The organism is Pantoea sp. SGAir0183 (assembly GCF_043545505.1).
Window position 1 is genome coordinate 1 of the sequence record NZ_CP028058.1, and the last position, 57,057, is coordinate 57,057.

The window sequence follows — 57,057 nt, forward strand, 5'->3', positions numbered from 1 at the left end:
ATGGAATTAATCAAAAGGCTCTTGAGTGCAATTTTAATATGCACGTACTTGTCTGTGTTTGTGTACGTGCCAGTGAGCGCCGCGCAAGACACTCCTGCCCCGAATTATGCCTGTGGCATAGACAAAAATGGTGATGGCAGTTTCGATACCGAAGGTGAATATGCTACGTGTTTAAACCGAACTAACATATTAACCGTAGGGCCAACGCACTCCTGTCCTGCTGGATATACAATGAACGGAAGCACTTGTATCCGCCAGGAAAACTCGCCGCCATCATTCAGTTGCCCTTCTGGCTACACTCAAAACGGTACGAAATGCACGGTCCATTACAGCAAACCGGCATCGACCAGTGCCGACCCATACACCTGTAGCGATCCGAGCCATATGTACTGGGGAACCGCATGGTCGTCAAGAAAATATATAGGACAGGCGTTCTGTGCTGACACTCCTGAACGCTGGACTGAGCTGATGAACAAAAAAAACCGATGTGATCTTATGAACGGCTATTGGCCCTCATGCGACCCGGCTATGGATCGGTTTATCCAGAATGGCTGGCTGGTTCCTTACGTGAATAAATACTGCGAACCCGGCTGGACGCCTTCAGGTGAACAATGTACCCAGGACGTGACTCAAGATGCGGTAATGGTCTGCCCTCCAAACTATAACTACGTTAACGGATCATGCGTTTTCGTCAGCATGACACCGGAAACTATTTCATGCCCTACCGGTTATTCGCTACAAAACAATATCTGTTCAAAAACCGAGCAGTCGATTGTTTGTCCTCTTGGCAATGCAACCTGTGTTGATCTGACTCAGAATAAACCCTTTGATGAGGGTAACGTTGATGGGACTCAGCTTGTTGATGACGGCAAAAAGAACGAGGAGGGAGTCTGTCTCGATCAGGTTCTTATCTTCAATGGTCGTGGTGCTGACTGTAAGCTTGCAGGTGTAAGCACAGCTTTCAAAAACTGCTGCAAAAGCGAAGGCAAGGTGTACTCAGACGATGCCGGACCTTATACAACCGTGCTTCAGGCAGCAAGTATGGTTAAGGACGTCTATGCAGCCGCACAGGAAGCCTATCTTTATTATTCTGTAGCTATGCAGGCAACGGCAGACGTGGCTGTTGCCTCCTCAATGGCCGCAGACGCATTCGTAAATGCCATGATGGCATCTATGAACCCTGCCACAATAGCCATTGCTATAGCCGTCCACTTTGTTATGCAGTATCTGATGAAAGCCTGTGATCAGATGTCTATGGAGACCGCAATGGAGGCTGATTCCGGCATGTGCCACGAAGTAGGCACATATTGTAAGAAGAAAGTTCCACTGATAGGGTGCGTCCAGAAAGCAAAAACATATTGTTGCTACAACAGCATACTGGCCCGAATTATCCAGGAGCAGGGCAGACCACAACTTAAAACATTTAACGGCTGGGGTTCACCTCAAGCTCCTGAATGTCGCGGTTTTACCCCTGAAGAATTTCAGAATCTTGATTTCAGCAAAATCAATCTCGATGAGTATGTTCAAACGATGGTGCATGCGGCCACCGCTGAGATACAGCAAAATGTGACGACCATAACGCAAAGTTTTTACGATAAAACCAACTAAGAAACATTCAAGCGCCCGTCCTGACGGGCGCTTGATTTATGCAAATCCTCCCACTGATATCATTAATTAAAAACTCGCCTATCAACTAAATCAATTTTACCTTATGATACTAATATGTATCACAGGATGGATTGATAATGACCAAGTTTAATGTTCGCATAGCTGCATTACTCCTAAGCGTAAGTAGCAGCGTAAGCGCCTCTCAAGACGTGATCGGGCAGGTTTATTCAATTGATGAGCCAGATGCACTGACTGAAGTTCAAAACCGCGTAGCCAGCGTCAATTGGGAAAAAGAGCTAAACAAAAACCGCGACGACTGGGCTGCGTTTAAAGGTGTTCGCCTTCCTACAGCCCAGCAGGATAGCACACGAACGTTTATCCCGTTTTACACTTCCACCGTGGACGTACCGGATAAAGAAGGGCGCATACTCTATCCGAAAGGGTACACTTTTAATCCTCTGACATACGTCAAGCTGCCTCAACGCATCGTAGTTATTTCTCCGGGACAGGAAGACTGGCTGAAGGATCACGTCACAGACACAGACATGATTCTCTTTACCCACGGCGACGTTATCACCAAAGGTAAGGCAATAGGCCGCACAGCGTTTATCCTGGACGATTCAGTCAGAAAGCGTCTCGATATTCGTGTAACCCCTTCGATTGTCCATCAGGAAGGCGCTCGCCTGGTTATTCAGGAGTTTGCTTGGAATCCTCAGAAATTACGGTCTACCGCATTGCTTCGTTCGCTGGGAAGCGATGTTAGGGGCGCGGGGGATACGCTCTTAACCTCGATGTTTAACTCCCTGATCACCCCCGCGCATGCAGAGTGTAATAGTCAGTTTATAAATCCTGTCACCGATATTGGCTGGAGTTGCATTTTTCCTATGCGTATAGCCGGTGTTCAGATCGTAAATGGTGAAGAAAACCCTTCTTCTACTAATAGCCCCATATGCATCTGTAAAGGCGGCACCATCGCAACGCTTGGCCTGCGAACCTCATTTTGGGAGCCGAAACGCATTATCGACACCGTCAGTGATCCTTACTGCATGATGCCGTTGGGAGTTGCGCTGAACACTCCGGTTCCCGGCACATTGTCAGGTGGCCTCAACGAAAACAACACTTCAAAGCGCGCCTTCCAGCAAGCCCATTACTACATTTTCCCAGCGTGGAAAATCTTGAATATGTTCTATGACATTCCCTGTCTGGATGATGAAGGGTATGACGTTGCGATGATGACGGAGATTTTGCCGCAGTGGAATAACGACGTTCTGAGCCTGATCATTAATCCTGAAGCGGTACTGTTTGCTAATCCAATCTCAACCATCACCTGTTCTGCTGATGCAGCACTGGCGACCTATGGCATGCCAAATAATCTCCTGTTCTGGTGTATGGGGTCATGGGGCAATGCATACCCGCTTTCCGGTGCCATTACGAGCACAGACTACGTAGAAGCCAATGCCGGTATCGCTGCGCGAACCATTTTCATGATGGGAAGGCTGGGCCTGCTATGGAATACCTCTGAAGACGGGTGTTACCGCGAACTCGCACCTATCTGGCGTAAGGACCGCTTCAAGCTTCAGATGATGCGCCCGACCCGTGCATCAGCGTGTGTCCCCATTGGGCGTGAAGGCTTGCTCTGGGACAGCATGAAACACAATCCGCGCAAAGATAACTTCATGTGGATGATGTTTGAAAAGAAAGATTGCTGCATTCGCTATCAGGGCTAAGAAGTTGCGCATGCGCAACAAAAGGAAAACATGAAACCTTTATTCATTTTGAAAAACTATCGTATTGACACATCTCCTTGTCTATGACGATTTCCTTTTTAAAAGATGAATTTTGATTGAGTCAACGACTCCTGAAAGAGAATTACAGATATGTGCAAATTACTTAAAGCGATAAATAACACGGGTGTAATTATTTACCCTGTCATGTTCTATTATGCTTTTCTAATGGTCATTTCCCTTGCTATGAGATCATCATTACTCCCTGCTGACTTTATTTTTATTAGATTCCACTTTCTTTTATCAGTGCTGCTTGTCTTCTGCCTGTGGGCTGGTCGGGATAAAAAGCATGCAGCGTTGGCCTCCATCGCTGGAGTTCTGGCACCTCTGGTTATTATGGCAGTATGGTTTCTGCTTAAAGCTTTCGTGCTTTATTCACAGATAGAGTGGACGCCAGAAAGCTTCAGAGAAGCAATTTCTTTTTCGGGACTATTCGGCGTTCTGTCTCCGATCCTTTTCATTAATTCAGCAAATCTCAAGTTCGGGAAAAAATGAGAATGAAAAAAACAGAATTAGCCAATGACAAAGGTGGAAAAGTCGTCATGACGGCTTTGAAGTTCGCCGTCATGATTTTACTGGCAATGGCATTGTTTCTTTCAACTATGTGCTTTATTTGCCTGACTGATCTTTTTCAACCGATAAATAAGTTTTTTGGCGTGGACGTAGACAGCATGAAAATATCATTCACGTATAGCCTCATCAATTCTTTATGGCTATCTCATACTATCGTCAACCTGAAGTGGAATAAAATGCCATGAACAACAGGATTATTATTTCGTTAGCTCTGGTTGCTTCCTTTGGCGTATACGCAGCAGGGAACAGTATTTCTATCACTCCTGAAATGATGAAATCTGCTCAAGATGCGGTGAAAAGCCAAGGCGAAAAACTGAAAGACTTCGATGTTCAGCATGCAGAAGATATGGCCAGGAAAATTTCTGATTATTCGAACAGCACTGATTTTCGACAAAAACAAAACGCACTCAAATCGCAAGTCTATAAAACAGCCGGTTTAGACGAAAATAGCGATTCAGAAAAAGGACCTGAGCTTGTATCAGATCAGGTTGTATTGTTTGTATCCAGTAGCATGCCTATTCAGACACTACGTAATTACGCTCGCGACCTCGCTAAAGTAAATGGCGTAATGGTACTGCGGGGGTCGGTGGGTGGTATCAGTAAAATAGGCGCGACTATGAAATTGACCCATGATGCGCTTCGTGCTGATCCCACTTGTGAAGGAGCGAATTGCAAAATGTGGGCTACTCAAATGCTGATTGATCCGGTTATTTTCCGCGTATATGGCATAAATCAAGTTCCTGCCCTTATCTATCAGCCAAATATGCATATTCAAAGCTATTGCGATGGCTTGGAAAACATTAACCGCGCTTCCTCCGTTATTTATGGTGACGCCTCGCTTAAGGGCATGCTGAATCGCATGAATCAGCTTAATCCTGACGAGAAAGTTCAGGCATTGATTAAAAAACTGGAAAAAGCCTGATGAAAACGGAAGACAGAAAATCACTCAGTGTCGCCGTGCTACTCATCTGTATGGGCATTGGTTCATTCACAATGAATCACATTCTTATCCCTGCTACCCACAGCATTAAATACAGGGTGCTCTGGCGGTCTGGCGGCATTCCTTCAGCGCAGAACGAATACGTGATGTTTGAGCATAACGATCCCTATCTGCCTGAAGGTGAAACGCACCTGGTTAAACGTCTGGGCTGCATCGAAGGGCAGTACCTGAGCAAGCTAAACCGTCAGTTTTATTGTGATGGCGATGAAATAGCAATTGCTGCGGTTCAGGACTCGACTGGAACGGCCCTGCCTGTTTTCTCATTCACCGGACTAATTCCTAAAGGGAAAGCCTTTGCCGTAGGTGATACCGACAAGAGCTATGACAGCCGGTACTGGGGATTCATGGATATCAGCAAAGCCGAGCGGCTGACGCCGATTTTCTGATGATTGCGCATGCGCAACTTTTCACGCTCTGACCAACAGGTGATGACAATGAAATTAAAACAACTCAGCTTCGTAATGGTGATGCTGCTATGTAGCTCAGCGCAAGCGAGTGTCGGGCAGAATGGAGAGCAGAGCACACCTAAACATGGCTTGTTCTGGTACGAAACACCTAAGAAGCCTGATGAAGTAAAAGAAGAAGAGAAACATCCACGCCCGGTGGTTCCGTCTTCAGACGCGCTTTTTAAAATGCATCCAAAAGATATACAGGCGTTACTTGATGAAACGCGTGATTATGCCGTGTTTAAGCTTACACCTGATGCTGTACTCGATTACTACAAAGTTCAGGATGCAGCCCGCCGCAAAGCGGCAGCTTATACCAACCTTACCGGCTACGTGATGCTTGAAAATCCGCAATACAACGCGGCGCAGGATTATCCAATCACCAATCCGGGTACAGCGGAGAAAAAGCGCGAACGTGAAGCATCGATTGGCGCAAACCTGTCCCGTAACGCGAATGCTTATGCACTTTTCTATTTCACGGAGCCTGACTGCGGCTTATGCACTCAGCAGTCACACATTTTAGAAAACTTTCAGCGCGAAACAGGATGGTATATCAAGCAGATTGATATTAAAGCTCACCCCGAAGCCCGAGCCAAATTCAAGATCGACCGTGCGCCTGTGACAGTGCTTATTAAGAAGAATGTGCCTGATAAATGGATGCCGGTGTCAGTAGGCGTTGACTCGCTCGATAACCTCCGAACCAGCGTTTACAACATGACACGCCTGCTTAACGGAGAAACAGATCCCCGCCAGTTCTTTACTAGTGAAAAACAGCAGGGTGGTTTCTTTGACCCCCTCAAACAAATCAATAATCCAGCACAGGATGTCACACCATGATTATATCTCGCCGTCAGTTTGTTGCCGGAGTCATTGGCCTGGGTGCAGCACTACCGGCTTTAGCCTCTTTACCGATGAAGCCTATTGCGTCCGTGCTGGATAGGCTGGCAAGTCAGAACAATCGCTATGCCCTGCTTTATTTCGTCCAGGAAGGGTGCCCGTATTGTGCGAAAGAACAACCGATTATCTCTGCGTTCAGTCAGCGCACGGGATGGTACGTAAAAGAAGTCGATATTCGTCGTCAGCCCGAAGTGCGCACCAAATTTAACGTTACAAACACTCCAACCATTGTACTCATCAAACACGATATGGACTCGCGCTCTTGGCAGCCCGTTTCTTATGGGTTTGCAGATGCTGGAGCGCTTGTTAACAGCATTTACGGGATTACCCGAGTCCTTAACGGTGAAGCTCCGGCACAAGAACTCAACAGCCTTGTAATGCAGGGGCAATCAACATCCTATAGCGGAGAGCAACAATGAACCTGGCAAAACTGTTATTTACCGCAACGCTGGCTGTCAGTTCATTACCATGCCTGGCTGCGAATTGGGCGGATAAATGGTTCGATAATGCTGTATATGACTCTCCGAGCAGTTTTGAATCACAGAAGCGAGGCTACTACACGATGGGCGGATTTACCGCTCGAACGACGAGCAGCACAGACTATCCCGTAACAATCTCACCACCTCGATTATCAGTCGGTTGCGGCGGCATTGACGGCTTTTTGGGAGGGTACTCTTTCCTTGACCCGGATTATCTCGTCGAAAAGGCGCAACGCGCCATGCAGGCGGCTCCATACGTTGCTTTCGATATGGCGTTGAAAACTATGTGCAAGGAATGTGCTGATACGCTTGGGAAGATAGAGCAAATAACTAACTTTCTTAACGGCATTCAGCTTAATGAGTGTGCTATGGCTAAGCCAATCGCAACGGCTATGGTCGATCAAGATCCAGAAGCGCTGAAGGGGCTTTGGACCGAAATGACCGGCACAAAAAACCTGAATGAAGCTGCTGATCGCATGTGGTCTGATACAACAAGCAAAATTAAAGCGAACAACGACAACCCAATTGCGAACCTGAATGAAATGATTGCCGGTTGTCCTGCTGATTTCCGCGACCTCATGCGTAATGGTTCAATCGTGCAACGCGCCGCTGATAAAGTTGGGATGGGGGATTACGCTGACACTATCCGAGGCTACCTTGGTGACGTCTGGATTGACGCTAAATCAAACAACAAGATCCCTATGGCCGTAACCGTAACTGCATGCCCTCAGAACCAGAAATACAGCCTGGACGATATGCTTAACGGTCGCGTTTACATTAAAACGCAAGATAAACAATGTGTACCTTCTGGCTCCCGCCCGGTTCGCACGGTTGTGTATCAGAAAATGCAAAGCATCGTGGACCACATCAAGGCATCGCAGCCGTTATCAACAGATGACCAGGCATTTATCAAGAATACCAATATGCCCGTCTATTCCATCCTTAAAGAGGCAGTCGTGCGCGGCGAAAGCGACGTAATGCTTGGCACTCTGTCAGAGCTTGTTGGCCTTAATTACACGTATTTCATTTTCACCGACCTTTACCGCAATACACAAAACACCTTCGATAAGGTGAATGAAATGGTTTCAATGCCTCTTTCCGATCCGAATGCCGGTTCGAAGCCATGCCGTATGGACTTATTCAAACCGGCTGTAGCCAAGTTTGATGACCTTATCAAGCAGGCGCGCGATGCCAGCGGTAAGGTTGAGCAGGCTTATAACAGCCGCCTGCAATCCTACATGCTGAATAAAGACTTCAGTCAGTCATTTGAAAAAGATGAGCGGCAGCGCGGTCGCGATTGGGCGGGAGCAAACCTGAAATGATTAAAAAGAATCTACTGCTGTTTACCGTTCTGGCGGGGCTAAGCCCCGCTGCATTCGCCTTTGACACTGACTATGTTGTCATGGGCGGATTTGAAACTGTCGTGAATGCTTTTGTCCGGCTAAAGCTTATCTTCAATGACAATCAGTATACGATGCTGATATCAGCTTTTATTTTCATGGGTATTGCCGCAGCTTTGCTTACCAAAAGCGCCAAAAGCGGGATCGAGTATCTTGAAACCGGCAAAGCACAGATGGGGATGGGATGGCTTGCAATGGCCGTCATGGGAACCCTGTTCTATGTCGGGCTGGTACAGCCTAAAGGTACAGTCCACATTTATGACCAATCCCGAAATCAGTATCAGGCCGTCAGCGGTATTCCTGACTTTCTTACCGTAACTGCGAGACTGACTAACTCTGTTTACCAGGCATTCGTAGATTTCTCTAATCGGGACACGGCTTCCACTACCCGTTTTACGGGTGAGGGTATGGCCGTAAAAATGCTTATGAACGTAGTTTCACGCAATGGAGCGCCGTTTGACTCATATCTTACCGACAACGTAAAAGCACTCTGGCGGCAATGTGAACCTATTGCAGAGTCCCGAGGTTTTGATCCGCGCACCGTTAAATCGGGAGCTAATGCTCTGGACGTAGTGACGGCACTCAGTCCGTTACGAAATCAGGCGGCTTACACGGTATGGTACAGCAGTTCAAATCCCGGTGGCGCAACGGTAACGTGTGATCAGTCGTATACCTCCCTCAAAGGCGCATTGGGTAGTCCCGCAGCCTATGATGCACGACTGAGGGATATCTGTGTGAAAAGCGGATACGCTGTCTCTGACAGCGCTCAGTACGTCGATTGTAAGAACCGACTTGAAAGCTCGATTCAGACCATTTTCGGATCTAGCTCTCTCTCGCTTAACAGCATTATGAGCAACGTTCTGGTATCGCAAGGTATCACCGATGCACTTATCGAAAACAATCCTGAAGTTGCAGCTTCAATGGTGGCTAATCGCTCAATGATGAACAGCGGGTTAGCGGATGCCATGACTAACCCGGAGTGGATGTCTACGATAATGGCCGCTGTGCTGGCTATTATCCTCGCTATCACTCCGATGCTGCTTTTACTGGTTTTCACCCCTCTGATGGCAAAGGCGCTGACCCTTCTATTCGGTCTTTGGGTCTTTATCACGACCTGGCAGATTGCTGACGTTATGCTTTTGCAGGCCAGCACAGACGAAATCCTGACTGTAATGAACGAAGTTAAGAATTATGGATTGGGGATCGACTCAATGCAGCTTGCGCCTACGGCTGCAATGAAAGCAATGTCTGTTATGGGGTCTGCGCGTACAAGCGCCGTACAAATTGCCACTCTTGTTGCGGGTATATTTGGAGTCAGTGCCTTTGGCCTGAGTGCTTTTGGTCAACGTGCCCTGTCTAACCTTGACCGTATCAGTAATGAAGTTGGTGACAAAACGCTGACGCCAGAGGGACGCGGCCACTTAATCAATGATATCAGCGGCGGCATGGCAACTCAGCAAGTCCTTAACACAGCAGGTATTGATGCCATGTCCAATACCAGCATGCTTGGACAGATGAAAGATATAAGCGCTTCCAGTGCCCAGATTCAGGGCTTGGGTAACGGCAGTGTTGAAACCGCAGCACAAAGAATAGGGCAAGTGCAGGGAGGCAGACAGGTTGGCGAGGTTAGCGGGTACGAAACAGCCCTGCCAAACATGTCGGGTGCTGAAAGCGCGGCTGTTGCATCAAAAACCAGTGCACAGCACGAAGCAGGTAACGCTCTTGGTCAAATTGAATCAGCAGGTGCAGCTAACCTCAGTGTGGGTGAGCAGGCAAGGGTGACGGGTGCTGCGTCAGGCGTTATGCAGACCGCTGATGCACAATCCAACATAGCTAACGCAGGCGGCACCCTCGCAAATCTACATAAACAGCAAAAACAGGTTCATGGTACGGAACGTCAGACTGAAATCGGTACATCCGCAGGTACGCAGCAGGCAGCGAATGCGGCTGGTCTATCGGTTACTGATATGACTGCCAAGAAAACCAGCGTCAATCAGTCATCTGACCTGGGGCATTCACAAGGCATTCTCGATGCAGCCGGTGGCAGTCTCGCAAATGTACAGTCCCGCGAAAGCTACGTTGCAAGTACAGGCAGTGCAGAAAGCAAAGGCCATGCTGATTCGTTGCATAATGCATTTGGCGGTAACGGCGGTATTGAGAGCGGTATCGCTGCAATGCAGACCGAGCAGACAAAACAGCATGCGGTTGATATGCAGCGCCAGGCAGAGTTAGTGAATACCCTGCAACAGCGGGACGAAAACGGGGTGGCTCATAAAACTGAAGGCGAGGCACGTCGAGATTTGTCCGATGCGAATGGCGCACAGACTGCCGGTGCCCTCAGAGCACACGACGGAGACGGTAAAGCCGTTGAAGACACGGCAGCGTATGACGCTACCAAGCATCGTTCGCAGAACATCGGTGAACAGAAAGCGCTTTCAGCAAACGGGGTTGAAGCAACACAGCACTTTGAGCGTGGTGGGGAAATTAGTACGGAACGCGGTATTGCGGGGCAGAATCAGTTCGATGAACTCAGTAAACCACTCGGAGGCGATCAGCAACTTGCAGCGGCAGAAGCTGGTTCTGGTGTGCATCTTGCCGTTAACGCTGCGCAGGCAGAATCGCTCAATAAAAGTGGTCTTATTGACGCGCGTCAGGCTGCAAGCGTACCGGATGGAGGCGCGGCAAAAGTGGACCTGGCTCTTGCACGGAATCCGAAAGGTGAACTTTCTTCCACCGGTTCGGTTCACAGCGGCCACAGTATATCCAGAGATAACTCAACTAAAGACGACAGCAGCTATTCAGTTAATAAAGGGATTGATACGGGCGGTGACAACAGTGGCCGCACGGTGCTCCAAGATCCACAGAGTGTGCTGGGGCTGATTAAGCAAAGTAACGCTAATCGTCCGGGATCTGCACCGGAAGTCCTGGCGAATGAGGCTGCGCGAAATATGGCTTCAATTCGCTCTGCATCGAATGAAGGCAATACTTCAACAAGCATTTCGGGCGGTGTTAACGCCGGTAAAGGTGTAGCAGGTGGTTTGCTGGGTGCCAGCGCGGGGGCAAATGCGTCCCATACTGACACAGACACCGAGAGAACAAATGCTATGTACGGTGCTTATCTGAACGAGGCTCAGGCAATGCAGGCGGCAGGGCTGCGTGAGGCTAATAAACTGGGTCTTCACGGTGATGCTAAACAGAACTATGTGGACGATTATACAGCCCGCGAATTTGCAAATTATTACGGTCAGAATTTACGAACTGCAAATTCTGATTCGATGGAGTCCGGTCTTTCTACTCGTCAGAATAAATTCAATGAAACGTGGAATGAAAAGAACGGTATGAATGACAGACCAACCGCACCCGTTATCCCTACAAATGAAAAGGGAGAAACGCAAATGATTTCACCACAGGAGTATCTATGGCGACAGCAACAGAACGGGGCGGTAAGAACGGCGTCAGAACAAGTCACTGAGCAGGTTAATCAGGAAAAGGCAAATTCATCAACCAGCGAACCACGGGCACCAGATTATACGCCGCCTAATGTACAGACAATAGTACGGGTCAGAAAGGCAGATGCAGGCGAGGGCGAGTCACCCGAGGCAAGCAGTCACGATGATACGGGCGCACATCCGCCAGTAAATACCGGTACAGCTTCAGCCGGTATTCCTATTGCTAATTCAGCCAAGGATAACCCAAAAGCCCCGAAATAATACCTCATGCCCAAGGACGGGCTGTTTAAAAACACAGTATTATTTGCTACCTGGATAGATTCATGCTAAAAATAAGATATGGCTAAAAAAAGGACAGAATAATGAAAAAATGGCTGACGAAATTAATGACTGATATTGCTTTTCTGTGGCGAAAAACCCGGAGAAGTGCACGAGTAGTTGCTAAAAGCTGGGCCTCTGGAAACGCGCTATCCCAACTGAATGGTATTGCAAGCCGCAATGGTAAACCGGCAAACTTTGCAGATCCTCTTACCGCCGAAACTTTGGTGAACGGACAACCGGCGCACTTCATTGGACAGAATGTTGCGCATATGAACGCGAGAAGTGAAGCGATGGACGGCGGTCACTATCATCGCGGGTAGCATATGCCGTTGCGCATGCGCAACAATTGACGAGCCAGACCGTTAAGGTTTGGCTTTTTTTTATCCCTCAATGATACATATTAGTATCATAGGTGTTATTATGAATATGCTAAAGAAAACGGCTTCTGCTCTGTTATTAACGGTCATGGCTGCATTACAACAAAGCTATGCAGTCACGGTAAACATTCCCCAGCAATTAACAGCAGGCATGGATAAGGGCAAGTTCATTCAGGAAAGCAGTGGCTTTGACGGCTCCCGTCATGCTGCATACATGCAAGCTGATATGACCTTTTCAAATGTTTGTCGCTCTACGGCAACGATTGAAAACCTGAAACGTATAGCCTCGACGTCTGAGTTTGAGACTCTGTATTCAAAGCTTAAATCGGGACGTATTGTAGGAATGAACGAGAGCAGAAATATTCTTGTAACTGACAAAAAAACTTTTTGCAGAGGGTGATATGACACAATTTGAAGTTAATCTAATTGGCGGGATCTTATTGGCTGCCCTGTTTTACTATCTCAGTATCTACAGGCCCAAGAAATTGATGAGAAAGCCTCAAGATATTCAGCCGCTACTTAAGCAAGCCAATAGCCTAAAGCTGGGAGAAATTTGTTATAAACATTTCTCAGACCAGTTTTATGTTTGCACACAGCAGCCATTTAGTTCTCTCGTTTACTCACCAGGACTCAGTAAAAACGCCAATTTCCAGCAAGAAATGCATCGCCTTGTCGCTGAAGCCGTGTTGATAGATAAGAAAACACGCTTACCGTTTGCCGCAATCATCTTGTCTGGCAAAGATGATGATCGCAAAGGAGCAATAATGGCAGGGGTAGGGGTAGGTTGTCTTATCTTTGCACATGTCGATGATGACTCGGAAATAGTTGAAGGCATAAGGCAGTATCTTAACGAACCTGAAGCTCAGTATTCTTCCGCAACAGCAGTCCCGGTATCAGGACAGTAATGAAAAAAGCCCCTCATCGAGGGGCTTTTCTTTAAAACTCAATTAAACTTTGCGCAAACTTAAATTATTTTTTTGAACGTGGTACTACTGCATTTCTGATAGTTAGAACTACAAGAACGGTCAATACAGCGACTGACTGCCAGAACATGATAGGATCATTCATCATTGCTTCTTTCATAAAACCTCCATTAGTTATTACTCATTACTGAGTATACAACTAAATGACGCCTGTAAAAGATGGCAGGCAAATTTCAAGAAATATCCAACATAAAATAGTTTACTAATTGAAATTAAAGTTATAGCGAACAGACCGCATAATCCTTTGCTTGCTCTGCGGCCAACCGGCACAGCAATAAAAAATGGACATGTGCAAGATACTATGGACAAAATGAACGTGGCCGGGGCAGCACATCTTTCCCTTACCGGGGTTTATAAACTGTACCGTTGTCCCGGCCATCCCCCGATTTAATCCCTTAAGGCAGATGTTCTGCACTACGTAATCATGTCAAAGTAATTTACTTTTTTACAAATCTACCCATACTAAAGACTCACCAAGGAAACGGGTGAGGGCAGACTTGGCAGACTGAGGACGCGTATAGAAGCGGGGAAACCACCCGTCGAAACTCTGAGTACCGTTGTAGCGGTTTTCTGGACAAACTGACAGGCGATAACCTTTATCGTATGATGTGATCGTGAAAGTGTAGCCGTCACTGCTACGGGCCATGAGCGTTCTTCCAGTCATTCAAGGCTCACTGACAGGGTTATGCACCTCACTCTCTACTATCCTTCTTACCCGATTGCATGTGCTCTTTGATTAGAGTGTAAATCAGAAAAGAGCCATATCCAATGGCGATGCAACTCCATAAATAAACTAAGGGTAAAAAAATATCGGCAAGATTCGGACCTAGAGAATCAGGCGACTTACGGGTAAGGTGTTTGTAAATAAATGGAAAGATTACCCCCCATGAAATGCAGAGAGCCGACGAGCAAATATTATCAATTTTTTTATCTGATTCCCGCATGTCAGTATCTCCTAAATCTGACTTTCCATAAAACTCTATTGAACCAGTTTCCAGACGCTCGCTGGAACTTTATCGAATAATTTACCAACTGTAAGCTCAGCTAAGCGGTGGTCAGATGCGGAGTAAAAGACTGATAATTCACTTTCTGAAAGTTCATATTTATTTTTATCGATAACCTTCTCCAGCGTGTCGATCCTATTTATTTTTCTCAACCTGAAAAGCCAATCTTCTCTTGTCATTTTTGTTCCTGAAATATAATCACTGAAATAATTTATAAGCAATCAAAGTGCTTATATGCCAAAGCATTCAACCGCGTCAGTAAAGAACACGTTCTTTTGTATGATCGTACAGCCAATCACACTTTTTTTGGGACTTTTTGGACAGACTGACAAAACATCACGTTCTCATTATGATACATTTTAGTATCACTAACAACAAAAAACGGATAAACTCATGCATAAGAGCAGCATTTCAGACTATGCCTAATTGGAGGGGAGCGTGAAGGACATCTTTGAGAGAATGGCTGAATTGCCTAAAAAAGTACGAAGTTGTTTAGAGTTAGCTTTAGTAATGGTGCTGTCAATTTATCTAACTCACTGGATATGTGATACCTATGACTATCTTCATGAACAAACAATAGAGCAAGATCGTCGTGACTCATTTATCCTGCATGCTCAAAATGAACCTCTACCAGATGATGTAAATAAAAAAATCAACGCAATAGAGATAGCGATGAATGAAAAATTAACTTCTCTTATTAAAGAAAAATATTTAGCATCATCCAGTCAAAAAAATAAAGAAATATATCTTACTCAACAGTGCATCAATGGATTTGCATACGAGGCTAAAACGAATGGACAATTAATAGCTTTGATAATACCAGTTTCATCTGACAACGATAAAGCTTTAAAACCTGCAAGGCAGGTACGTTGCAAAGTCGAATTTTTCTGATGCATATGAATCTACGACTACTACGCATAATCATAATTATGTTAAATATCAACAATTTATCAACATGGCTACGGTGAGAGCTAAGCTTAATTTGTATAGAAGGGAGGCTAATAAATGAGTGATTCTGGGGAAGTGACAAACACGGCCAAAAAGGCAGAACGTGTTTCCTTGAAGAAACTATCAGAGCTTTCTGGTCTTTCAGCAAGGCAATTATCACGCATGGAAGCCGGTTCAAAGACTACTAGTGACTCAACAACCGTAGTCAAAATCGCTAATTCTTTAGGCGTCTCTGTTGAAGAAATTCTTGGTGAAAAAAGACAGTTCCTCAACACAGTTGAATCAAATAACAATCAGCAACGAAGTAGAACAACTTTTGCTGTGTCGATGGTTGAAAAAACGAAACTAGAAATCATTGCTTTAAAGTTGGAAGAAAAAATTGGTTGCAAAGTCAGATGGACCGACATATTACATCGAATGATTGATGATATTGACCTTGAAAAGACGCTTGAGATATTCACAAGTTATGTAAACCCTTCTGATTAGAGAGGATAGGTATGTGCATACTGAAAGATGAATAGGTGATAGCAATGGTAAATATTAGTACGTTGTTTCAATTGAATTATCGATGCTATCGATTTATACGTGTAAGTAATTTTTAACCAAGAGTGATTATTGATGCAAGAAAAACAATTACTGTTAACAATTGCTGGCATTTGGTTATGCAGTTTACTGTTAATGATCATGCGGCCCCGGAGTGACATGCGACCATTATGTATGATGATTTGTATGTTCTGCCCGATGTCACTCATCTTTAACTTTTACTACCCGAGTGATGGTGCTGCTATCCTCACATGGCATTCACCCGTTTCTGGATTTGTAATGTCTGTGACGGCTACTTTGGTAGGGATTTTCACAAGCAAGAAAAGTCTTCTTTAAAAGTGTCGATTTGTGCGGAGAAAGCGGTATTCTTCCGCAGACATTTAGCATCTTTCTTTATCATTGAGGCTGGAAGGCAGCCACCTCTGCCAAAATTTCCTGTCTGGCCTCGTCTTCGCAAACATAGCAACCGATATACTCAATCATTTTGGGATCTCCTGTGACGTAGTGACCACAGCGATCACAATGCATTATGGTCCACCCTCGTTCTTCGCAGAAAACGCAAACGGAGAGGTTATCAACTTCAACTACAGAAGGAGTATCGGATTCGCAGCTATGACAATAAGCGACCGGATATACGTCGTCTACGGAATCATCACCCTCCTCAAAATCAGCTCGATATATTTCAGTGTATTTGGAGAGAGCATATTCATCAGTGCAGATATGCTGACATACCTTACATTCATGTGAGGCATTGAGGAAATACGCGAGTGGCGAACTGCATTTTTCACACGGTATTTCAGTGTTAATTTCTTTAGGGAAGTTATCTTTGACCTCACAAACAAGACAATAAAAATCATCTCCCCAAAAATGACTATGCGTGATGACCGCACTATTCAGACCACATGATGTACAGGTCTTGAAAACATCTCCATTGGATTTTCTTAAATTGATGTCGCTTTTAATTTCATCAAACTTTGCTTGCAAGAACTCTTTACGCTTCAAAATATTTTCATGAAGCACGTCGAATTGCGCTGTAAAGTCTTTAAAAATTGGAGACCACTGATTTATCAACAGGTCTCTCAGATAAAACCACGAAGACCAGTGTTCAATTATTAACTTCTGATTAGAACCATTAAAATCAGTATGGGCGAAATGAACAATCTGATTTCTGTGTTCTCCCAATGCTTTGAAGTTATTCATTGCCTCAGTTTTAAAACTTTCATTGCAGATATTTTTAAGTCGCTGTTCAGACTCTGACAAATATACAGACTTGAAATCTCCATTTTCAAATTTCGTCAGATTAGCACTTTCTGGTTTCGTGATAACAAGAGACCAGTGCTCTTTCATGAGTCTTGCTTTGAAAATTAGCTCAATTGCGGTATACAACTCTATAATTGCCGCTCTTGGTGAAGCATCAAGATTGCTCACCGAACTGTTCAGGAAGTAAATTGCATTCATAACCACTGAGTTGAACCAAGCATCTTTGTTTTGTTTATTTTGTTTAACACTCATACTCTAGCCCTTGCTTTGTAATGATAGTAGTCTTGTTAGTCTGCGCTGTGTACTGACATTATTTTTGTACTTCTTCTTAAGGATGGTAACAAGCCAGGCCATCGATTGCCATCCAGTAAAGCATCTGTGCTTGACTCATTGATTTTATCATATATGATAATATTACTATCATTTATGGAGATATTCATGATGCCGCAGATTACTCTTTCTGATGCAGTTTACAAGCGTCTGGAACAGCACGCCACGGGCTTTGACACCCCTGAGCAGGTCATATCGCGACTTCTGAACTTTGCCGAAGGGAACAGCCATACCAAGCCCGAACTCTCATTTTGCCCTGAAGATGATAAAGAATTTAAAGCAGCCTTCATCGCCAGTGGGCATGCTGAAGTTGCGCTCTACTATAACAGCGGTAAACGAGAAGTGATCCACTGGGAAGTCAAACGTTTTAATGAAGATTCAAATCTTCGCGCAAACCTGTGGTCAGGGTATCTGCGTAACTGGAAGGATAAGGGCATAGTAAAGGCAGAATTAACCGCCCTGCCACGCGAAACTCACGACCCTGAAGATGAAACCATGCGCACGCGCCTGATAGCCCATGCTATAAATCTCAAATATGATGAACTGGATGAAATCCAAGGCTTGTTTGAGGTTCATGAACAGACGACTAATGATGGCATGCTTGTCGGTTATTACGTTGAGTTCGACCGCGATACGCCAGAGGCTCTACTGGAAAAGATTTCTGGCCTGTCAGGGCATACTGTTGATCTGTCCGTTAATATTTTTGATACTCCTTATTATGATGAACAATCGTAGTTGGATACCATTTAATTTTTCACCAAAACTTCACATGTTCTTAATTTGGGAGTTTTAAACGTGATTACAGATATTCCTACGAAAATTGATTTTTATTCTATGGCTGACCATATGGTCAATGAAGCGTGGGAAAAAATTGCTGATTTGGCATATGAATACAGAGAGATAGATATCTGGAACGGATTTTACAGCGAATCAGAACATTTCACCGACGATGAAATCAGAAACCTCGAACACTACTGGTTATTTGCGCGCCCCAAATTAATTACTGCATTCACCTTAATACTTCAATCGGTGGAATTCAGAATTAAAGGTCTTATTGTTGATATTTCCCCCTATCTTCTTATAGTGAATGCAACCCGTAATACGCCAAAGGCAGATAGTGATGGAAATATTTCGTTCTCTGAATTTCATACGCTTGATGCGCAGGATCTCATAAAAGTTCACGACACATTTTCCCCCGTAAAATTCCCGGTTAAATTTACCGACTGGTTCAGAGATATGCGTATTCTCAGGAACAGATTTATGCATACGGTTGATATGAAAACGGACATATCACCCGAATTAATTTTCACTTCAGTCGTTTTTGCTCATATTAATCTTAATTCTGATGCTGCGCACTGGATTTGGCACAGGTATCAATATAAAGCGGCGCATTCCTCTGGCGGCATCAGCTATCACCAGGAAGATGAGGAAGAATTCTCTGGTATTGTGTGGGAAATGCTTCAGACTCACTACGAGTTTTCTGCCGCTATTTCGGCATGCTCCGAAGAATCAGCGCGTGAATATTTTGGTTATACTAAAAACCATCCTGAAGATGAAAATAAGAAAGAAAGTTTCTATTGCAAGAAATGTGTATCAGTCATGAAAAAAAGCTGGAATTTTGACGGAAAATTTATCGAGTCTGCGCTTGAAACTGTGCAATACAATCGCAAGCGCAATCGTTACGTCTGCCTTTTCTGCCACGATGAGCAGATATCCAAGCCCCGTGGTATATGGGAGGAAGACGAGGATTAATTACGTCTCGTCACTCCACACTGTTTATTCACCCTTGCGGAAGAAGTGGTTTTCTTCCGCACGCCCTGCCCCTTCCCGCTCTGCACAACATTTAGTGCCAACCTTCCACTCACGACTACCATATGTTGCTTTTTTTGTAATTATGAACCTCCGAAAGCAACTCTTACCGGCATTTATTTGTGCGGAATTAGCCTGTACAGCATAGTTACTTCCGCACAGCCTGATCGACAGAAAATAATTTCTTCGGGTGCTTACGCACAGCCTCTGCGGCACAATAACACCCACAGGTGTTGCGCATGCGCAACACAGCATGAAATGACGTAGGCAACGCTACGCCCATTCTGAAAAAAATACAGGGGGAGAATCTTGCAGAATTTACCAGCCGCACATTTCGCTACAGCGCCCCTGATTCAAACTGAGTCATTGAGGGAGTGGGAGATCGCCGCTGCTATGCGGCGAATGGCACAAAATCTGACCGACCCGATCATGTATCTGCTTGCACCAGAAGTTTCTGTGCTGTTTAGCTACATGCATGACATGCGGCGCCTGGCACATTTCCAGACTCTCTGGAACACTGGTGCGCGTCCCAATGAAGCGCTGGCTCTGACGCCTGCAAGCTTCGTACTTGACGGGCCACGGCCCCACGTCATAATCCGCACTCTCAAGCAGCGCAGTCGCAAGCCTGGGCGGCCTTCTCGCGGAGACAGCGTGAAACGTGTTGTACCATTACTCGATAAAGATTATGTCAGGATGATGCGACAATACCTTGCAACCTTCCAGGTTCCTGTCAGTAAACCACTTTGGCCGGAGTCACCTGATACGGTCGCGCGGTGGCTGAAGGAAGCAATTGTCCTTGCTTCGGGTGACGGTGTCACTTTTACCATTCACATCACCCCACACACATTCCGCCATTCATTTGCAATACATCTGCTTCTTAACAGGGTTCATGAGAAAACGTTGCAGACATATCTCGGGCATAAGTATCTCAGTAGCACTGCGAAATACACACGCTTGTTTGCTATGGATATCGGCGCACAAAACAGGGTGTCTTTTTCCTGGGATAGCGAACTCGCTGTACGTGCGTTAAGAGATCAGACCATTACCGGTTCACTGGAATAACAGTAGGCTGAAATATGTCTGAAACATTTCATGAACATGTCCTATACTGCTGATATGTGGAAATTTAAAAGGGAATAAATCAATGAGTTATGAAGGAAGATTTGCAACAAAGTTGCCTGGTGAGTCCTATTCATGCACAGATTGCAGTGTGGAAAGTTATACTCGGGAACAGGTTCAGGATGACTGGCTTTGCCCCGGTTGTAAAAATCCCGTTCTGATCCACGCACATAATCCGGTTAGCGGGGAGGATGGCACTTTTTATCGTATAAGAGCCTCAGATATCGTGAAGGGGCACTGGCTTAAACCCGGCCATCTGCAAATAAGTCAGATTTACGAAGTGCTTGGGGTAGAAAAAATAAATAAAAATACAATTGGGGTTGGGCTTAGAGGGTACACAAGGATAACACTGCATCCTGATGAATGGGTATCGCGGTCGGTGTAAAAAAAACCACGGCTTCTGCCGTGGCCGTCAAATAAACGGTTTGAGTTTTAATCGTCGCTGGATGGCTGCTCTTCTGTTTCATAAGCTTTCAGCCCTTCTCGCCCGACACGCTCCTCAAGCGCCTTGAGCTTGGCTGGCATTCGGCCTGCACCCTTGTAAACAATGTGCTCCCCTTCGATAAGGTAGCACCGCACCGGCCCTTTTGATGGCTTCTTTTTCCTGAGAAACGGTGTCAAATCATTAGCAGACACGCCATCCTGCTTAAGCTGTTCCAGGGTCTGTTTGATCTTGGCCTGTTTAACTGCTTCCTGTTCTTCTAGTCGTTTTTCTTCCTGGTCACGGTCAGCCAGTACGTTCTGTGCATCAGTGATTAACGCTTTTAGCTGCATCATTGAAAGTGAACGAAATACCTGGCGACGGCGTGACAAATTACCCAAATATGAGCAAATTTCCTCGGTTGTTTTTTGTCCAGAGTTTTTCATATTGTCAGCCATCAGATAATTGAGAAAGGTACGTATTCGTCGTCAGAAAGCGTGAAGAAACAGAGTTCAGACGTTTTGTATGCAGAGCCATTCTTCACGCTTTTCCAGAGGAGCCCTTTCTCAAGATCTGCTTTATCGACGTTGAGTATGACAGGAAAAGCTGCCCCCTCTACGTTATCTGCCTTAACAGCAAAAAGGCGTGAGTAAGACTCAGACAGCGTGGCTACCTTATCCCTGAGCTGTATAAATTTCTTTTTTCCGCGATATATCTGAGCGCAATTGAGGTTGCCCGCGAGAGCAGTTGCTGGAACATCATTAACGATGTGACTGACAATCTGCCTGATAAGTTGCGGTTTGGTGACGGTCAGCAAGCTAAGCGTCAGCGATACCTCCTCGCTGGATCTATGTTCTTCTCTGGTCAATCGCAACCCCATTGCATGTTTTGTTTAATTTCCTTGAGCATCATGGCATAAAAAATCAAATGCCTCAATCCAAGCTAAATTAATTTTCCTTTATGATACTATATTGTATCATGTGAATTAATCATAAGCCCAAGACACAATAATGAAATTGTTAAGGATGCATTCGTGATCTCTGCGATTGATTTCAAGAAATCGCTTTGTCTTGCCGTCAAGCATGGCTTAGTGGTGCCTGGAGCATTTGCTGTAACCTTGACTTTAGCTGTCGGCCCTGACCGCATCTATGACTGCTTAACGGACTTAGATACCGCAATTCTGTATGAATCCATCGAAAAATCTCTGCACAAGACCAACATTAATGATACTTCACTGAATCAAGAGGTAATTAACCTGAATGTGGGAAAAGTAATAAATCAACTACCAGCCAATATTTCTGGCAGCGCTAATGTAATTATTGGTAAAGGTGAGTACAGCGTTCCGGTTGATTTAAGCCCTGAACTTCACAACAGAACTTTAACGACCGCAGCAGTTCGCCAGACCCGTCTGAACGTGCTTTTAGACATGTCGAATGACCCGGCCTTACCACGCAATGCACTTAAAAGTGTTCTTGTTGGTTTTGCCTCTCACCGGAACAGCCTCAAAGCCCTCGTCTCAGACGTGTTGCTTCTTTCATGGATGTTGTCTGCAACTTGCTCTTTTGCCATCGATTCTGTTTTTCAAAACCGAAGAGAGAATAAGTCGAAATGATCAGAACTCTTTTTTTGTGCAGTGCAGCATTAGCAATATTCAGCGCAAATGCTTCTACCTCTGTATACGGGCCAAGCCCTTATGATAAATGCTTTGTTAAAGCAGGAGAGGAATACGGTATCGATCCGATGGTACTTAAATCGATAGGCATACAGGAGTCCTCCTTAAATAACAGAGCGGTTAATACGCATTCGCCCCGCTATGACGATATCTCTTTAATGCAGATCAGCGGTTGGTGGCTTAAGCAGCCCCACTTTATAGCCAACAACATAACCCGTGACGCCCTCCTGAATGATGGGTGTCTGAGCATAAGGACAGGTGCATGGATACTAGCCGGTAACTTTGCTTTGAATGGCGTTAACTGGGAATCAGTCGGTGCTTATAACGCCGGTTTCAGAACTGAAACGGCACAAGCAAGAAGGATCTACATTGGGCTTATCCAGAAGCATCTCGCCAGGCTCAAAGGACGGACAGACAACGTCCTCATTGCGCAAGTCAGTGACAAGTTACGATCTTTACCGGTCAGTGAGTTGCGTGAAACTTTCGAAGGCGGCGCGCACAACTACCGTTTCGAATCTCAGTTAAGGTCTTTCTCTTTCAATATTGTTCGCCAGCGAGATCTTGGCGCTCCGGGCAAACTCGTTGGTAACTTCTGATGAATGAAAAAATCACAGCCCTGGGCGCTTTCGCTGCCCTCATCTTTTACGTCATGAAACTGTTTGGCTATTTGCACTTTTCTGATTACCAGATGGCTATAGGCACGTTGCTGTCGCTATGGTCACTCAATTGCGCAATGAAGGTATTTTTGGTCAATCAGAGTTATCACGTTTTCTTTTTGTTCATCACGGCTGGTCTGCTGACGCTCGATCACATGTACTCCAAACCCGGTTTGCCGTCAGTATATTTAATGGCCGTGACTGTATGGCATGCAGTTGCATTGGTGTTAGTTTTGTTTTCACTTCCTCTCGGTGATTCTGAAAATGTTGCGCATGCGCAACAAAATGATGGAAGCGATGTAGATGCTCAGTAAGTTCGGCATTGGCATTGCTCTGATCGTATCTGCGTTGCTGGTATTGGTGGGCCTACGTTGGGTCACAGGCAGCAAAAGTGACAACGGCACGGGCGATGCCAAAAGATTCCAGATGCCACATGAATTTGAAGGAAAGTCTATGACTGAAAAGGAGATAACTGAGGGTATCGAAGGAATACCGGAAACTGACCTGCCTGCTTCAGATAGCCTTAATACTGACTCATATTTTAACACCCATGAGTCAGAGAATACTTCTCCCCCTACGGACTCATTTTGATGACACCTGCAAGCCTGGTTAAATTAGCATTCGAATACAGATATCTTATCATTTTTTTTTTTGCTCTTTATCTAATCACTCGCGCATTTAGAAGGAAGAAAAGCAGACATAACAAAAAAATAAAAACCGCAGATTATGTTTTAAAAAGGATAAGCCAGTTTACACCTCCTCAAAAGTTAGGGTACTTGCGTAAGATTGATCCTTATAGTTTTGAAGAGTTAATAATGACGTGTCTGGAAAGGAAGGGATTTCCAATTAAAAGAAACGTGCGTTATTCAAATGACGGTGGAATTGATGGTCGTTTCTTTGTAAATGGTGAAATGTATCTCATTCAGGCAAAGCGCTATCAGAAAGAGATTCGCTACGACCACCTTGAAGAATTTTCAAACATTCTTGAGGAAAATAACTGTAAAGGCATATTTGTACATACAGGTAAAACGCCAAAGAACATCAGCCTTCGCAAAATCAATATGGGAAAAATAACAATCATCAGTGGGGGGCGATTACTTGATCTACTAAACAGTGAAATTAAATTAAAATTTTAAGGAGGTTATTAATGGCCTTTCTTCGCAGAGAAACCAATACATCCTGTTCTACAGAACCTGTGATAAACAAAGTAGCAAGACCTCATGACGCTCTTTGCCTCCGAGCAGAGAGATTTTTGCGAAGCAATGGTTTCAGTGTGGCATTTAGTGATCGCTTTCAGGCTGGAGTTGCAACTGGTGAAAAGCCTGACGCCATTGGTTTTCGTAACGGATGCTCATGTCTCATTGAGGTTAAGTGTTCTCGTTCCGATTTCCTGAACGACCGTAAAAAGCATTTTCGCATAAACTCAGAGCAGGGCATGGGCGATTGGCGTTTCTTTATGAGCGAACCGCACATCATCAGTTCCAGTGATTTACCGCAAGGATGGGGATTGCTGCATGTCATTGGCAGGTCTGTAGTAAAGGTGCATGGATGGCCGCCTAATACGATGTGGTTTGACCATAAGCCATTTCTTGCAAACAAGCAGGCAGAGTGCGACTTTTTATATAGCGCACTACGTCGTATTAAGCATCTGGAACCGGATAACTTAGCTCAGGAATGACCGCATAGCTTATAGAATATCTTAGCGAAATAAAGGCCGCAGATGCGGCCCTTTTTTTACAAGCTTCTCTGTTTTTGCCTCTGTGGTTGCGGTACTTCTACCTTTCTCTCTGCTACCTTCTCCAGCACTTTATTTCTTGCCATATGAACTGCCTGACTGAAAGCGTTTTCGAGTCGTGCTAAACCACGATTAACGGGTGACAATCCAAGCCCAAAGGTTTTATCAAACTGCGCCAGTTCGTTCTTGTTAATTGATACCTTTTTACTGTCTAAAGCAATTTGCTGAAAACCATTCTGGTGCCTCAGACTGTCAAACAACTTGCCTTTATTGTCCGTCACAATCTTGAGATTTAGTGTTGATTTAGTCAAAACGTTTTGCAGTGCTGCCTGAGTAGCAAAGTGTTTTTTCCCTGACTCCATCAAGGTAACTACGTTTTCAAATCGCTTATCTTTTAAGTCATAGAAATTACTTGTATAGCCGTATTCAAGGTGCTTGAAGTTATTTGTATCCAGCCTGACCTCACGCCCGTTCTGCATCGAAAGGTGGATTATATTTTTTTCAATGCCTGTAACTTTTCCAGTTAACTTCGTGGGAACATTTTTATCAGCATCTATCAAACGCTCTTTGAGTGCTGTTTTGTTGAACCGTATTTCTTCACCAACTGATATTGATTTTTCTTCCACATGATAGACCCGGACACTATTACCTCTGCTACCTGCAATGTCATCAGCGTTAAGGCTTAATACCTTTCCCGTTGAAATCGACAGGAGAGTTAGCATGTTCGTCTGCGGATTAGCTGACGTCACCGTGAAATATTCACCTTTTTCGGCTCCGCTCCTTGCGCTCTCAAACTCAATAACCTGCCCCGCTTTGTAATACTGAGCACGGCGTTTTTCCATTGGGTCAAGGTTAGCGTTACGGTAAAGAGTTGTCGTCAGTTCTTCCCCCTTCAAACGGCCTTCCACTGCAAGCCCTTTGCGGATAAGGGCATCAACTTTGTTTCTTGTGAAATAGTCAGGAATGACTACGGCTGTCTTTTCCCTGTCATTTTTGGGCAAGTTTAGGTAGGTATTGGCGAGTGCCTGGATTCGCGCCTTTTTGCCTTCTGCGTGATCATCACCGGCATTTATCGTTTCAATCATTCCGTCGATGTGTTTTAAAGCCTCATCGACTTTGCCCTGAGCTATCGAATCCGTCGCCAGGTTGATATCAGCATTGCGCGAGCGCTGGGACTGATCGAGGTTCACTACTGACACATCATTTTGCATAAGAAGTGCCGGTACGTTACCCCATGAAAGGGCATTTTCTGAACGGTCTGCAACAAGCATTATGCGAGCGCCTGCATAACGCGCTGTCTGCTGTAATCTCAGCATATCGTCAGAACCTAGCTGTGAAGCATTCTCGACGACCCAAACCTCTTTTCTGGCCTTTACCCTGTCATTTAACGCAATGCGCTCCTCAATGCGGCTTACGTGCGCGTAGACGTTCTGAGCGTCACGTACATTTTCACGCAACTGGTTAACCCCTTCAGTATTGGTGCTGAACATTCTCACCTTATAGCCGCTGGTTTCTGCGAGAGAGCGGCCAACACCGCGCATCAAGTCTTTATGACCACTGTGATCTGTACCCAGGACAAGTATGGTCTCGTCGCGGTTAGAAAGTAACTTTGTCAGCGCCACCGCTGCCTCTTTCGTTACAGGTTCACAATCGCCGGTTGCCGCACGTTCATTCCGTGCTTTTACAAATGACTCAACAACGCTTTTACCCGCTATTGCGGGTATTCGCTCTTTACCCTGAATCATATGGCGAACAACCTGCGCCTCTGTCCTTATGTTCGTGGGTAGCGTGTAAAAATGCTCCGATTTGCGGCCTTCGCCGGATATGCGCGACAAGCCCAGATCGCCGCGATTCCTCATTATGGCTATGCCCTTCTCCACATCGTGTACATCATAGGTGCCAATCGTGTGCTTGAGCACTTCCTTGAGTAAGTCCGTATGGCTGAATACGCCTTGCTTCAGAGAGAGCTTTTGGGTCACAAACTCAAGATCAGCAAATAGGTGTTTGAAATCAGGGCCAGCTACATCACTCTTTTTCTCGCGCTGTTCCTGCAATTGTGTGGCTTTACGAATCAAATCAGCTTGCGACATACCGCTTAATGACGTCGTTTTGTCGGCCAAATGCTCACCGAGTTTTTTGATGACTTTTTCCTGATCATCCACATAAAGGTGCGCTTCGTGTCTCGCGCGACTCAGCGTTACATAGATAGACCTGAAGTTGATAAGATTTCTGCGCCACGATTCCACCACGCCCATTACCCTGTCAACCGTCTTGCCTTGTGCTCCGAAAGCTGTCTGCGCATAGTTGTAATCGATGTTATGAGCCTTATTTGTATCGAGCACTATTTCAGTACCATCGGTCTTAATTACTGTTAAAGTGCCCTCTGTTGCGTTTACACCTTTTACTGTGACCTCATCCCCGTTTCCCAGCCCTAACTTTTTTCTGGACTTTGTCACACGCAGGGTTTCGCCTTCAGAGACGTTTATCTTTTCTTGGGTAAAAACATCCAGGCTGAATTTACTGTCTTTTGGCAAGGCTGAGGGATTCAGGGTTTTAACTTCTCCTGCTTTGTTTTTAAGTTCCAGTGTGTCGTTAGTTTTTGAAACCACTTCCCAGAACTCCCCAGCCTTAAACTCTTCATGATCTCGCTGAAATTCAATATGCTGCGATTTCGCAAAGTAACGTGCATCGCGGCGCTGGGCGGTGTTGAGATTGGCGTTCACAAGAATGCTAATTGAATGTTCGTTGGCCGAAAGTTCGCCTGCTTCTACTCTGGAATCGTGAACTGAACGGTTAAATTCGCTACGCCCTTCGTTATCAGGGATGATGACCAGCGTTTTTACACGTTCTTCGGGAGTCAAAGCAAGATAGTCATCCTTGATATCACGCTCCTCAATCTTGTGTACATTATCCCTGATCTTCTCAAACGTTTCAGACCAGTTCTTATCTATCGAGTGATATACAGATTGCAGAAGGGCAGCATTTTTTTGTCGAATGATCGAAGTTACATGTGAGGTTTGCATGCGAAACCCCTGAAGAACAGAGAATGCCTTACCCCATTCAACAGATTCAAGCTGTTTGCTGTCACCAAGCAATATCAGTTTCGCGCCGCTGCGCTGCGCTTCATCGATTAGTTTGAAAACGTTATTACCATTGATCAGCGATGCCTCATCCACAATCCACACTTCACCGGTAGAAACTTCGTCTCTCTTACGCTGGAACAGGAATGTATCAACAGTTTTTGCATCGATGCCGGTCTCTTTTGCGAGCGTGTCTTTAGCTGAACCTGTGGGTGCAAATCCTTTGACCTTGTAACCCTCTTTGCTGGCATAGCCTATCAGACATTCAAGCAGCGTCGTCTTGCCCGTTCCTGCAAACCCCTGAATGCCAGAAACCAGATCCTTATTGGTGGCCGTTTGTATGATGGCCTGACGTTGGTCCTCTGAAAATTTGAATGGTGAACCATATTCTTCTGACTTGCTCTCTTCAAACGCAGCAATATAAGTGCCGATTCCAGCCTCATCTGCAATCGCTGGCCTCGATTCCTTACCGCTCAGCATGATAGAAACCATCTGCCTTTCTGTTTCGAACGCATGAGGAGTTGTAAATGCAAGCTCGCCAGGCTTTGTGCGTGACGCACGGGTAAGGAGTTCGCCGCTCTCTACCATAGCGTTATAAACCTGCTCGATATCTTCCTGAGTTGTCTCCTCCCCTATTCTGAGGCGCACGACTTCCTTTGTAAGATCTTCAGCGTTAAAAACAGCTTCAGACTCTGCCAATACCCTGTAGGCAAGCTGAACATCACTGACGAGCGTTTCTGACTGCGCGGTCAGAATGTGACGTTCGGAGTTTGCCTGTTTACTCTCTACAGTGAACGTAGGATAAGCAGCTTCATACAGTGATTCAAAATTGGCACGCTCATAATCAGTTTCCCGCTCCTCGCCATCATTATTGTCTGACCAATCAGATACATCCTCTATTTCCTGACGCCTTTGAGCCTTGGCCGGATTGCTCCCCACATTTTCCGCAAGAGGCTGTTCGCTCAATTTAGGTGCAGTGTTATCAATCGCCCTCTCAATAACTCCCTTCAGGTCTGCACCTGACTCAATAGCTGTATCTTTCCATTCTTCAAGCAATGCTTGCCTTTCGGGTGTTTTTTTTGAATCCCGACTATAGACTGTCGCCTTCTCAAGTGATTTTTGATCGAATAGCCCGCGTTGCTTCGCAGATTCCAAAACCTGCTTTCTTCTTTTCGATAAAGAGCCGATTAGAGAATCAGGTACGCCCTTAATTTCAAAGAACCCTTTATCGCGATCTGTAATCTCCAGGTCGTACCCTAACTGTTTAACTTGATTGGCTAGCTCAAAACGATAAATAAGACCTGCCATCATTTTCCCTTCATACATTCGAAGGGTCTCTAAGCTGCGCCACTGTCCATCTTTATCGACAACCGCATTCATAATTACATTGTGCGTATGCAATTGAGGATCATTTTTACGTGACTCTGTATGCGTAAAGCTAGCAGCAGTTAAGTTATCAACCTTTTCGTATTTAGTTTCTCCCTTCTCTGTAATTCTGGTTAATGCATGATTCTTTTCGATATAGGCTATTGCTTTTCTGTTGGCTTCAAGATGAGCTTTAACAATTCTTTCATCGCCTCCGACCAGAGCCAGAATTGATACGCTCTTAGGGGCTGAGAATGTAAAGTCCCATGCTGGAACATGTTTAATTTCTCCACCTGAGCCGTTTCTTCCTAACTGAATGTCTGGTGTTACTCTACCATCAAGCAGTTGTAAGAATTTTTCATCATTAACATTACCTGAAAGCCCTAGATTTCCTGCTCCTTTTCCGTTCCATTCAGAACCAATATCGCCTCCATCCTGAGAATAATACTTATCAGGTGAATTATAATAGGTTGTGGCTTGCGCAACATTCCCGACTTTCGTGACACTCAGCATATTAGAATCCTATATCAAGTTCAGATGAGATATTGCGCTCGCCAGATTTTTCGGCTGATTGAGTCTCGGGTAAAGGTGCGCTTCCCTGTTCACGCTCAAAGGCCATAGCCATTAAATCAATACCGTCGCTTATACCTTCTCCTGAGTCTGAATCACTTTCAGAGGATGCTGCATAAGTGCTTGCAGAGGCTGTGGCTGCGGCCCCGCTTGCTCGTGCGTCATTGGCCTTTTTCTGTCCTTCCCAGCTTCTAATATCTTTAAGATTCTTTGACTGCGCATCTTTGTTGATTTCGGCAATGATCGCTTCAGGACTGTCCTTGTTATCAATGTGAAAAGCCTTCATGCTTTCAGCATTTTTCAGGAAGTCAGCTTCAAGAATTGCAGGAGCAATTTGCTTCATACCATCATGCTCATATTTGATATGAGATACTGGCAAGCCTCGGTTAAGTTTTAGATAACAGTGGAGGTCGTTAAGCGCGAAAATCTCGCTCGCTAAAAGTAACTGACCTTCCTGTTGGCTATGATTGACACTAACAGCGTCTCTTACATCATTTGCACCAAAACTGGTGTTTTCATTCGCAACTTCTTTCTCTCTGTCTCCCAACTGATAGGCTGACCATTTTGCACCATCCATGCCATTAATTCTGAATGCCCCGAACGTTCCCAGAGAATCGAAGAAAGCCTTCCCGCCCGACTCTCCCATAAGCTCGTAAATCTGAAAAGGAGACTGGAATCCAATCACAGGCATGGCACCGAATTTGCGGCCTGTGTTAATAAGATTAGGAAGTGACGGAAGTTGATTTAGTGTTTTGAGTTCATCTATCAGTACAGCTATAAGGCGATCTTCATCGGCTTCTAAAGAAAGAATTGCTGAGATTGCAGACTCCAGCATCATTGATATAGGTGAACGTAAAGCCTCCATCATGTCATCACGCACAGTAATGAACACAGTCACATCACTGTCTTCGTCTCTGGCCCACTCTTTAAAAGAAAATCGCTTACCTTTTGTATGTGCAAAATATTTAAGATTTCGCGTATAAGCAGTAACAATGGCCCTTACGGAAGATGCAAGTTTTTCAGCATCCACGTTGATAACGTTACGGGCATCTGTATCAGCCAGTACACTTGATATCTGGTCAGCGCTCATCCTGAGAATGGTGTGCATCAGATGCGCCATTTCAGGCTTCTCACTTCTCAGTGAGAATGAATGTGTTAAAGATGAAAAGAACAATTGCGCCGAGAGAGTCCAGAAAGGATCGCCACCTGTGGTTGAAGGTATTGCAGCCTTTGCTTGTCTGTCGAAAACCATCTCATGATTGCCTTCGCACCATACATCCCATGAGTGAGATCGTGCATCAAAACAATTAAGAATGACGTCGATACCGGGGCGATAAAATCGCTTCACAAATTCCCCGGAAATATCGTACACAACAGCCTTTTTCTTCATCGCCCTTACCTGACGAAGAAGATCACGCATGGCGTTGGATTTTCCTGTTCCCGGAGAGCCTGAAAGTCCTATCCCTGAGTTTTCCTGAAAGCGTATAAGTGGTATATCTGCAATGCGAATCCTCGAATCAAGCCCGGTCTCCTTAACCTTCATTATCGCAGCATCGCGCAACTTCTCATGTTCAGCGAGTTCGCTACCCCTTACATGCTCATCCCGCGCTTCTTTGCGTCCTCTTTTTACGAGATAACGAAACAGAATGTAGGCCGAAGCCAGCGCTATTACTCCAGCGATTAAGCCACCATTTAGAAGGTTGCTATAAAGTGCTTCACCATGCTTTTGCATGAGTGGACTTTCCACGATAGCCTGATTGGTCGTTACGATAGTTTGACCGTTAGGCAGAGTCAGGTTCGCAGAACTAGTTTTGAGGTTTAGGAAGTCGTATTGAAGCTTGCAGAAGTAGTATTTAAACCCCATGTAACGATCAAGGGTATTTGTCAGGTAGTAGCCTAAGAAACAAGAAGAAACGACGTAAACGCAAAGCACAGCCCTGAAGTAACGCTTCAGAGTCTGATGTAGCATTCGCAGGAAGTGGATTAACGTTTGTCCTCCCCTGTTCAAATCTACCATTGTGCTTCTGTCTGCCTGCTTATTTTGCATGGTTTTCTCCTGTACCTAGTTGCTCCAGAATGGCTTCAGCTTTTTGCTTGGCCGGTGTGAAAATGGCCCTGTTTAGATATTCGGTAATCTCGGTATCACTGCCATCGGGATCGAGTTTTTTCATAAGCTCAAAAATGAAGTGAGTAAGCTGGAAGGTGGCAGTAGCCTGAAGCTTCAGACTCATGTCAGACCGTGCGCTTAAGTGGCTTGTATCTCTCAGTGAAGAGATAACTAGTGAACGAGCGTAATCACTTGGTGATACGTTTCTGCGTGCAGCTTCAGCCAGGATTAGCTCCTCCATGTCTGCTGCAAGCCTGAATTGAAAGTTATGTCTTTTGACCGCCATGCTGTTTCTCTTCTTGATGATACATATTCGTATCATAGCATGACGATCATGCACCTCTAACCCCTTTACTGCTGCGGAGTGAATCCTTTTAGTGCATGACAGCTATGAAATAGCAGTCATGCACCCCAAAGCCGCGCCCTGTGCGGGTTTGGGCTTAGCATCGCATGATGCGTTGGGTGTGACGGATTTTCGTGGGGGTATACAGCCGAACCGGGCACTGATCCGCGTTTTTCCCTTGGTTTTGTCCTTGGTCACTGTTTCGATGCATCGTCAGGTTCCAGGAGTCGAGCGCTATGACGTTGAATGCGCCGGTTTGGAAAACCTGTCGTTTCCTGTGACCCCCTGCCAGAATCGTTCTGAGGAGCCTAAGTGCATGTCGCAGCAGCGGCACCGCCGCGACTGCCCCCAAAATCCGGGCGCTGGCCGTGCCGTACATCCGCAGCAGCGGCACCGCCGCGACTGCCCCCAAAATCCGGGCGCTGGCCGTGCTGTACATCCGCAGCAGCGGCACCGCCGCGACTGCCCCAAAATCCGGGCGCTGGCCGTGCCGTACATCCGCAGCAGCGGCACCGCCGCGACTGCCCCAAAATCCGGGCGCTGGCCGTGCCGTACATCGGCAGCAGCGGCACCGCCGCGACTGCTCCTAAAATCCGGGCGCTGGCCGTGCCGTACATCGGCAGCAGCGGCAACGTCGCGACTGCCCCCATAATCCGGGCGCTGGCCGTGCCGTACATCCGCAGCAGCGGCACCGCCGCGACTGCCCCAAAATCCGGGCGCTGGCCGTTACGTATATCGGCAGCAGCGGCACCGCCGCGACTGCCCCCATAATCCGGGCGCTGGCCGTGCCGTACATCGGCAGCAGCGGCACCGCCGCGACTGCTCCACTAATCCGGCATCAGGCGGTGTGCGCTGGCGGCAGCGTAAACGACAGCGACCGCCTCCCCGTCCGGGCATCGGCGGGGTGCGCTGGCGGCAGCGGCATCGACAGCGACCGCCTCCCCGTCCGGGCATCGGGCGGGTGCGCTGGCGGCAGCGGCATCGACGCGACCGCCTCCCGTCCATCGGGCGGGGTGCGCTGGCGGCAGCGGCATCGACCGCGACCGCCTCCCCGTCCGGGCATCGGGCGGGTGCGCTGGCGGCAGCGGCATCGACCGCGACCGCCTCCCCGTCCGGGCATCGGCGGGGTGCGCTGGCGGCAGCGGCATCGACCGCGACCGCCTCCCCGTCCGGGCATCGGCGGGGTGCGCTGGCGGCAGCGGCAACGACCGCGACCGCCTCCCCGTCCGGGCATCGGGCGGGGTGCGCTGGCGGCAGCGGCATCGACCGCGACCGCCTCCCCGTCCGGGCATCGGCGGGTGCGCTGGCGGCAGCGGCATCGACCGCGACCGCCTCCCCCGTCCGGGCATCGGGCGGGGTGCGCTGGCGGCAGCGGCAACGACCGCGACCGCCTCCCCCGTCCGGGCATCGGGCGGGGTGCGCTGGCGGCAGCGGCAACGACCTCGACCGCCTCCCCCGTCCGGGCATCAGTCGGGGTGCGCTGGCGGCAGCGGCATCAGTCGCGACCGCCTCCCCGTCCGGGCATCAGGCGGGTACGCTGGCGGCAGCGGCATCACTCGCGACCGCCTCCCCCGTCCGGGTATCAGGCGGGTGCGCTGGCGGCAGCGGCATCACTCGCGACCGCCTCCCCCGTCCGGGCATCAGGCGGGGTGCGCTGGCGGCAGCGGCAACGACCTCGACCGCCTCCCCCGCCCGGGTATCAGGCGGGGTGCGCTGGCGGCAGCGGCAACGACCTCGACCGCCTCCCCCGTCCGGGTATCAGTCGGGGTGCGCTGGCGGCAGCGGCAACGACGGCGACCGCCTCCCCCGTCCGGGCATCAGGCGGGTGCGCTGGCGGCAGCGGCAACGACCGCGACCGCCTCCCCCGTCCGGGAATCAGGCGGGTGCGCTGGCGGCAGCGGCATCAGTCGCGACCTCCTGCCACTTCCAGGCGTAAGGTGGAGCTTATTGGTGGCTGCTATATGACGGCTTTTTATTGCGATGTAAGGGCTGATTATTTTCTCTCATACTAAGCGATCAATAGTGTGTCAGTTGTTGCTCTAATTGATTTGCGATCTTATGATACCTATTCGTATCATTAGGAGTTAAAAAGATGGCTAAGATTGTTTCTGCAACTGAAGCGCGACGTAAGAAGATCCAGTTCGCGTGTGATGGGGAATTGAAGGACGAATTTGACAACCTGAGAAAAGAGCTAAACGAACTGGGATTGAAAATCAACCTAAACGAAGACTTTGAAAGAGTCGTGAGAGGGGCGATAACGGAAATGAAGAAAGCCATAGCGGCAAAGCTGAATCAGTCAGAACCAGTAAAATCTGTAGCTGCGGATTAAGTCTAAAATCAGGTCTGGAGAACCAGACCTGATTATTTCTAATAAGCTATTTTTTTTCCATTACTTTGTGAACAATTGCCACAATAACTCTCCATACAAGAGGCGCAAATTTTATTCACCGTAGGTGGAGAGAATGAAAATTCACTTTGTACCTTATTAAACACATTGCGGAAAACATCTTCATGATGCATTTTCACGCCAAAATTGGACGTCCATCCTTTAGACCAAATGCAAAAGCCATGACATAAATCCTCCCCTGTGGCTACTATCAAAGCTTCGTTGAAATGCTTTTCAAGCTGGGTTACAAAAGCTTTTCGGGCTAACAGTTCCAAATTTTCGCACTCGCGCGAACAGTCGATATAGAAAAGTTTGATATTCTTTACAGTTGATATTGGCGTTCTGGTTTCAACAATACGCATAATTTTATCCCGGTTAGCGGCCTAATGCCTGATGAAAAGACTATTAACTTACAATCTGAAGCTGATCATTAAACTTAAGCCCAACTCCTGCTTTGTCTTCGAACCTGGAAATGTATGAAACACCATAAAGATGCAAAGATTCGATATGTGATTTAGTCACGCAAGATGAATAATCGTGCCATACACCAGGCTGATCACGTTCTGCAAACCGCGATGGTTTATAGTGCAACTTTAGAAACTGATAAACTTCATCAAAATTCATTTTGTTTTGGTTTTGTGAAAGATTCCTTGGGCCTTTCGCTGCGCCCTTGACCTTGACGTTGATGTTTTGCTGTGACATGTCTTTCTCTCCCGTTGTTGTTGCTGATGATTCCCCGTTCCCCCTGAAAGATTCCTTGGGCCTTTCGCTGCGCCCTTGACCTTGACGTTGATGTTTTGCTGTGACATGTCTTTCTCTCCCGTTGTTGTTGCTGATGATTCCCCGTTCCCCCCGCCGCAAAGCCCGAGGTGCCTCACGGGCGGCAGGTGACTGTCACGGGGAACGGCAAAGCCGCAGCCCGGAGGGACCGGGTGCAGCCGTTCAGCGCCAGCGACCCTTGACCGGCACAGCCCGTGTGGCATCGTCAGGCGCGGTGGAGGGACTCGGGGAAGCGTCACGGCAGAGAGGTAAGACAGGGCACAGCATTTCTCACGCAAGGCGTGAGCCTTCAGAGGGAGCCTGCGACCGGTTATTGCGACAGCCGTCAGGCTGGCTGCATGGCCCTTTTGCGCGACAGCCGCAAGGCTGGCTGCACGTCTTTGACCTCAGCCATCAGACATTAGCCGGTAGGCCCGAAACCCGCCTGCGGGGTTCGGCGGAGCTTAGCGGCTTGCCGCTTAGCGGAGTATGGCTCGACGACCCGGCAGCGCCGGGGAGCCGAAGGGGGCCAGTTTACGGCTGTTAATGTTGACGTTGATGTACGCGCATTCAACATTGACATGCATCTAATACAGCAAGATAAAAATCTTAACGATATGAAATACATTTATTTTTAATAATTTTGGCAGCTATGAAAAGCACTGGAGGGGTGATGCCGGTGCGGCAGCACCGGCTTTTCCCGGCCCGAAGGGCCAGAGGCTTTTAGCGCCCCTGAGTTGGGGCACCATACTGTCAAACTTCAGTAGAACCAATCCAACAGCCATCGAGATATGCATCTGCGCCATAGAATAAATTTTGTGGCTGTATATTTGATAAGATCGCATGAGTCCATCCGCTTTCAGGTGCCACTTGTGAAAATATCTCTGTTGCACTGTCCAGAGTTTTGATCACAAGTGTTGACTGTAGATGCGCTTTTAAAATGTCTGGTTCCCCAGGTTTCACATCAGTTATGTATGTAATTCGTGGCATGATTTAATTTTCCTTTGCGCAAAGTGAAAATAGTTAGATGGCGACTTTATCAGCCGCCATTTTTACGTTATCTCATGCTGCCGTAATCGGTTATGCCTCCACATGATGAACACTCTGTTTTATAATATCGATTCAGTGAGCCTCCCTCGACCCGCTCAAATTCAGTTTGCGTTGCCGCAGAACCGCATACAGAACACTCACAATCAAAGGTGTAAGCTTGAAGCTGTTCACCAGGCGCGATACAGCCACCGTAGAATCGCTGGCCGTTTAAACTCCAACCTTCATCGGATGCATCACAAGTTTTTTCCGTTTTTGCTTCATCAGCCTCATCTTGCAAAAACGCTAAATGCTCCTCATTGAACACAACTGAAATATCTTCGGGCATGTGTTCAAGCCAGCATGATGGATTCAAAATTAAAGCAGCATTTTCAATACTTTCGAGGATATCTAATCCGTGTTTTCCGAGATTGCTATCACTCCAGACAAGGTCTGAAACGCTTTTGAAAAGCTTCTCAGTTCGCATCCTTATTTCATGCATATCCAGATCTGCCACTGTACTTATAAGCGCTAAAAGCGTTACCGCTTCACCTTCCAGGCCAGCGAGTTTATGCACCATAGAGACGTTTGTAGTCGTACTCATGCGGTTTCCCCCTTAGCGATGAAAGCAGAGCATTTTGCAATAATTTCGCTATGTGCCATTCTGACATTATCGCGGAAAGTGAAGTAACGGCGCTCGCCTGTTACTTCGTCTTTAATGAATGCAAAAATGTCAGTGATATTACCTGAATACATTTCACGGAATTTAAATGAGTCAGTCCCGCTACCTTGTTTCCAGTCGATAGGCCAAAGACATTCCAGCATATCGTTATACCTTTCCTCAGTGATCTCACTCACGTCAGTTTTGACTAACTCCTCAGTCAGCGCAATGGCTTCAGCAAAAGAGGTAATAATCATGCTGGGATATTCTTCCCGATATTCCTCAAGGGTTTTATTAGAGTATTGACCAACATACGAGCCATCACGAACAACTACAGTGTCCTGAATTGATGTTTTTCCCGGAATGTATAAAACCAATTCAGACACTGGCAGGTGAGAGTATTTATTAATAAATGACGTAGTTAAATCAGCTTTCATAAAATTACCTTCGGTTAGTGGCCCAATGCCATGCAGCTATTATATTAAAATCCGGGCAAATATACCAGGCTTAACAATATTATTAATTTAATTCTTTTGATTTTCCTCATGCATAGGATGAATAATAAAACTTTTTGTCATTTGTTTTTTTGTAAGCGTTCTCGCATTCGTCTATAGCAATCATGGGAACCTGTGCGCATTCCTTTACACGTCTTGTTAAAGGATCTCCGATAAAATCACTCTTTACAGGTTCTACAGTGCCGCTCATAGCGCCCGATGCAGTAATTTGCTGACACCGGATTTCCTGAACGACGACCGTGCTTTTTCCCTTAAGATGCGTTACCTGGTAAAAATTGATGTTCGTTTGTTCGTAGCCCCAGGATGAATAGAAGATATCGCCTGTTTCAACAGTCCCATTTCTGAAATTCAATATTTTGTTTTCAGCCTTTAAACATGCATTCCTTGGGCCTTTCGCTGCGCCCTTGACCTTGACGTTGATGTTTTGCTGTGACATGTCTTTCTCTCCCGTTGTTGTTGCTGATGATTCCCCGTTCCCCCCGCCGCAAAGCCCGAGGTGCCTCACGGGCGGCAGGTGACTGTCACGGGGGAACGGCAAAGCCGCAGCCCGGAGGGACCGGGTGCAGCCGTTCAGCGCCAGCGACCCTTGACCGGCACAGCCCGTGTGGCATCGTCAGGCGCGGTGGAGGGACTCGGGGAAGCGTCACGGCAGAGAGGTAAGACAGGGCACAGCATTTCTCACGCAAGGCGTGAGCCTTCAGAGGGAGCCTGCGACCGGTTATTGCGACAGCCGTCAGGCTGGCTGCATGGCCCTTTTGCGCGACAGCCGCAAGGCTGGCTGCACGTCTTTGACCTCAGCCATCAGACATTAGCCGGTAGGCCCGAAACCCGCCTGCGGGGTTCGGCGGAGCTTAGCGGCTTGCCGCTTAGCGGAGTATGGCTCGACGACCCGGCAGCGCCGGGGAGCCGAAGGGGGCCTAATAATGGTTGAGATCTGTGTCTAAAAAACCTGTCAATCAGAGCACTGCTTTTCCAATTTTTACTAAAGCGTACAGCCCTACCCATAAAAATACGCCATATTGAAAACTAGCCAGGAAAAAGGCACGTACAATTACATCTGAATCACCACTTTTTAGTGACTCATAAATGAACTCGCCCTTACCTATAAGACCACTATTAACCGTGGTATCAACAGCATTTACAAAGGTGATTAAAAACCCCATTAATAGAAGACAGGGGATAAATTTAATAATTTTATTAACACTCATCATTAATCCCTTAAATGCTAAGATTCAATAATGCCTCAGCAGGTATTTTAAAGCTTCTATGAAGTTTGATGATCATCGGCAGTGTAAGGTTGCGCTTCCCGTTTACTACTTCATAAAAACGGCTGGTAGTACCAAACACGGGTTTCATATCAGTGGCCGTAAGACCGGCCTGCTCCATGCGAAACTTGATGGCTTCAATTGGGTCGGGCGCTTCAATCGGATAGTGCTTTTTTTCGTATTGTTCGATAAGCGTTGCCATTACTTCAAGATAGTCACCTTCCTCGGTGCCAGGCATCGGGTCAAGCTCAACCAACGGTGCAATTGCATTCAGTGCTGCTTTGTAATCTGCTTCTGTATGAATTGGTTTTATGTTCATAATCACTCCGGTTCAACTGTATTTACGTCGATCTTATCGTATTGGGCGTGGGTGCCGACAAATTTTACGAATACGACCCCTGTGTTATAAGCAATAGCTACGACAAGACGATAATCGTTGCCTTTGATATTGAATACAACGCGTCGGTTTTTCAGGATACTGGCGCTCCCGTATAAATCTTTAATGTCTGCTGGTTCTTTCCAGCTAACCTTTTTGACTTCGTCAAGCCATGATTTAAGTGGTTGTTCTGCATCGCGATAAAGTTTATTTTCCCAGAAATTGCGCAACGTTGCGATTGATATAACTCTCATGGCTTCCTCTCACTGTCCCACTACGGGACTAAGATTCTATTATAGTCCCACTGAGGGACTTTTCAACTTATTTTTTCCAAATCAGAACATCTGCTGCCAGCATACAGCACCTGAAGTTAGCGCTTATTCGCTAGCTTGTTGTAATTAAAATTTGCGCAAATTTAAATCATTTGACGATATCCAGCTTCTTAAACTTAAAGCTATGAGGGCGGGTGTATAAACACCCGCCCTCATGCATGGATCATGGCTGGTTCGCTACACGTTAATGAATAGCCAGATTCCGTTGCCTGATTTGCTCTCTGACAAGCGTCATAAACATCGTCCATTCATGTACAGGCATGGCTGGCATTGAGGCGCGACCGTTCACCAGGCCATTTACAAATTCTTTTGCATGTGTGAGGATGTGTTCTTCAGTAATCATGTTGCCTCCAGAGTTGACGTGATAGTCATACGCCCGCGTATGACGGATGAAAGAGCAGGGTTGCCCCCCTGCTTTTTTCATTTCTTCAAAATTACATGTGAATTTTTAATTTTCTCGATGATTTCGGCGTGAGTCAGTTCCATGTCATCTCTCAGTGCATAGAATTTCCCCTCCCACTCAACGAAAAAATCAACAACACCGCCAGGGTATATTTCCTCCATCTGGAAAGAGCATCCTTCTTTCTTTCCGGGATTCTGCCATTTTATCGGTGGCAGCACTTCCAGCATGTCTGTGAATATTTCCTCTGAAATTTCAGTAACCGGCTTGCAGTTCAGGTGATAGCGGATCAGTTCAAAATCTTTGCTCGTTATCAACACTAAGTCGGGATGTTCCTGCTTCATGCTTGCCAGCCCGATACCGGCAATTTCTAGATCCCACTCTTCACCGTTCCAGTGGGCATACCAGGCTGCATCTGCTTCAGGGCTATACCAAAGGTATCCTGTATGGTTTTCAAAATGATTCCTTGGGCCTTTCGCTGCGCCCTTGACCTTGACGTTGATGTTTTGCTGTGACATGTCTTTCTCTCCCGTTGTTGTTGCTGATGATTCCCCGTTCCCCCGCCGCAAAGCCCGAGGTGCCTCACGGGCGGCAGGTGACTGTCACGGGGGAACGGCAAAGCCGCAGCCCGGAGGGACCGGGTGCAGCCGTTCAGCGCCAGCGACCCTTGACCGGCACAGCCCGTGTGGCATCGTCAGGCGCGGTGGAGGGACTCGGGGAAGCGTCACGGCAGAGAGGTAAGACAGGGCACAGCATTTCTCACGCAAGGCGTGAGCCTTCAGAGGGAGCCTGCGACCGGTTATTGCGACAGCCGTCAGGCTGGCTGCATGGCCCTTTTGCGCGACAGCCGCAAGGCTGGCTGCACGTCTTTGACCTCAGCCATCAGACATTAGCCGGTAGGCCCGAAACCCGCCTGCGGGGTTCGGCGGAGCTTAGCGGCTTGCCGCTTAGCGGAGTATGGCTCGACGACCCGGCAGCGCCGGGGAGCCGAAGGGGGCCAGCATGCCGTTTAGGGGGAGAAAAATACTGAAAGTTGCGCATGCGCAAAAAGAGGAAATTGTGAGGTCACACTAACGAAAATGTATTGAACTAAGGGCTTTGCAACTTAATTTTTACGCTAAGGAACTGGCGAAAAGCTTCCCCTGCCGGGTGTTCATAAATTCGCCACCTTTTAACTCGGTGAGATCTTTGGCTGTCCATTCCTTCTGGGCTACAACACGGCGCGAAGCATCTGGCATGATTCTGTAACTGACATGTGTAATGACGTAAGAGCCATCATTTTTTTGGTAGACAGTAAAAATGAACTCTTTCGTATTTTTTGTATGAGTATTCTCGAATATAACGTTCATTATTCACCCTATTTAACTTAGCAGCACGTATTGTATAAGCAGCAATCAACGCCTTACAAACTAAAAAACCGCATCCCTGCGGCTATATAGAACATCAGCTAAAACTGCCGGACAGAATCGTAGCGGCCAGCTTAATACCCACAGCCTTTTGCGCCTTTACTGTTGCAATCATGTTGCCAGTATCAGGATTAACACATATGCCCTTCCAGTTTTGATGTTCAAAGTAGTTAGACTGGGCATTGCACGTATCTGATTTCATGTTCTCCAGCATTGTGACTACTTCTGTCAGTGAATGGCGCTCAAGGAGTATTTTCATGGCAAACCCAAACCCTACAATACATACGGCATGGAAGGTAACGAACCAGGACTTATAAGAAGCATAAGCAATCTCTGTCCCCTGCCCTAGCTGGGAAAATTTCACCCAGGCACTCCAGATTGAAAACAGTTTTGACTCTATGGTTTCTGCGTCGTCATCACTGAGAAACGCTATAAAGCGATTAGTAGCATCGCATACAGCTTTGTAAGAAACGTAGTAATTATTGATTTTCCCGGTCACGACAGGACGCTCAAAATCTGTCTTTCTGTGCAGTAGAGGATGCGAACTGATTACCTCTTTCACAAGCTGACTGACCTCATTGGAACGGTTATATGCAAGATTGATCGAGGCACTCGGTTTTGAGGCATTACTGTTAATGTCGGAAAAGAATTGTTGCCGGGTCGGTAGATCTAAATTCTGTGTGAGCACTATTGTCACCTTATGAGTGGCAAGGCGTGTATCACACTTTACCGCCTGCACAATGCCGCCCTGTCGGTGTTGACCGTCAAAAAGGACTGTTCGCGCTTCCATCGGAAATGTCACCTGGCCTAAAAAGGTCTCGCCCCATAATTCAATCTGCAATTCACCATCGCAATTACCGATGAGCGGGGGAACGATAAAAGGTTTATCATGCTCTACTGCATCAAGAAGATATTTAGCAAAGTCGTTTACGCGTTTCGTGCTACGTTCCCGCTGACTTCGCTCAAGGACATGGCCTGTGTTGTCACACACTAGTAAACGTTCAACATGGGAGAATGGCACCTGAATAGTGATAATTCTCTGACCGCCCTGAACACCAATAAAGCATGGATAAGTAAAATGGGACATTATGAAACTCCAATATTTAGAGGTGAAACGGTCAGCAGACCGTTTCATCATTTAGAATTTATTCAGGCTGGCAGGTTGTACGTAATTTCAATATCTTTAACTTGATTAACATCCCTTAAAATGCAAACCCTTGTGACATTGGTGCACATTTTATTCACCAACATTATTGATTCAATCTGATTGTGGAGGGGGATTTCTTGAAAGAAAGGAAAGTTAAGGGTGTTTTTCCCTCCCGACAATTTATATACACCGTTAAAATGTAATTGCGAAATCCCGTTGATTTCGGTGATTGTGCCAGTGATTGTTTTTCTGTAGTTTTTCATTTTAATTCCTTCCCGAATTGCGGCGGGTGCCCGATATTTAATCTGGCGGGGGTCAATCCCCCGCCAGGTTAACTAGCCATGTAAGGATGTCATGCCTGCACTGCGGCGCTCACCGCTTGTGCCATACTTTTCCCGTAGTTCGTCCTGTTCATGTGTGCGGCGATTGAAAGGCGCTTTATGTTCATTAGGGCGAAAGTACCAAAGCTGCTTTTGACGTGACCACATGCAGCCGAGAGCCTTAAGGGTTTCTTTGTGAGGTCGGGTGTCTCCCATGATCCATACCCAGCGACCAATCTGTTCGTACTTGATGCCCGAAAGCTGATTAAGACTTGCAATTACGCCCACTAACTTTTCATCATGTGCTTCAGCGGCAGCACTCTGAATTGCTTCAATGTTCTGGGTTTTAATAAATTCATACACAGCGTTAACTAACTTCATTTCTTCCGCTGCTTTAGCATTGCCCGGATTACGGTCAGGATGGAGTTTATTGGCGAGACTTCTGTAAGCGCGTTTGATTGAAACTTCTGTGATTTCGCCTGAAATGTTTAATACTGAAATTGCATGAGAAATAGTGATTTTCATTTCTTACCTACTATCCCGAATTACGGCGGGTGTCCGGTTTAGGCATTGCGCCTGAAAGCAAATACATTATATATAAACTAAAAAAATTATACCAGGTAGAATTAAGTAATTTTTACTCGGCATGCCCTTTTATCGAATATATATAAGACAGGGCACTTTCTTCATTTTGTCCATGCTCATGAATCTCATTCGTGGCAATATCAAACAGTACGTCATCTGCTTGGCTATCACTTATTGATGCTCCCCCCTCCTGTGCCAATTGTTTAATTTCTTCACGCGTCCATACGATTACAGTGAAAACACCTGCCGGGTAATTATTTTTTAGGTGCGCGGCGACTTCGTCATAATTACCTACAATTGAACCTTTTACAGTCGATTTAATCATATCCCCTTCATTTTTATGACCTTTCGAAAGATTCCTTGGGCCTTTCGCTGCGCCCTTGACCTTGACGTTGATGTTTTGCTGTGACATGTCTTTCTCTCCCGTTGTTGTTGCTGATGATTCCCCGTTCCCCCCGCCGCAAAGCCCGAGGTGCCTCACGGGCGGCAGGTGACTGTCACGGGGGAACGGCAAAGCCGCAGCCCGGAGGGACCGGGTGCAGCCGTTCAGCGCCAGCGACCCTTGACCGGCACAGCCCGTGTGGCATCGTCAGGCGCGGTGGAGGGACTCGGGGAAGCGTCACGGCAGAGAGGTAAGACAGGGCACAGCATTTCTCACGCAAGGCGTGAGCCTTCAGAGGGAGCCTGCGACCGGTTATTGCGACAGCCGTCAGGCTGGCTGCATGGCCCTTTTGCGCGACAGCCGCAAGGCTGGCTGCACGTCTTTGACCTCAGCCATCAGACATTAGCCGGTAGGCCCGAAACCCGCCTGCGGGGTTCGGCGGAGCTTAGCGGCTTGCCGCTTAGCGGAGTATGGCTCGACGACCCGGCAGCGCCGGGGAGCCGAAGGGGGCCATTATGTCGCTTTGAGGACAGAGCATGATTTTGGGATGTGCTAAATTATGAAGCCGAAAAACCATCCCAATCATCGTTTCGCTTCGCAGGCCGCGCTCCTGTAGACCATCGATGAAGATCTGAACTTGTTTTGAAAGCCATTCCTGCAATGCCGTGTGACTTAGATGTTGCGTATATAGCACAATTAAAATCACCCTTTCCATTAGCGCCAATACCGCGATTGCCGAGAAGCCACGCAAGATAGATCTGAAATTCAGTTGAACGTAAACCCGCTGCGTTTTGTCCAGCTTTTTTAGCAAGAGATTTGAAATGTTCAAACTCTATAGAATCATCTGAGTAGCTAGCTCCTCTACATTCGGGGAGAACGACAGGTCTACAAACAGCCTTCCTATAGATTTGATAATCACCTTCTAAACAATGTGATTTTCTGTTAATTCTTCCCCACATAGCAAAATGGCATTGATCATGTAAAGGTATAACACTCGGTGCAGCAACTAAACCGCAGCAAATGTCACATGCAGAGTCTTTGTATTTTTCATCACCCAGACTGTGCATGAAAGATTTAAACTCAACAATAAAAAATCTATCGAAAGTTGAGAATAGTGTGTCAGCATTAAAAAAACGGTCTAAACCATTTAGAGGTGCCCTTACATCTATTGTTCCGTAATGCTCACAGGCGCTTATAAATAAATCATCAAACACAGCTTTTAAACTATCTTCTCTGCCTGCCATGTGAAATCCTTACATTGATTAAAATCCTTGAAGACTGCGGATTATAAAACTTTAGCTGTTGGTATGTCATTCCAATTTGTCGTGTAGCACGGTGAAAGTAGTTCACGCCTCATAGAAAAGGAGTTGTCTATACCTTCTCCTGCAAAGAAGAGATGGTTTCCGTCACGAGCGTTAAGCTGATCAAGCACTCTCATTAACTGTTCACTCTTAGGCTTTGGCCGGTGCTCATCAAACAGATTATACTGAGTTTCTTTACCGGAGAAATCGCCCAGCATCACCCCTGCCTTTGCATATCGTATTCCATCGCGCCAAATCATTGCCAGGGCGCGCTGTGACGCCTCGATGATGTCCCTTGTATCTTGCGAGGCAGTATTTAACTTAATAGTGGCTATGTTGCTGTATGGCTCGTCATTTAATGCAAATGGGGAAGACTTTATGAAGACACTGATTATGCGTGCGTACTGCTTTTCGCTACGTAGCTTAGCTGCTGCTCTGACCGCGTAACCACAGACAGCCCTCTGCATGTCATCAAGTGCTGTCACACGACTACCAAATGAACGTGACACAACTATCTGTTGCTTAACTGGCGGATTTTCTTCAAGCCTGAAACAAACCTCTCCGCGTAACTCCCTAACAGTCCTCTCCAGGACAACACCAAAGCTTTTTCTGATTAATCGAGTATCCGCTTGGGCCAGATCATAAGCTGTTTTTATACCCATTAATGCGAGTTTTTTGGTAAGTCGCCGTCCAACTCCCCAAACATCTTCAACGTCTGTCTTAATTAACATACGTTTTATTCTTTCTGTATTATATAACGCTACAACTCCGCCGAAAATATCCCATTTTTTAGCATGGTGATTGCACACTTTAGCTAAAGTTTTGGTTGGTGCTATTCCGATTCCAACCGTTAGGCCGGTATTCCTAAATATCAACTCTCTTAGTTCTTTTCCAAATTCATCGAATGACATTACATTATCAACACTATCAATTTGTGAAAAGACTTCATCTACGCTGTAGATTTCTGTTTTAGGAGATACCGACTCGATTAAATTATAAAACCGTTGGCTAAAGCTATGATACAACGTGTAATTCGACGAAAAAACGGCAACGTTATTTTTCTTCAAGAACCCCCTAAGCTGAAAATAGGGATCTCCCATTTTTATGCCTAATTTCTTCGCAAGTTTATTTCTTGCAATTATATTGCCATCGTTTGAGCTTAAGACCACAACCGGACTGTTATAAAGATCCGGTCTAAAAACTGTTTCGCAACTGGCGAAAGCAGAATTAATGTCGATTAAGGCAAACATATATCTGCCTTTTTAACAATATATGTTACGACACCCCAGATAATTAAGCTGTCCGGGTCTGGATAGATAGGGCTGTACGCGCGATTCATAGGCATAAGAACAGGTTTACCTGACACGATGTTCAACAACTTGACTGTAAACTCATTATCCATCGCGGCTATAACAACATTGCCAGGAACGGGCTTAAGAGACCTGTCCACAACTAAAATATCGTTATCACCTATCCCTGCTTCGATCATTGATGAACCGGACGCTCTGACAAAGAAAGTCGCGTTTCTGTTTTTTACACAGTAGTCGTGAAGATTCAATTCAGAAGCTTCATAGCCGCTTGTTGGAGAAGGGAAACCGGCATACACCGGTTCTGCATAAAAAAATGCATGCTGCTTGATGTCAGCCTTTGATGGTGTATAAATTTCAATCTGCATAGCCCCTCCCTAACACTGTTTTTTTATACAGTATAGAGAGGGTGATTTTTACCTGCAAGATGGAACAGCAAAGACACAGCCCGGAACATGAAAAGACTAAACATTTCAATAAACTAAACCGATGATAGGTTTTTAAATTGCGCATGCGCAACACTATAGCGGATTAGTAACCTAAAAAAATGAGTAGTTCTTGCGCATCAAATTTGTTGCAGTTAGCAGGATGCTTTGAGAAAAACTCCTCTACATCCCGTGTTTCAGTATGATGTTTTTCAAATTCGGCCATGACTCGTTTGCGATCTATCTGCATGTCCTCAGCCGAATCGTAATAGCTTAAGTGTTCCATGAATACCTGCTTGATTAAACGTTATATAATGATTGACTCTATGAAAAAAAAGGCGGCTAACGCCGCCTTATTCTTACATAATCTCAATTAAGTTTTTAAGTAAATACTTCATCGAAGCCAGCGCGTTAGGTGTGATTTTTCTAACCCACGCCCCTTTACGCGACGGACTAAATTTAAAAGCATTCCTTTTTAGCAACGTTCTGACGTCTTCCGCTGGCTTCTCTTCAAATCGGATGATGATCCTATTGTCATCCGTATCATTTTGTACCGTGAAGCCACTATATGAAACTTCTTCTGTATTGAGGCTTTTTGCTTTCTCTATCGCTGAAATTCTTTCTTCAGCAGTTTTTATAGCTTTATTGCTTAAACTCAATTGATAACTTGCAAAACCCTGAGCGCCGTAAACAGGCTCTAATATCTCTTTGATCATTTTTTCAGAATAACCAAGGCAAAATAGCGCTTCCTGTTTGCCTTCGTCGCTTACATTTTTTAGCCTGACTATTTTATTAGCTTCAATCATCATGGCATGAGCTTTTTTCAGGCTTGCTACTTTCTCTGCAAGTTTCATTGTCGCTTCAGGATCGTCTGAGGATATACCACTTCTGCCAACACTATCGGCGCGATTTTCATAGTAATCTGCCGTTTTAGATAATTCACAGCTTTTGTCCATTAAGCGATGGGAACGAGAGAGTACGGCGCGATGTCTTCTTTCGCTGTGATGGCCGATTAAAATAGGTTGTCCAAAGGGAATGTGCGCAACGGCGTTGTGACTAGCATCAAACGCGTCTAATGCTGCCCGACGCTTCTTAAATGCTAAGTCACTGAAGCGGTCCCTGCGTTCTTCAAGACGACGCTCATAATGATTAAGGTGTTCACGCCCTGCCTGCTTAGTAGCTTTTTGTTGCTCTAATGCCTCTCGCAGCGGCTGGAAAGCTTCGGTCAATACTTGTAAAGCTTCCTGGGCACGGATGTTACAGCCAATTGCTGCAACCTCGACCCTCTGGCCCCCAGTTACTTCGGCATAAATTTTAGCGCACTGAAAATCGGTTGAGTTTCGCAAGGCGAAATAACCCGTCATGTTTTCCGGGTAGAAATACAATCTTGCATTAAAATCTGCAAGTAGACTTTCAAGAGGAGGCGTGTTTGGATTAACGACAGGTGATTTTGGGTTAGACATACTTTTTATCTCCGGTTAAGGGCACAATGCCCGAGTATGTATGATTAATTTTCTTTCATGATTATATTACCTGTAAAAAGGTAATAACTCAACAATTTTAAATGCACATCATGCGATAAAATTATTTATTTCTTTTTGTACATCTTCACCTTTACAGTTGCGGGATAAAGTTCTTTGATTGCTTTCCTGTTTTTCTCAAAGATATCTTTCGGATCAACAACAGCATCATCAGTAGTTATGGTCATTGTCCCTAGCTTTATGCCTAAGCGATTGAGACAAGTAATTTTTACTTTTCTACGCATGAGACAGCGCCCCCCTAGATTTAGCAAGGGAACTGACTAAACGCGCCTTTTCATGTAGAACATTGTGGCTTACATTCCGCTTAGGCCCGATGCGGCCAATCTTATTGAGGTGCGAGAAAAGCTCATCGGCAAAGTTGGCCGGGAGAGATGCATACTCCCCTCTTTTCGCCAGTTTGTTGATGACTTCAAGATATGTAAGAGCATCCTTAACAGTATTAAGTCTTACACTATACCTAAGATTATTAAACGAGATTTCTACAGTGTGGCCTTTCATCACAGCAAACATATTACACCTCCGCTTTAATTTATATTACCTTATCATAGGTAATATAAAAATAAAAGCGAATATATTTAATTATATGTTTATTAAAACCTCCTTTTCTGCTAGACCAGTTTTATTATTTCTCCACTGTTAAATGTAAGTGCTTATTAAATTACTTGCTTGATGAGTACGCTCGCCGCAAATCGCGTTGAGGCGCACCGCAGCGCAGCGAGGAGCGAACACCGCGATGAGGAAGCGGAATTACACCCGTGGCCGCACCGGGCACCTACGCACCGCCGCCCTCTCGGGCACCTGCCGTTAAAATGCGCCCGCCGCCGCGCGGGCCTGTAATGATCACCGTCTCCGCGCCGGTTACGCTCGCCGCAAATCGCGTTGAGGCGCACCGCAGCGCAGCGAGGAGCGAACACCGCGATGAGGAAGCGGAATTACACCCGTGGCCGCACCGGGCACCTACGCACCGCCGCCCCCTCGGGCACCTGCCGTTAAAATGCGCCCGCCGCCGCGCGGGCCTGTGATGATCACCATCTCCGCGCCGGTTACGCTCGCCGCAAATCGCGTTGAGGCGCACCGCAGCGCAGCGAGGAGCGAACACCGCGATGAGGAAGCGGAATTTCACCCGTGGCCGCACCGGGCACCTACGCACCGCCGCCCTCTCGGGCACCTGCCGTTAAAATGCGCCCGCCGCCGCGCGGGCCTGTGATGATCACCGTCTCCGCGCCGGTTACGCTCGCCGCAAATCGCGTTGAGGCGCACCGCAGCGCAGCGAGGAGCGAACACCGCGATGAGGAAGCGGAATTTCACCCGTGGCCGCACCGGGCACCTACGCACCGCCGCCCCCTCGGGCACCTGCCCTTAAAATGCGCCCGCCGCCGCGCGGGCCTGTGATGATCACCGTCTCCGCGCCGGTTACGCTCGCCGCAAATCGCGTTGAGGCGCACCGCAGCGCAGCGAGGAGCGAACACCGCGATGAGGAAGCGGAATTTCACCCGTGGCCGCACCGGGCACCTACGCACCGCCGCCCCCTCGGGCACCTGCCGTTGAAATGCGCCCGCCGCCGCGCGGGCCTGTGATGATCACCGTCTCCGCGCCGGTTACGCTCGCCGCAAATCGCGTTGAGGCGCACCGCAGCGCAGCGCAGCGAGGAGCGAACACCGCGATGAGGAAGCGGAATTTCACCCGTGGCTGCACCGGGCACCTACGCACCGCCGCCCCCTCGGGCACACTTTCTTTAGTTCGCCCCGCCGTAAGGCGGGGCGCGGCGAAAATTTCGCTGTTATCAGGAGGTGGCTGATAGCCAATCAATCGAACACCGCACCATTTTGGCAAGCTGTTACAATTTCGACGTTCAATATGATATAAATAAGCAAATTTATTTCATTGACGAGAATGATGTGTACATAATTGACATAGATAAAAAGTTATCAATTTTACGGCTCAGTGATATTGATAATCATATTACTTATATGAACTGGATAAAAGAAAGCAATATAAATTGCCGGATTGAATTATCAGCCGAACGAGTTGGATCGTTATTAAATAATGCCACTGAAGTCTTATATTACTTTGGATTTACAACAGAGTCATACATTGAAAGCTTGCTAACTATTCTTCCAGCAAAGTCGGCAGATTCACCCGCCAATAAAAAACTGATTGAAATAATTTTAACTCACCCTCAATTAGCTAAAAGTAAATGCTGCGAAATGGCGGGGAAAAACCCTACTCATTTTACTCGCCTTGCACAAACAATTCGCGACTGTTCTGAAAAAGTGGCTAACATTAGTGGTGGCAGAAATCCGGTAAGGATTCTGGAATCTATAAGAGTGGACTTTTAAGCGCCTTACGGCGCTTCTAAGACCTGACCACATCAATTTTAAGCTTATTTGATGACAAGTTAGTTTCGAAAATTAATGTGTAATGTTTGTATGAATAATGAGTAATGAATATACCTGCGTTTTCTTGCAGGGCTTTCAATGAAAAGTGTTTTTCTAAGTTCCCGGTCTCACTCAAGTCAGCAACTTTATGACGATTTACATAAACGTCGAGAAATAGGCTATCTTCGCTGCAAAGCTCTATAGCAGAGTCGGTAAAGAGCCATTCGTCATCAGAATCAATTAGGTGCGCGTCTCCACTTTCATCGAGCAAATGTTTTTCAAGCTCAGCATGACCTAACTTGTCGCTTATGAAGCAGATCATATCATGCAAATCTGCTTCGCTGATCTCTTTACGTGCATCGTATTGCGACAGTAGAAGTCGCTTGAATGCAACAGGAGATATCGGTAATACGTTAATTAGCTCATTTGCTAACTGCCCCAGATTGAATTGTTTTTTGTGCGCTCCAACACTTAACTCTGCGCACAGAACTTCCTGCCACATAATTATTCCCGTTTAATTTTTACATAACCATACTATAATCATATAGCAACGGTCGTTTTCACAAGGATACTCGATGAAAAAGCTGAATCCAAAAGAGAAGGATGTTCTTAAGTATATTACTCTTCCCGTCATGATACATATTGACGATCATGATTGGGTACGACTTCAGCTTTCATTCATCCATGAGCGTTATCGACTGAAAATAGCTTATCTTTATAGTGAAAAATTCTTTTTTGCGTTCCATAATCATGTTGATTCAGATATAAAACGCGCTAATTTCGCGAGGAAAGTCGCAAACAACTTTCTTCGCGAACTTGTCGAAGGAATAATTAAGCAGGTTCCCTCAAAAGAGAGAGCAAATTGAATTTTTGCCCCCTTATCATTTTATCGTGGTCAATATTGATTAAGTTCATACCGGAAAGAATATTAAGTTCAGCTTTTATACTCTCGTCCATCTTTTTAGCTTCATGGTCATTCAGGCACACATGCTCAACTTGAAGCATATTAAGAGCTACATCATTTCGAACCGAAGATGCAACCTGCTCGTTTGCTAATTTACCGTGTGCCAGGCTGAAGAAAAGTTCAGGGTAGCTACAAACTTCATCAATCTCGCCAAAAATGTGATACATAAGTTTTGCTGCAAGCAACGGACTTTCACAAGCACCAAGGCATTGTTTGATTTCACTTCGTCTGTTGTACCAGTAGCTGTAACGTTCAGCACACTCCAACCAGTAGTTAGCTGTTTCCACCGGCCAATTTCGTGGAATATGTCTATCCGTAGCAATTTTATTATCGATTCGGCTAAAGGCCCAGAATGCCCACTCTTGTTGAGTCTTCGGAACTCGCCCGGAAATTTCGAGCAGTTGCATACAACTGACTACAGCCCATTGCGGCGTTTTGAGATTCCTCACCCAATCGGTCATTGTGTTATTGAGGGGTGTGCTCGCAGTATCACGAAGACCTGCCTCGTAGGCAAACTGACTAAGCCGCTTCCCTGCATCCGTGCGACTAAGATTTACTTCCTTCATCATGTGTTGAAGATATAAATGGACCGGGAAACCCCGGTCTTTAAGTAAGATTGCGAACATGGTTTAGTCCTCAATCTTGAATTTAACGCCCTTAAGCGTAAATTCTTCGGGATGAATAAGTTTACGACCACCTTTTAATCCGTCGATATAGACCATGTCGCTTGATCCAATCGCTGCCAATTCTTCTGAGCTAAGAACGCTGAGGTCAGATACCAGTACACACTCCTGTCCTTCCCAAGTGCCCTGAATGCATGACGCTTTAGCTTTAGCTTTAGGTTTAGGCTCTCTCTTAGGAGCCGGTGGAGTTGTTCCCGGCACAGCGGCTAAGCGCATGCGCAAGAACCCACCTAAAAGCACTATATCGCTGAGTTGTTCTTCATTCAGGTTCGTGTCTTTCTCTAAATTTTCAGACCAGTGATAAAGGCTGAGATATGCCTGATTAAGTGCAGCTTGAGCATCACCAGATATTGAGAAATGGTTATCTTCTAACTTCAATTGCTTGTGAGACGGAAAATCAGTTGATGCAGCCGCCATATAACCGCCTTCAACTTTACACTGATAAATGGTTACGTTATTGCCAGTGCTTAACTGTAGATCGTCAAGTGGACTTTGTTGCGCATGCGCAACAAAATTACTCCAATCATATCCATTACTGTCAGAGGTAGTTGTCTGAGCACTTAAGGTTTGGGAATCATCTTGCGTTTTTATAAGCGGTTGGCCATTACCAGCAATCATAGGATATTCTGGTTTTGGTAAAGTGCCGCTTTTTGCAGCCTCGCGAACAGTCGCACGATCAAGCTCAGTCTCATTTACAAGAGTCGTGAAAAGATCCGGGTTAGTTTCGCGAATTTTAACCAGGTTAGTTAAAGTTTCTGGGTCTTGAGTACGAGTGTCATAGATTTCACGAATCTCTGGGGCCGCATTGCGTAATGCATAAATGCGCGAAACCTTCGATTTGCTCATTGCGAGTTTTTCTGCGACCTCTGTCAGTGTCAGTTTAACACCTTCAGCTTTGGCTAACTCCATACTCTCAGCAATCCAATCTGCCTGATCGAATACAGACATATTATCGCGCTTAATGTTGTTAGCGCCTTGCTCAAAATAATTAGCAGCATCACTACGATTGAGGAGTTCGCTATCAATAATGACTTTTAATTTAAAATCAGGCTTACGCTCTTTAGCTTTGAGCGCTGCAAGGCGGCGTGTTGCGCCGTGGTGCATCCGATAGCCTTTGTCATCTTTCGGATAGACATGGCAAGGCTCACGCTGGCCCTGCGCGGGGTCTAAAAATTCTTCGGCATAAGAATCAATCAGGTCTTGATTGAATTTTTTCCGTGGGTTTATCACGGTATAACATTCTTCTGGATCAACGAACAGCACTTCTGCCGCAATGTTAGCACCACGGGTCATCGCTGTTTTCGATAAGCTAGACAGTGATGAGGCTTTTAAAGAGGCTGGGACAGTAATTTTTTTAACAGACATTATTTAGCCTCCTTGATTGCAGCTTTCAGAATGGTATTGATCACTTCAATAAATGCTTTGGCTGCTGTGCGGCCATTGCCAGTTTTGACATCCCAAACAGGACGGCGATTGTTAAGGGTATCTTCAATCGGTTCAAAGTCACCCAGAGGTATACCCACGTTAAGTGGAGAATCTCTCAACTCATCAAGTGCATTTCGATGCTTTTGACGTGATGCTTTGTATTTATTTGGAATAATCAAATATCCTGGGAACTTGAATTGAAAATCAGGGTTTTGACTGTTTAAGTCACGAACCAGTTGATCAATAGTAGAAATCGCTGAGTTAACTGCACTGAAAGAAACGCCACTCATTTCAGTAATGAGGACAGTTAAGTCAGATGCGAGCATACCCGCGTTTCGGTAATCTCCCTTACCAGGTGGGCAGTCAATAATCACGATATCGTAATTTTGGCGTAGTGCCTGCAACTGGAAGTATGGATAAAGAGCAATTGTGGCCTCCACATCCAAACCTTTACCGATATGCTCTAATTCGTAGTCAGCCGGTAGAAAATAGAGATTTTCATTATCTGGATGTTGAATGATCGGCTTAGTGATTTCGTCGTCACTGAACAACATTGTTGAAGATGCATATTCATTCAGTTCAAAGTGTTCACCAAAGAAAACTTTAGTAATGTGCATATCAGGATCGAGGTCTACTACGAGCACCTTAAGCCCAAGTAACTCGGAAGCATACCAAGCTTGATGAGCGGTATAGGTTGTTTTACCTACGCCACCTTTACCATTGGAGTTGCTAATAATTGGATGCAGAGTCTTGAGTTGTTTAGCTTGCGCTTGAGTAAGGGTTGCAAGCTTTGAAGCGGGTTTGGTACTTAAATGCTTAACCATTCTTGTCTAATCTCCGGCTATGGATTCAATATCCCGTGCCATTCTTGGCATGCAGCTAATATGACAGATAAGTGTATTACATGCAACGTTTAAGTATCATGTTAAAAACATTTTGTGACCAATGTCCAAGTAGCGAGTTGCGCATGCGCAACATCGGGTGAAATTATACCATGAACGATTCGCTGAAGAATCCATAATGGTCTAAAGAATACAGTGACTTAAGAAGTATTTGTTTTGCAATATTTCCATACGTGTTGTCCTAAATGAAGTTAAAAGTTCAAATTTCACTCAGCGATACCTGCATACCAACTAAACGGACCTGCTGAAAATAGATGAACTTTTTAATCAAATGATACCAATATGCCTCACATTGCCTTATGATACTAAAAAGTATCATAGCGGGGAATGATTTTGATTACTTCATCTAAAAAGGTCGGTAGACCTAAAGGTAAAACAGCGCCCAAGAGCCAGGCTGAATTGTATAAAAAATCGATGGAGAAGCTGATTAATGCTGGCGGCGCTAGATTAAACACGATTTTGCATGGTGATGACATATCAGCACTTACAAGATTTAAGGAAATGTACGACTTGCCCCCCAAAACCTCTAATGCAGAAGTCATAAGGATTCTGATCATGCTGATTGATGGGAAGAAGTATCAACTCACAGGCGGTGAGTTAATAGCAACCGTCAAAAAGGTATCCCGTTAGTTTCCATTCATCTTAAACTGTTGCGCATGCGCAATTTTAACCGCACTCGCTGCGATAAATTGCGCCAGCACCCAGACGCATTGACCGGGCCAGCACCCAGACGCATTGACCGGGCCAGCACCCAGACGCATTGACCGGGCCAGCACCCAGACGCATTGACCGGGCCAGCACCCAGACGCATTGACCGGGCCAGCACCCAGACGCATTGACCGGGCCAGCACCCAGACGCATTGACCGGGCCAGCACCCAGACGCATTGACCGGGCCAGCACCCAGACGCATTGACCGGGCCAGCACCCAGACGCATTGACCGGGCCAGCACCCAGACGCATTGACCGGGCCAGCACCCAGACGCATTGACCGGGCAGCACCCAGACGCATTGACCGGGCAGCACCCAGACGCATTGACCGGGCCAGCACCCAGACGAACTCAGCAGTCAAGAGATCATCAAAGGTTAGACCGTTAACCAAAGAAACTAATTAAGTTACATCATCCCCACGGGGGGGCGGATATACAAGACTAGCGAATGACGCAATGTTACTGCTTACGTAACGCTGTACAGTTCGCAACGAAATACCTGCTAAAGACGCTATCTCGTGCCCTTTTTTGGCTCCACTTTGAATAGCAGACTTTATTAACTCCAACGTACTCTCGCGCCGCTTCATGGCGCTGCTAATGCCAGCCTTCGACTGCCTTAAACGTATCTCTTCAGCATCAAGTCCCTTGCTCACTTTCCAGTTCACAGTTTCACCCTGTAGGAAGTCTGGAACCGGTATGTTTGCAGCTTTCAGGTATTCAACAAGAGTTTCCTTTTTGTATCGGTAGAGTGTTCTTGAGGCTGTGCTTAGATAGCTTTGAAGTTCGCGCTCATCAAGACCAATGTGACTTGAGTTGATCTCTTTGATACGCGCCCAGGCTTTATTTAGTGAAACTGTGCGGCGTAGGGCAACAAACATTATGAACGCCACACTGTCTCTGTTTCCTTGCTTAAGCCTGCCAACATTGCGTAAATGGTTATAGAGGTGCCAGTAGATGCGTAGCCACCATGCACTGATGCTGTGATAGCCTGATGACGCGGTTTGGCGGGAGTCTTGAATTACTGGTTCATTCACTGCTGAACCAAAGCTGACCCTTTGTTCAACTGGCGCAACGTTAAGTTGTGCAGCTAGTTCATCAAAAGGCAGATCTTGTTCATTAAGTCTGAAAGCCCGAACGTCACAAACGGTTTCCGCATGAACAGAGCCGGGTACTCTCAAGAAGCGCGTAATGTCGTGAGAAGCAGCATAATCGACTTTCCATAACTCACCTCCTGTAAAAGCAGAAGTTAAGGCATGTGAAACCTTAGTCCAGAGCGCTTGCCTGGCTGGGTATGCATCTAGCATTTCATACGTCCAGTACAGGTGAAGTCCCCCTGAGCCACTTTCAACCACAGAGGATGGAAGGGGTAGAGCTGATTTTCTTAACTGTTCAAAGACTTCATTCCTTACCCGCTCGCACTCATCTGGACGCAAACCTCGATCTAAGGTCGTATCGATCTCTACGTAGTTTGCACAGAATCCAGCCAATAAAGCTTTCTTGCGCCAGTCAAAGAATACATTTGGGGTGTAATACTGATTTATCTGTCCCGGCACCCTGTCTCTAAACTCTTGAAGGCTGGAAACA

At 46.3% G+C, this 57,057-nt stretch carries 63 protein-coding genes (1 of these 63 only partly in view); 29 read left to right on the top strand and 34 right to left on the bottom strand.

The window, feature by feature from the left end:
* The first annotated feature begins 1,230 nt into the window (after positions 1-1,230).
* The 13 genes from traN (at position 1,231) to C1N59_RS21975 (ending at position 13,239) form a co-directional block, all read left to right on the top strand.
* A complete protein-coding gene (traN, locus tag C1N59_RS21915) occupies positions 1,231-1,608 on the top strand; it encodes a conjugal transfer protein TraN (protein WP_394522091.1) in 378 nt (125 codons plus the stop codon).
* Positions 1,609-1,745: 137 nt separating this feature from the next.
* Positions 1,746-3,335 carry a TraU family protein gene (locus tag C1N59_RS21920; protein WP_394522058.1) on the top strand — a complete coding sequence of 530 codons (1,590 nt, stop codon included), beginning with the start codon at positions 1,746-1,748 and terminating at the stop codon, positions 3,333-3,335.
* Between the two features lie 150 nt (positions 3,336-3,485).
* Positions 3,486-3,887 carry a hypothetical protein gene (locus C1N59_RS21925; protein WP_394522059.1) on the top strand — a complete coding sequence of 134 codons (402 nt, stop codon included), beginning with the start codon at positions 3,486-3,488 and terminating at the stop codon, positions 3,885-3,887.
* Positions 3,888-3,889: 2 nt separating this feature from the next.
* Entirely contained in the window at positions 3,890-4,150 is a 261-nt protein-coding gene (locus C1N59_RS21930; protein WP_394522060.1) for a hypothetical protein, read from the top strand.
* Positions 4,147-4,887 (top strand): type-F conjugative transfer system pilin assembly protein TrbC, encoded by a 741-nt coding sequence (locus tag C1N59_RS21935; protein ID WP_394522061.1) that lies wholly within the window; start codon positions 4,147-4,149, stop codon positions 4,885-4,887. The genes C1N59_RS21930 and C1N59_RS21935 overlap by 4 nt, the downstream gene beginning before the upstream one ends.
* On the top strand, positions 4,887-5,351 hold the full coding sequence (locus C1N59_RS21940) for a S26 family signal peptidase (protein ID WP_394522062.1): 465 nt from the start codon (positions 4,887-4,889) through the stop codon (positions 5,349-5,351). Before C1N59_RS21935 ends, C1N59_RS21940 begins: the two co-directional genes overlap by 1 nt.
* Positions 5,352-5,399: 48 nt before the next feature.
* Positions 5,400-6,248, top strand: coding sequence for a conjugal transfer protein TraF (locus tag C1N59_RS21945; protein ID WP_394522063.1), 849 nt, complete (start codon positions 5,400-5,402; stop codon positions 6,246-6,248).
* Positions 6,245-6,727, top strand: a complete 483-nt coding sequence (gene traF / locus C1N59_RS21950) for a conjugal transfer protein TraF (protein WP_394522064.1) — start codon at positions 6,245-6,247, stop codon at positions 6,725-6,727. Before C1N59_RS21945 ends, traF begins: the two co-directional genes overlap by 4 nt.
* Positions 6,724-8,109, top strand: a complete 1,386-nt coding sequence (locus C1N59_RS21955) for a conjugal transfer protein TraH (RefSeq protein WP_394522065.1) — start codon at positions 6,724-6,726, stop codon at positions 8,107-8,109. The genes traF and C1N59_RS21955 overlap by 4 nt, the downstream gene beginning before the upstream one ends.
* Positions 8,106-11,897 carry a conjugal transfer protein TraG N-terminal domain-containing protein gene (locus C1N59_RS21960; protein ID WP_394522066.1) on the top strand — a complete coding sequence of 1,264 codons (3,792 nt, stop codon included), beginning with the start codon at positions 8,106-8,108 and terminating at the stop codon, positions 11,895-11,897. The genes C1N59_RS21955 and C1N59_RS21960 overlap by 4 nt, the downstream gene beginning before the upstream one ends.
* Before the next feature lie 101 nt (positions 11,898-11,998).
* Positions 11,999-12,277, top strand: a complete 279-nt coding sequence (locus C1N59_RS21965; protein WP_394522067.1) for a hypothetical protein — start codon at positions 11,999-12,001, stop codon at positions 12,275-12,277.
* A 100-nt stretch (positions 12,278-12,377) separates the two neighbouring features.
* The gene (locus C1N59_RS21970; RefSeq protein ID WP_394522068.1) at positions 12,378-12,734 is read left to right on the top strand and encodes a hypothetical protein; all 357 of its coding nucleotides are present in this window, start codon (positions 12,378-12,380) and stop codon (positions 12,732-12,734) included.
* A 1-nt stretch (position 12,735) separates the two neighbouring features.
* Positions 12,736-13,239: a hypothetical protein gene (locus C1N59_RS21975; protein WP_394522069.1), complete on the top strand. Its 504-nt coding sequence runs from the start codon at positions 12,736-12,738 to the stop codon at positions 13,237-13,239.
* Between the two features lie 1,057 nt (positions 13,240-14,296).
* Here the strand turns inward: C1N59_RS21975 and hha are convergent.
* Positions 14,297-14,500 (bottom strand): hemolysin expression modulator Hha, encoded by a 204-nt coding sequence (gene hha / locus C1N59_RS21980; protein WP_394522070.1) that lies wholly within the window; start codon positions 14,498-14,500, stop codon positions 14,297-14,299.
* Between the two features lie 280 nt (positions 14,501-14,780).
* Here hha and C1N59_RS21985 point away from each other — a divergent pair, with 280 nt between their 5' ends.
* Positions 14,781-15,212, top strand: a complete 432-nt coding sequence (locus tag C1N59_RS21985; protein ID WP_394522071.1) for a hypothetical protein — start codon at positions 14,781-14,783, stop codon at positions 15,210-15,212.
* Between the two features lie 114 nt (positions 15,213-15,326).
* On the top strand, positions 15,327-15,755 hold the full coding sequence (locus C1N59_RS21990; RefSeq protein WP_394551320.1) for a helix-turn-helix domain-containing protein: 429 nt from the start codon (positions 15,327-15,329) through the stop codon (positions 15,753-15,755).
* Between the two features lie 453 nt (positions 15,756-16,208).
* Here the strand turns inward: C1N59_RS21990 and C1N59_RS21995 are convergent, their stop codons facing one another.
* Positions 16,209-17,324, bottom strand: a complete 1,116-nt coding sequence (locus tag C1N59_RS21995) for a hypothetical protein (RefSeq protein ID WP_394522073.1) — start codon at positions 17,322-17,324, stop codon at positions 16,209-16,211.
* Positions 17,325-17,510: 186 nt separating this feature from the next.
* Here C1N59_RS21995 and C1N59_RS22000 point away from each other — a divergent pair, with 186 nt between their 5' ends.
* The 4 genes from C1N59_RS22000 (at position 17,511) to C1N59_RS22015 (ending at position 20,715) form a co-directional block, all read left to right on the top strand.
* Positions 17,511-18,137: a hypothetical protein gene (locus C1N59_RS22000; protein WP_394522074.1), complete on the top strand. Its 627-nt coding sequence runs from the start codon at positions 17,511-17,513 to the stop codon at positions 18,135-18,137.
* A 60-nt stretch (positions 18,138-18,197) separates the two neighbouring features.
* Positions 18,198-19,154: a hypothetical protein gene (locus tag C1N59_RS22005; protein ID WP_394551322.1), complete on the top strand. Its 957-nt coding sequence runs from the start codon at positions 18,198-18,200 to the stop codon at positions 19,152-19,154.
* A gap of 366 nt (positions 19,155-19,520) precedes the next feature.
* Positions 19,521-20,273, top strand: coding sequence for a tyrosine-type recombinase/integrase (locus C1N59_RS22010; RefSeq protein ID WP_394522077.1), 753 nt, complete (start codon positions 19,521-19,523; stop codon positions 20,271-20,273).
* An 82-nt stretch (positions 20,274-20,355) separates the two neighbouring features.
* The gene (locus C1N59_RS22015; protein ID WP_394522078.1) at positions 20,356-20,715 is read left to right on the top strand and encodes a hypothetical protein; all 360 of its coding nucleotides are present in this window, start codon (positions 20,356-20,358) and stop codon (positions 20,713-20,715) included.
* A 47-nt stretch (positions 20,716-20,762) separates the two neighbouring features.
* Here the strand turns inward: C1N59_RS22015 and C1N59_RS22020 are convergent, their stop codons facing one another.
* Positions 20,763-21,197, bottom strand: a complete 435-nt coding sequence (locus C1N59_RS22020; protein WP_394522079.1) for an H-NS family histone-like protein — start codon at positions 21,195-21,197, stop codon at positions 20,763-20,765.
* An 11-nt stretch (positions 21,198-21,208) separates the two neighbouring features.
* Positions 21,209-21,619, bottom strand: coding sequence for a hypothetical protein (locus C1N59_RS22025; RefSeq protein ID WP_394522080.1), 411 nt, complete (start codon positions 21,617-21,619; stop codon positions 21,209-21,211).
* 165 nt (positions 21,620-21,784) lie between these two features.
* Here C1N59_RS22025 and C1N59_RS22030 point away from each other — a divergent pair, with 165 nt between their 5' ends.
* The 6 genes from C1N59_RS22030 to C1N59_RS22055 are packed head-to-tail and all read left to right on the top strand — an operon-like array spanning position 21,785 to position 24,757.
* Positions 21,785-22,363 carry a hypothetical protein gene (locus C1N59_RS22030; RefSeq protein WP_394522081.1) on the top strand — a complete coding sequence of 193 codons (579 nt, stop codon included), beginning with the start codon at positions 21,785-21,787 and terminating at the stop codon, positions 22,361-22,363.
* Positions 22,360-23,019, top strand: a complete 660-nt coding sequence (locus C1N59_RS22035) for a lytic transglycosylase domain-containing protein (RefSeq protein WP_394522082.1) — start codon at positions 22,360-22,362, stop codon at positions 23,017-23,019. The genes C1N59_RS22030 and C1N59_RS22035 overlap by 4 nt, the downstream gene beginning before the upstream one ends.
* Positions 23,019-23,393 (top strand): hypothetical protein, encoded by a 375-nt coding sequence (locus C1N59_RS22040; protein WP_394522083.1) that lies wholly within the window; start codon positions 23,019-23,021, stop codon positions 23,391-23,393. The genes C1N59_RS22035 and C1N59_RS22040 overlap by 1 nt, the downstream gene beginning before the upstream one ends.
* Complete coding sequence (locus C1N59_RS22045) at positions 23,383-23,670, top strand: hypothetical protein (protein ID WP_394522084.1); 288 nt, start codon at positions 23,383-23,385, stop codon at positions 23,668-23,670. The genes C1N59_RS22040 and C1N59_RS22045 overlap by 11 nt, the downstream gene beginning before the upstream one ends.
* Positions 23,670-24,215 carry a restriction endonuclease gene (locus tag C1N59_RS22050; protein WP_394522085.1) on the top strand — a complete coding sequence of 182 codons (546 nt, stop codon included), beginning with the start codon at positions 23,670-23,672 and terminating at the stop codon, positions 24,213-24,215. The genes C1N59_RS22045 and C1N59_RS22050 overlap by 1 nt, the downstream gene beginning before the upstream one ends.
* 11 nt (positions 24,216-24,226) lie before the next feature.
* The gene (locus C1N59_RS22055) at positions 24,227-24,757 is read left to right on the top strand and encodes a hypothetical protein (RefSeq protein ID WP_394522086.1); all 531 of its coding nucleotides are present in this window, start codon (positions 24,227-24,229) and stop codon (positions 24,755-24,757) included.
* A 56-nt stretch (positions 24,758-24,813) separates the two neighbouring features.
* Here the strand turns inward: C1N59_RS22055 and mobF are convergent, their stop codons facing one another.
* The 4 genes from mobF to C1N59_RS22075 all read right to left on the bottom strand — a co-directional run bounded on the left by mobF (position 24,814) and on the right by C1N59_RS22075 (position 32,956).
* Positions 24,814-29,772, bottom strand: coding sequence for a MobF family relaxase (gene mobF / locus C1N59_RS22060; RefSeq protein WP_394522087.1), 4,959 nt, complete (start codon positions 29,770-29,772; stop codon positions 24,814-24,816).
* A 1-nt stretch (position 29,773) separates the two neighbouring features.
* The gene (locus C1N59_RS22065) at positions 29,774-31,876 is read right to left on the bottom strand and encodes a type IV secretion system DNA-binding domain-containing protein (protein WP_394522088.1); all 2,103 of its coding nucleotides are present in this window, start codon (positions 31,874-31,876) and stop codon (positions 29,774-29,776) included.
* Positions 31,866-32,222: a hypothetical protein gene (locus tag C1N59_RS22070; protein ID WP_394522089.1), complete on the bottom strand. Its 357-nt coding sequence runs from the start codon at positions 32,220-32,222 to the stop codon at positions 31,866-31,868. Before C1N59_RS22070 ends, C1N59_RS22065 begins: the two co-directional genes overlap by 11 nt.
* A gap of 365 nt (positions 32,223-32,587) precedes the next feature.
* Positions 32,588-32,956, bottom strand: a complete 369-nt coding sequence (locus tag C1N59_RS22075; RefSeq protein WP_394551324.1) for a hypothetical protein — start codon at positions 32,954-32,956, stop codon at positions 32,588-32,590.
* 1,415 nt (positions 32,957-34,371) lie between these two features.
* Here C1N59_RS22075 and C1N59_RS22080 point away from each other — a divergent pair.
* A complete protein-coding gene (locus C1N59_RS22080) occupies positions 34,372-34,608 on the top strand; it encodes a hypothetical protein (RefSeq protein ID WP_394522090.1) in 237 nt (78 codons plus the stop codon).
* Between the two features lie 38 nt (positions 34,609-34,646).
* Here the strand turns inward: C1N59_RS22080 and C1N59_RS22085 are convergent, their stop codons facing one another.
* The 20 genes from C1N59_RS22085 to C1N59_RS22180 form a co-directional block, all read right to left on the bottom strand.
* The gene (locus C1N59_RS22085) at positions 34,647-35,027 is read right to left on the bottom strand and encodes a hypothetical protein (RefSeq protein ID WP_394522018.1); all 381 of its coding nucleotides are present in this window, start codon (positions 35,025-35,027) and stop codon (positions 34,647-34,649) included.
* Between the two features lie 43 nt (positions 35,028-35,070).
* On the bottom strand, positions 35,071-35,367 hold the full coding sequence (locus tag C1N59_RS22090) for a hypothetical protein (protein WP_394522019.1): 297 nt from the start codon (positions 35,365-35,367) through the stop codon (positions 35,071-35,073).
* 810 nt (positions 35,368-36,177) lie between these two features.
* Positions 36,178-36,414 (bottom strand): hypothetical protein, encoded by a 237-nt coding sequence (locus C1N59_RS22095; protein ID WP_394522020.1) that lies wholly within the window; start codon positions 36,412-36,414, stop codon positions 36,178-36,180.
* A gap of 67 nt (positions 36,415-36,481) precedes the next feature.
* Entirely contained in the window at positions 36,482-37,054 is a 573-nt protein-coding gene (locus C1N59_RS22100; RefSeq protein ID WP_394522021.1) for a hypothetical protein, read from the bottom strand.
* On the bottom strand, positions 37,051-37,548 hold the full coding sequence (locus tag C1N59_RS22105; protein ID WP_394522022.1) for a hypothetical protein: 498 nt from the start codon (positions 37,546-37,548) through the stop codon (positions 37,051-37,053). The genes C1N59_RS22100 and C1N59_RS22105 overlap by 4 nt, the downstream gene beginning before the upstream one ends.
* Before the next feature lie 106 nt (positions 37,549-37,654).
* Positions 37,655-38,062 (bottom strand): hypothetical protein, encoded by a 408-nt coding sequence (locus C1N59_RS22110; protein ID WP_394522023.1) that lies wholly within the window; start codon positions 38,060-38,062, stop codon positions 37,655-37,657.
* A gap of 520 nt (positions 38,063-38,582) precedes the next feature.
* Positions 38,583-38,837 (bottom strand): hypothetical protein, encoded by a 255-nt coding sequence (locus tag C1N59_RS22115; RefSeq protein ID WP_394522024.1) that lies wholly within the window; start codon positions 38,835-38,837, stop codon positions 38,583-38,585.
* A gap of 7 nt (positions 38,838-38,844) precedes the next feature.
* Positions 38,845-39,210 (bottom strand): helix-turn-helix domain-containing protein, encoded by a 366-nt coding sequence (locus C1N59_RS22120; RefSeq protein ID WP_394522025.1) that lies wholly within the window; start codon positions 39,208-39,210, stop codon positions 38,845-38,847.
* Between the two features lie 2 nt (positions 39,211-39,212).
* Positions 39,213-39,521, bottom strand: coding sequence for a type II toxin-antitoxin system HigB family toxin (locus C1N59_RS22125; RefSeq protein WP_394522026.1), 309 nt, complete (start codon positions 39,519-39,521; stop codon positions 39,213-39,215).
* Between the two features lie 262 nt (positions 39,522-39,783).
* Entirely contained in the window at positions 39,784-39,942 is a 159-nt protein-coding gene (locus C1N59_RS22130) for a succinate dehydrogenase flavoprotein subunit (RefSeq protein ID WP_394522027.1), read from the bottom strand.
* Between the two features lie 77 nt (positions 39,943-40,019).
* Positions 40,020-40,517, bottom strand: coding sequence for a hypothetical protein (locus C1N59_RS22135; protein WP_394522028.1), 498 nt, complete (start codon positions 40,515-40,517; stop codon positions 40,020-40,022).
* A gap of 594 nt (positions 40,518-41,111) precedes the next feature.
* The gene (locus tag C1N59_RS22140; protein ID WP_394551310.1) at positions 41,112-41,348 is read right to left on the bottom strand and encodes a hypothetical protein; all 237 of its coding nucleotides are present in this window, start codon (positions 41,346-41,348) and stop codon (positions 41,112-41,114) included.
* 94 nt (positions 41,349-41,442) lie between these two features.
* Positions 41,443-42,492 (bottom strand): DNA sulfur modification protein DndB, encoded by a 1,050-nt coding sequence (locus C1N59_RS22145; protein ID WP_394522029.1) that lies wholly within the window; start codon positions 42,490-42,492, stop codon positions 41,443-41,445.
* A 62-nt stretch (positions 42,493-42,554) separates the two neighbouring features.
* Positions 42,555-42,815, bottom strand: a complete 261-nt coding sequence (locus C1N59_RS22150) for a hypothetical protein (protein WP_394522030.1) — start codon at positions 42,813-42,815, stop codon at positions 42,555-42,557.
* Between the two features lie 72 nt (positions 42,816-42,887).
* Positions 42,888-43,397, bottom strand: coding sequence for a J domain-containing protein (locus C1N59_RS22155; RefSeq protein ID WP_394522031.1), 510 nt, complete (start codon positions 43,395-43,397; stop codon positions 42,888-42,890).
* Between the two features lie 112 nt (positions 43,398-43,509).
* Positions 43,510-43,869, bottom strand: coding sequence for a hypothetical protein (locus tag C1N59_RS22160; protein ID WP_394522032.1), 360 nt, complete (start codon positions 43,867-43,869; stop codon positions 43,510-43,512).
* A gap of 527 nt (positions 43,870-44,396) precedes the next feature.
* Positions 44,397-45,083, bottom strand: a complete 687-nt coding sequence (locus tag C1N59_RS22165; protein ID WP_394522033.1) for a hypothetical protein — start codon at positions 45,081-45,083, stop codon at positions 44,397-44,399.
* 41 nt (positions 45,084-45,124) lie between these two features.
* Complete coding sequence (umuC, locus tag C1N59_RS22170) at positions 45,125-46,390, bottom strand: translesion error-prone DNA polymerase V subunit UmuC (RefSeq protein ID WP_394522034.1); 1,266 nt, start codon at positions 46,388-46,390, stop codon at positions 45,125-45,127.
* Positions 46,378-46,815 (bottom strand): LexA family protein, encoded by a 438-nt coding sequence (locus C1N59_RS22175; RefSeq protein ID WP_394522035.1) that lies wholly within the window; start codon positions 46,813-46,815, stop codon positions 46,378-46,380. The genes umuC and C1N59_RS22175 overlap by 13 nt, the downstream gene beginning before the upstream one ends.
* A gap of 416 nt (positions 46,816-47,231) precedes the next feature.
* Positions 47,232-48,335, bottom strand: a complete 1,104-nt coding sequence (locus C1N59_RS22180; RefSeq protein WP_394522037.1) for a DUF3560 domain-containing protein — start codon at positions 48,333-48,335, stop codon at positions 47,232-47,234.
* A gap of 1,868 nt (positions 48,336-50,203) precedes the next feature.
* Here C1N59_RS22180 and C1N59_RS22185 point away from each other — a divergent pair.
* Positions 50,204-50,752: a hypothetical protein gene (locus tag C1N59_RS22185; RefSeq protein WP_394522038.1), complete on the top strand. Its 549-nt coding sequence runs from the start codon at positions 50,204-50,206 to the stop codon at positions 50,750-50,752.
* 16 nt (positions 50,753-50,768) lie between these two features.
* Here C1N59_RS22185 and C1N59_RS22190 read toward each other — a convergent pair whose 3' ends face one another.
* Entirely contained in the window at positions 50,769-51,293 is a 525-nt protein-coding gene (locus C1N59_RS22190) for a hypothetical protein (protein ID WP_394551312.1), read from the bottom strand.
* 73 nt (positions 51,294-51,366) lie between these two features.
* Between C1N59_RS22190 and C1N59_RS22195 the strand changes: the two genes are divergently transcribed.
* A complete protein-coding gene (locus tag C1N59_RS22195) occupies positions 51,367-51,657 on the top strand; it encodes a hypothetical protein (protein WP_394522040.1) in 291 nt (96 codons plus the stop codon).
* Here C1N59_RS22195 and C1N59_RS22200 read toward each other — a convergent pair.
* The 3 genes from C1N59_RS22200 to C1N59_RS22210 are packed head-to-tail and all read right to left on the bottom strand — an operon-like array spanning position 51,623 to position 54,687.
* On the bottom strand, positions 51,623-52,381 hold the full coding sequence (locus C1N59_RS22200; protein WP_394522041.1) for a hypothetical protein: 759 nt from the start codon (positions 52,379-52,381) through the stop codon (positions 51,623-51,625). The two genes, C1N59_RS22195 and C1N59_RS22200, sit on opposite strands and share 35 nt — an antisense overlap.
* Positions 52,382-52,384: 3 nt before the next feature.
* Positions 52,385-53,803, bottom strand: coding sequence for a ParB/RepB/Spo0J family partition protein (locus tag C1N59_RS22205; RefSeq protein ID WP_394522042.1), 1,419 nt, complete (start codon positions 53,801-53,803; stop codon positions 52,385-52,387).
* A complete protein-coding gene (locus tag C1N59_RS22210; protein WP_394522043.1) occupies positions 53,803-54,687 on the bottom strand; it encodes a ParA family protein in 885 nt (294 codons plus the stop codon). Before C1N59_RS22210 ends, C1N59_RS22205 begins: the two co-directional genes overlap by 1 nt.
* A gap of 411 nt (positions 54,688-55,098) precedes the next feature.
* Between C1N59_RS22210 and C1N59_RS22215 the strand changes: the two genes are divergently transcribed.
* On the top strand, positions 55,099-55,395 hold the full coding sequence (locus tag C1N59_RS22215) for a hypothetical protein (protein ID WP_394522044.1): 297 nt from the start codon (positions 55,099-55,101) through the stop codon (positions 55,393-55,395).
* Here the strand turns inward: C1N59_RS22215 and C1N59_RS22220 are convergent.
* A complete protein-coding gene (locus C1N59_RS22220; protein ID WP_394551314.1) occupies positions 55,392-55,835 on the bottom strand; it encodes a hypothetical protein in 444 nt (147 codons plus the stop codon). The genes C1N59_RS22215 and C1N59_RS22220 overlap by 4 nt on opposite strands.
* A gap of 39 nt (positions 55,836-55,874) precedes the next feature.
* Positions 55,875-57,057 carry the 3' portion of a hypothetical protein gene (locus C1N59_RS22225; protein WP_394551316.1) on the bottom strand. The gene runs 191 nt beyond the window's last position, so only the last 1,183 of its 1,374 coding nucleotides appear in the window; its start codon lies off the right edge, out of view; its stop codon occupies positions 55,875-55,877.

Bases quoted from the DNA above. Each gene is read 5' to 3' on its own strand.
- C1N59_RS22210 (WP_394522043.1), bottom strand. From the start codon at position 54,687: ATGGTTAAGCATTTAAGTACCAAACCCGCTTCAAAGCTTGCAACCCTT.
- umuC (WP_394522034.1), bottom strand. From the start codon at position 46,390: ATGTTTGCCTTAATCGACATTAATTCTGCTTTCGCCAGTTGCGAAACA.
- C1N59_RS22110 (WP_394522023.1), bottom strand. From the start codon at position 38,062: ATGTCACAGCAAAACATCAACGTCAAGGTCAAGGGCGCAGCGAAAGGC.
- C1N59_RS22080 (WP_394522090.1), top strand. From the start codon at position 34,372: ATGGCTAAGATTGTTTCTGCAACTGAAGCGCGACGTAAGAAGATCCAG.
- C1N59_RS22070 (WP_394522089.1), bottom strand. From the start codon at position 32,222: ATGGCGGTCAAAAGACATAACTTTCAATTCAGGCTTGCAGCAGACATG.
- mobF (WP_394522087.1), bottom strand. From the start codon at position 29,772: ATGCTGAGTGTCACGAAAGTCGGGAATGTTGCGCAAGCCACAACCTAT.
- C1N59_RS21930 (WP_394522060.1), top strand. From the start codon at position 3,890: ATGAAAAAAACAGAATTAGCCAATGACAAAGGTGGAAAAGTCGTCATG.
- C1N59_RS22100 (WP_394522021.1), bottom strand. From the start codon at position 37,054: ATGAGTACGACTACAAACGTCTCTATGGTGCATAAACTCGCTGGCCTG.
- C1N59_RS22140 (WP_394551310.1), bottom strand. From the start codon at position 41,348: ATGAACGTTATATTCGAGAATACTCATACAAAAAATACGAAAGAGTTC.
- C1N59_RS22090 (WP_394522019.1), bottom strand. From the start codon at position 35,367: ATGTCACAGCAAAACATCAACGTCAAGGTCAAGGGCGCAGCGAAAGGC.
- C1N59_RS22160 (WP_394522032.1), bottom strand. From the start codon at position 43,869: ATGTCACAGCAAAACATCAACGTCAAGGTCAAGGGCGCAGCGAAAGGC.
- C1N59_RS22035 (WP_394522082.1), top strand. From the start codon at position 22,360: ATGATCAGAACTCTTTTTTTGTGCAGTGCAGCATTAGCAATATTCAGC.
- C1N59_RS22055 (WP_394522086.1), top strand. From the start codon at position 24,227: ATGGCCTTTCTTCGCAGAGAAACCAATACATCCTGTTCTACAGAACCT.
- C1N59_RS21955 (WP_394522065.1), top strand. From the start codon at position 6,724: ATGAACCTGGCAAAACTGTTATTTACCGCAACGCTGGCTGTCAGTTCA.
- C1N59_RS22020 (WP_394522079.1), bottom strand. From the start codon at position 21,197: ATGAAAAACTCTGGACAAAAAACAACCGAGGAAATTTGCTCATATTTG.
- C1N59_RS22120 (WP_394522025.1), bottom strand. From the start codon at position 39,210: ATGAACATAAAACCAATTCATACAGAAGCAGATTACAAAGCAGCACTG.
- C1N59_RS22200 (WP_394522041.1), bottom strand. From the start codon at position 52,381: ATGTTCGCAATCTTACTTAAAGACCGGGGTTTCCCGGTCCATTTATAT.
- traF (WP_394522064.1), top strand. From the start codon at position 6,245: ATGATTATATCTCGCCGTCAGTTTGTTGCCGGAGTCATTGGCCTGGGT.
- C1N59_RS22045 (WP_394522084.1), top strand. From the start codon at position 23,383: ATGCTCAGTAAGTTCGGCATTGGCATTGCTCTGATCGTATCTGCGTTG.
- C1N59_RS21945 (WP_394522063.1), top strand. From the start codon at position 5,400: ATGAAATTAAAACAACTCAGCTTCGTAATGGTGATGCTGCTATGTAGC.
- C1N59_RS22145 (WP_394522029.1), bottom strand. From the start codon at position 42,492: ATGTCCCATTTTACTTATCCATGCTTTATTGGTGTTCAGGGCGGTCAG.
- C1N59_RS22075 (WP_394551324.1), bottom strand. From the start codon at position 32,956: ATGTACGGCACGGCCAGCGCCCGGATTATGGGGGCAGTCGCGACGTTG.
- C1N59_RS21925 (WP_394522059.1), top strand. From the start codon at position 3,486: ATGTGCAAATTACTTAAAGCGATAAATAACACGGGTGTAATTATTTAC.
- C1N59_RS22015 (WP_394522078.1), top strand. From the start codon at position 20,356: ATGAGTTATGAAGGAAGATTTGCAACAAAGTTGCCTGGTGAGTCCTAT.
- C1N59_RS22205 (WP_394522042.1), bottom strand. From the start codon at position 53,803: ATGTCTGTTAAAAAAATTACTGTCCCAGCCTCTTTAAAAGCCTCATCA.
- C1N59_RS22175 (WP_394522035.1), bottom strand. From the start codon at position 46,815: ATGCAGATTGAAATTTATACACCATCAAAGGCTGACATCAAGCAGCAT.
- C1N59_RS22190 (WP_394551312.1), bottom strand. From the start codon at position 51,293: ATGTGGCAGGAAGTTCTGTGCGCAGAGTTAAGTGTTGGAGCGCACAAA.
- C1N59_RS22165 (WP_394522033.1), bottom strand. From the start codon at position 45,083: ATGGCAGGCAGAGAAGATAGTTTAAAAGCTGTGTTTGATGATTTATTT.
- C1N59_RS22065 (WP_394522088.1), bottom strand. From the start codon at position 31,876: ATGCAAAATAAGCAGGCAGACAGAAGCACAATGGTAGATTTGAACAGG.
- C1N59_RS21970 (WP_394522068.1), top strand. From the start codon at position 12,378: ATGAATATGCTAAAGAAAACGGCTTCTGCTCTGTTATTAACGGTCATG.
- traN (WP_394522091.1), top strand. From the start codon at position 1,231: ATGAAAGCCTGTGATCAGATGTCTATGGAGACCGCAATGGAGGCTGAT.
- C1N59_RS21975 (WP_394522069.1), top strand. From the start codon at position 12,736: ATGACACAATTTGAAGTTAATCTAATTGGCGGGATCTTATTGGCTGCC.
- C1N59_RS22000 (WP_394522074.1), top strand. From the start codon at position 17,511: ATGATGCCGCAGATTACTCTTTCTGATGCAGTTTACAAGCGTCTGGAA.
- C1N59_RS21995 (WP_394522073.1), bottom strand. From the start codon at position 17,324: ATGAGTGTTAAACAAAATAAACAAAACAAAGATGCTTGGTTCAACTCA.
- C1N59_RS22050 (WP_394522085.1), top strand. From the start codon at position 23,670: ATGACACCTGCAAGCCTGGTTAAATTAGCATTCGAATACAGATATCTT.
- C1N59_RS21920 (WP_394522058.1), top strand. From the start codon at position 1,746: ATGACCAAGTTTAATGTTCGCATAGCTGCATTACTCCTAAGCGTAAGT.
- C1N59_RS22125 (WP_394522026.1), bottom strand. From the start codon at position 39,521: ATGAGAGTTATATCAATCGCAACGTTGCGCAATTTCTGGGAAAATAAA.
- C1N59_RS21940 (WP_394522062.1), top strand. From the start codon at position 4,887: ATGAAAACGGAAGACAGAAAATCACTCAGTGTCGCCGTGCTACTCATC.
- C1N59_RS22195 (WP_394522040.1), top strand. From the start codon at position 51,367: ATGAAAAAGCTGAATCCAAAAGAGAAGGATGTTCTTAAGTATATTACT.
- C1N59_RS22115 (WP_394522024.1), bottom strand. From the start codon at position 38,837: ATGATGAGTGTTAATAAAATTATTAAATTTATCCCCTGTCTTCTATTA.
- C1N59_RS22040 (WP_394522083.1), top strand. From the start codon at position 23,019: ATGAATGAAAAAATCACAGCCCTGGGCGCTTTCGCTGCCCTCATCTTT.
- C1N59_RS22105 (WP_394522022.1), bottom strand. From the start codon at position 37,548: ATGAAAGCTGATTTAACTACGTCATTTATTAATAAATACTCTCACCTG.
- C1N59_RS21990 (WP_394551320.1), top strand. From the start codon at position 15,327: ATGAGTGATTCTGGGGAAGTGACAAACACGGCCAAAAAGGCAGAACGT.
- hha (WP_394522070.1), bottom strand. From the start codon at position 14,500: ATGACAAGAGAAGATTGGCTTTTCAGGTTGAGAAAAATAAATAGGATC.
- C1N59_RS22135 (WP_394522028.1), bottom strand. From the start codon at position 40,517: ATGTCACAGCAAAACATCAACGTCAAGGTCAAGGGCGCAGCGAAAGGC.
- C1N59_RS21965 (WP_394522067.1), top strand. From the start codon at position 11,999: ATGAAAAAATGGCTGACGAAATTAATGACTGATATTGCTTTTCTGTGG.
- C1N59_RS22150 (WP_394522030.1), bottom strand. From the start codon at position 42,815: ATGAAAAACTACAGAAAAACAATCACTGGCACAATCACCGAAATCAAC.
- C1N59_RS22180 (WP_394522037.1), bottom strand. From the start codon at position 48,335: ATGTCTAACCCAAAATCACCTGTCGTTAATCCAAACACGCCTCCTCTT.
- C1N59_RS21935 (WP_394522061.1), top strand. From the start codon at position 4,147: ATGAACAACAGGATTATTATTTCGTTAGCTCTGGTTGCTTCCTTTGGC.
- C1N59_RS21985 (WP_394522071.1), top strand. From the start codon at position 14,781: ATGGCTGAATTGCCTAAAAAAGTACGAAGTTGTTTAGAGTTAGCTTTA.
- C1N59_RS22095 (WP_394522020.1), bottom strand. From the start codon at position 36,414: ATGCCACGAATTACATACATAACTGATGTGAAACCTGGGGAACCAGAC.
- C1N59_RS22085 (WP_394522018.1), bottom strand. From the start codon at position 35,027: ATGCGTATTGTTGAAACCAGAACGCCAATATCAACTGTAAAGAATATC.
- C1N59_RS22155 (WP_394522031.1), bottom strand. From the start codon at position 43,397: ATGAAAATCACTATTTCTCATGCAATTTCAGTATTAAACATTTCAGGC.
- C1N59_RS22130 (WP_394522027.1), bottom strand. From the start codon at position 39,942: ATGATTACTGAAGAACACATCCTCACACATGCAAAAGAATTTGTAAAT.
- C1N59_RS21960 (WP_394522066.1), top strand. From the start codon at position 8,106: ATGATTAAAAAGAATCTACTGCTGTTTACCGTTCTGGCGGGGCTAAGC.